Genomic DNA, 47,296 nt, shown 5'->3' on the forward strand with positions numbered 1-47,296 from the left:
ATAACGCTCGGCGGGCGTGGCCTGCGGCACCTGGCCAGCCTGCCACCAGACGCGCCAGCGCTCCGGCGCCTTTTCCGACAGCACCCGCGCGCGCGCCGAGGCGTAGGCGTGCACCGCCACCGCCTCAGAGGCGGCCACCGCCGACTTGCGCGGCCCGAGCGGCGTGCTGGCAGCCCCGGCCGGCAACCGCGCGCGCATGTCGGCCATGCGTTCGGTGCTCAGCGGGTGGCTGCGCAGGTAGGGATAGGAGCCGTCGTCATTCAGCCGCGACACCTGCTGCAGCTTGTCGAACATCGAAACGAAACCGTGCCCGTCGAAGCCCGCGTCGGTGAGCACGCCAAAACCCACCCGGTCGGCCTCGCGCTCCATGTCGCGCGAGAAGTTGAGCTGGTTCTGCACCGCCATGGCCTGCCCACCCATGATCGCCGCGTTGGCCACGTCCACGTTGGAGCTGGCGCTGGCCGCCAGCGCGCCCAGAATCATGGCGCCCAGGATCCAGGGCGCCTGCTGTGACTGGCGGCTGAGCATGCGCGCAATGTGCCGCTGCGCCACGTGCGAAAACTCGTGCGCCAGCACACTGGCCAGCTCTTCAGGGGTGTCGGTCACGGCCACCAGGCCCAGCTCCACCCCCAGATACCCCCCTGGCAGGGCAAAGGCGTTGACCTGCTTGGTGTTGGACAGCATCAGCTCCCAGGCCAGGCGCTCGTCCAGTTCGGGCGACAGCTCACCCCGCTTGCGCGCCGCCACCAACAAGGGCTGCCACAGCGAATCGAGGTAATCCACCAGCACCGCATCGTCCAGATAGTCCGGATCGCGGTAGATGCTGCGCGCGATGCTGTCGCCCAGTCGGCGTTCTTCGCTCAGCCCCATGTCCGAGCCGTCGCCCAGCGAAGGCAGCGACGAGCCCGCCCGCCCTGGTGGGGTGCTTTGCGCCTGGGCGGGCGCCGATGGCGACAGGGAAGCGGTCAGCACCAGGGCGCACAGGGCAGCGGCCAGCGACACGGCGCGCACGGAAGAGGCTGCAGGGACAAGCATCTTCGTATGATGCCGCCAAGCGCCCAGGGTTTCTGTAAATCCCATGCAAAGTTTGCCTGACATGCCCGACACCCCGACTCCTCCGACCGACCAGCCTGCCCACAGCCCCCTGACGCATTTCGATGCCCAGGGCCAAGCCCACATGGTAGACATTGCCGCCAAGGCGGCCACGCACCGGGTGGCCATTGCCGAAGGCCGCATCACCATGCAGCCCGCCACACTGGCGCTCATCCGCGAGGGCCATGCCCGCAAGGGCGACGTACTGGGCATCGCCCGGATCGCCGGCATCCAGGGTGCCAAGCGCACCAGCGACCTGATTCCGCTGTGCCATCCGATCGCGCTCACCCGCGTGACCGTGGACTTTGAGCTCGAACCCGACACCCCGGCCGTGCGCTGCCTGGCCCGGGCCGAGTGCACCGGCCCGACCGGCGTTGAAATGGAGGCCCTGACCGCCTGCAGCGTGGCCCTGCTGACGATCTACGACATGTGCAAGGCCGCCGACCGGGGCATGACGCTGCAACACGTGCGGCTGCTGGAAAAACACGGTGGCAAGAGCGGGCATTTTGTGGCCGAATAAACGTCTGCCACCCGGGAGGGCGTTGCCATGAAAACCTTCCAGTGCACCCAATGCGGCAGCCTGGTGTTCTTCAACGATCTGGTCTGCGTGACCTGCCGCCACGCGCTGGGCTTCGACCCTGAGGTGCTCAGCCTGCGGGCTGTGGGTCCCGAAGAAGGGGGAGACATCGACGGCCCCTGGCGCTTCTGCCGCAACCACGCCGACCACCAGGCCTGCAACTTCCTCGTCGCGGCCGACGATCCCGACGGCTACTGCGTCTCGTGCCGGCAGACCCGCGTCATCCCCAACCTCGAAGTCCCCGGCAACCGCCAGCGCTGGGCCACCATCGAACACGCCAAACGGCGGCTGTACTACACCCTCGCCAAACTCGGCCTGGAAAACGCCCGCTCCAGCGACGCTCCGCTACCGACCCCGGTCTACGAATTCCGTGAAGACGTGCCCGGCGAAGAGCCCGTGATGACCGGCCACGCCAACGGCCTCATCACCCTCAACATCGCTGAAGCCGACGACACCGAGCGCACCCGCCGGCGCACCCACCTGCACGAGCCCTACCGCACCCTGCTCGGCCACCTGCGGCACGAAGTGGGCCACTTTTATTGGGACCTGTTCTTCCCGAACAATTCCCCCGCCCTGGAGCAGTTTCGCCAATTGTTCGGCTACGAACGCACCGACTACGGCCAGGCCCTGCAACGCCACTACACCTCCGGCCCACCCGCCGACTGGCCCGCGCACCACGTCAGCAGCTACGCCACCATGCACCCATGGGAAGACTGGGCCGAAACCTGGGCCCACTACCTGCACCTGATGGACCTGCTGGAAACCGCCGCCCACTTCCAGATGCAGTTCAGCCTGCAAGGCCCAGGCGAAGCGGTCATCACCCGGTGCCAGGATCCCTACGCACCCGGAGACGCACAAACGTCACCAACGGCCTTCACCGAGTTGCTCAGCCAGGGTATGGCCACTTCACTCGTGCTCAACAGCCTCAACCGCAGTCTGGGACAGGACGACGCCTATCCGTTTGCGCTGTCGACACCGGTATTGGAGAAATTGGGGTTTGTGCATGAGGTGGTGAGAAACATCCATCCTGTACCTCTCCCACAAACACCCACCACTCTCCAATAACCAAACTTGCTCTCAAAAGAGCGTAAGCTTCTCTCACCATTTTTTCCAAGAATCTGTGCGCCACGCGTACACAGACTCATCGAAAACACGACTCCCATAGCGCTCGGACAAATTAGGCTGGGAATCCAAAATGGAAGACCCGAAACCCACCTGATATGAGCGACCCAGTAACACCTGGAGAATAGTGGGTGCTACGTCAAATTGACTGGCCGTCCGACCCACCGTTCGTGGGGTCAAGGCCTTATCCCATATCACCATTCTATTGCGGCGCGGCGCAGAATTCTGGCTCAGTGCCTCGCGCGCCTGGCTATTCATCATCAGGTGGTCCGACAGCAGCACAATGGTCGAATCATGAATGTTGTCACGAACTATTTGCTCCAGAAAATCGCCCAAAATCTCATCAGTGCATCGCAGCGCATTCAAATGCTCGACATCACCTCGACCGTAACGAACACCCCGAAGCTTACAAGCAGGTGAAGCAAAACCTTCTGGGGGATGACTATCCAGCGTCAATGTAACCAACGCAAACGGAAGATGACTCGATGCCCGAAGCGCTCCGATTTTCTGTCGCACCAAGGGCAAAAGTTCGTCATCATAAATCCCCCATTTTGACAGAGGCGAATTAGGATTTGACAATTTTTCAAGGCCAAAAATCTCCTCAAAATTCATCGTTTCATAATAGCGCCCTTTGCCAGCAAAATCACTGCTCGCCCCTCCCATATAGACACGCCAAAAACCCTGCTTTCCCAAATAATCAGACAAACAGTTATAGCCACCGGCAAATTTACCAAAATCATTTGACTCATTCCTCAACCGATGCGATGAGAGAGGAACACCACATTGCGTTGCAATCATTCCTGCAATAGTCCACTCTGACATTGGGGCCTGTTGAATACCTTCAAAGACAACCCCTTGTGCACTCAAAGCATTCAATTTAGGCATCAAACCAGGAAAGAGACTCTCGTCAAAAAATGCCCACTCCAAAGATTCAGAATAAATGACTATGAGATTTTTCTTTGACCCGCTCAGCCTCTCCGGAACACTGTTAGCAGCAAGAAAATTCGGAAGATCGATATGATCAATTTTATTCATACCCGCAGAGGTTGCCGTCAGAGACACCTCCTCGGTCAATGGGGACATGATACCCCCCATTGCTGCCCCCCCAAAAACCAGAAATAGTTGCATGCCAACCGAAGCAGGCAAAAATTTTGGCAATCTAGCCCTGATCACGCCATAAAAAAATAAACCCAACACCAACACAATAACCGGCACAGCATAGAGAACTTCATCATACGCCGTCAGCAGAATCACATCCTTCCACGAGGCGTTGAGAATATAATAAAGAACAGCTTCATTGAAGCCATTTCCAGTAATGGAATTAATCAGAAAATAAGCAGCCACCCAAATAATATTCAGCGCGAACAGGCCTGCAGCTGTATACCAAAGCCACCTAGAGCCCACAAAAAAGTAGGCGACCAAGAACACCACCGAACAAACACCCGCATGGATCAATGCATACTCAAACAACACCTTCACGCCTCATTTAAACTCCACTTGAAACAGCCGTCCTCCAAAAAAAAAGGCGCCATAAGGCGCCTTTTTTTTTGCAAGGTCAGCTCATCAGCCGCGGCATGTTGCAGGGCGATACTTCTGAGGAATCGTACCGCTACAAACCCATTGACCAACACCCGAGCCAGCAGTAATAGCCGTAGTACCAGTAGCGCCGGCATAAGGAGTCAAAACAATGGTTTGGCCATCGACGTCAGTGGCAATCCCCTGGGCAGTCACAGTGATCACACCAGCAGCGGAGGTCGCCACGCTAGCCACATACTGCGAAACAGCCGTAGAAGACTCGCAGCCATAGCCGTTAGCGCCAGGCAGGGTCGCGGTAGATTGAGCGGTTTCTGTAACAGCCGTACGGCAAGCAGAGGCGGCCAAGATCACTTCGGACACCTTCGCTCGCTTGGTGTAGTCCTGATAGGCCGGCAGCGCCACGGCAGCCAGAATACCGATGATGGCCACCACGATCATCAGTTCGATCAGGGTGAAACCCTGTTGCAGGGAACGCTTCATGGATAACTCCTTGGAGAGGGTTGGAAAGTAGACGGGAGGACTGATGCAGATGCCGTGCCAGCACGAAGTGAGTCTGTTTTTGCGGTCTTTTTCACGCTTCACGCGCGAGGGTGACACTTTGTGACGCTCAGCCGGCTCAAGCAGGGTGACATTTTTTGTCAGCCCTCTTTGCGGAGACCGGTTTTGTCACTCCCGAGGCCTCGGATTGGGCATACGTGCCCAGGCCCCCAGGGGCACAGGACCTCGCCCCTGGGATCCCGCCTGCGCGGGAACGACGGCGCGGTCGGGTGCTGCTGGATGCGATGGGGTAATCAGGAGCCAGAAGCGGAAGGCTCAGGCACACAAGCCCACTTCTGCGCGACTCAAAGCTCAAAGCTCAAAGCTCAAAGCTCAAAGCTCAAAGCTCAAAGCTCAAAGCTCAAAGCTCATGCCGGCCGCCAGCCAGCGGATGTCGTGCCGGGCTTCGCTGTCACCATCAGGCATGGCGTCGAAGCGGGCGATTTCTTCCATGATCAGCCCGGTTTCGGCCGGCTTGGTGTGGGTGATGTAGATTGGGTAGGCGTTGCGGCGGGCGATCTGGTCGAGTTCGGCGGCCAGCGTGCTGGGGGCCAGGTGCAGGCTGCGTCGCGCCAGGTCGCGCTCGCGGTCGCTGAAGGCGGTTTCGATCACGAGCATGGCCACCGGCAGGTCGTTCACCCTCGCCCAGAAAGCGGGGTTGCGTTCGGTGTCGCCACTGAACACCCAGTGCCCTTGCGGCGCTGCCACCGCGTAGCCGACAGCGGGCACGGTGTGCACGGCCGGCAGCGCCTCCACGGTTTTGCCAGCCACGGTGAAAGTCTGCCCGACCTGAATGGGCACGAAGCGCATGAGCGGCGCCTGTGCATTGGGAATGACCGCGAAGTTGGGCCAGATGACGTTGTTGAAGACGTGCGCCTCCAGGGCCGCAATCGTTGCGGGCAGGGCGTGCACCTGCAGCGGCCCCAGTCCGGCGGCCAGGCGGCGCGACGCCACAGCATCGAGCATCAGCGGCAGGCTGGCCACATGGTCCAGGTGCGAGTGCGTGAGCAGCACATGGCGAATGCGCAGCATGTCGTCCAGGGCCAGATCCCCCACGCCCGTGCCGGCGTCAACGAGCACGTCGTCGTCGAGCAGAAATGACGTGGTGCGGCAGCCTTGGGCAATGGCGCCCGAGCATCCGAGAACTTTGACCCTCATCAATCGACCTGTGTATTCCCCCACACACCCGGGCCACATGGCCGGGCGTTCCGGTGTGTTTGTCACCTACTTGGTGACGAACGTCGTGATGCCATCCCAATCCGTGTCGGGAGGGCTGATCCGTGCAGAGGCTACCCGGTCGGCCCAGAGCCGGTAAAGGACTTTTTTCTCGTTCAAGCGCTGCAGGCGTTCCAGGGCCGTTTCACAGGCGATCCAGTCGCGCGCACGCCACGCCTGCTGAAAATCTGACCAGAGTCGAAGTTCTTCCCGCAGCGCGGGGGTGACGGCGTCAGCCACGCACAGTGGGGTCCAGATGTTCACCGCGAGGGCCTTGCCTTTGACACGAACGAAGTCGATGGGTTGCCAGCACAGGCCCTGTACCTGCGCCTGCGTCGCTTCGCTGGCCACGATGGCAACCCCGTACTCGCGCGACAGGCTTTCGAGCCGCGCGGCCAGATTGACCGCATCGCCGATCACGGTGTAGCTGCGGCGCAGGTCCGAGCCCATGTCGCCCACGCACATGGCGCCCGTGTTCAGCCCCACCCCCACGCCGATCAGTGGCAGGCCAGCCTGGGCATGCCGGGCATTGATGTCGTCGATGGCGCGCAGCATGTCCAGCGCGGCTTCGGTGGCGCGCCGCGCATGGTCGGGCATGTCGACCGGCGCCCCCCAGAAGGCCATGACGCAATCGCCCATGTATTTGTCGATCGTGCCCTGGTGGGCCCGGATGACCTGCGACAGGCGGCTGAAGACCCCATTGAGCAGCGCCTGCAGACGCAGCGGGTCCATGCCTTCGGCAATCTGGGTAAAGCCCCGCATGTCGCAGAACATGACCGTCATTTCGCGCGTGCTGGCAGCCATGCTGTAGCTGTCAGGGTCCTTGACCATCTCGTCGACCAGTTCGGGGGGCACGTAGGTACCGAACAGTTGGGCCAGTTCCCGCTTGGCGCGGGTTTCGATGAGGTAGCCGTAGCTCATGTTCAGCGCCACGGCGAAGGCGGCCATCACCAGCGTGGTCGCCAGGGGCAGCACCAGTCCGCTGGCGGTGTAGAACAGCGTATTCAGCGCGACCAGCACCAGCAGCACCGAGACACTGAGCCACGCCGCCCTCGCGGCCGACAGCAGGGGCAACACCACCGCCAGCAGCACGCCCACCAGCAGCAGTTGCACCAACTCGAAGCCGGTGGCGTAGTCGGGCCGGACCTTGAGGTCCCCGTCCAGCAGCGCGCTGAGCAGGTTGGCATGCGTTTCGACGCCGGGGTAGGCCTCGCCCACGGGCGTCACGCGCAAGTCCATGAGACCGGGGGCGGTGGTCCCCAGCAACACGATGCGCCCGCGCAACTCGCCTGGGGCCAGGCGCCCATTGAGCAGGTCCGTGGCCGACACATAGCGGTACGAGCCCCCTTCGGGGCCTCCGCTCCCTCGAAAAGGCACCAAGGCCGCCACCCGCTGGTCGACCGGGATGTCCAGATGCCGACCGTTCTTGACCAGGCGCACGCTCTTGAGCGCCAGGTAGTCGGACGAAAGAAAGCGCTCGGGCGGGAAGCCCGGCATCACCGCTGGCCACTGAAGCAACTGCCGGAACATGGCCAGCGCCAGCGACTCGTAGTAGCGCCCCTGGTAGTCGGCCAGCAAAGGCATGGAGCGCACCACCCCATCGGCATCGGTGATCGCGTTGAAAAACCCCGCGCTCCCTGCCGCGGCCGTCAGCGGCGCGATGTTGGCGCCGTAACCATCCCACTGGGTGAACAGGGCCCTGCGCCCCTGCAACGCCGCAGCATCCATCACCGGGGTCGGCAGGACACCGCTGGTGCGCCCACCACGATCGCTGGTGAAGTAGTAGCCCAGCACGGCGGGCCGGTCGCGCAGGGCCGCTGCCAGACGGGCATCGCGATCCAGTTCGCTGCGCAGTGCTTCCACCTGCTGGGCGAAGCCGGGTTGCTGCGCCAGCGGCCCCTCCGCCAGACGTTGCAACTGCTGCAAGCCGGAGCTCTCGTCGGGCTCCGCAAAAACCGTGTCGAACCCCAGCAGGGCAATGCCTTGCTGCTCGAAGAGCACATCCACCAGCCGTGCGACGCGGTCGCGCGGCCAAGGCCAGCGGCCTTCATCGGCCAGGCTTTTTTCGTCGATGTCGACAATGACGATGCGCTCGTCGAGCGTTTGCGACATGGTCAGCCGCAGCCGGGTGTCATAGAAAATTTCGTCCAGCCGCTGCAGTACCGGCATGGGCAACACCCCGACCACGTGCAGCACCGCCAACAGCAAGGGTATGAACGTGACGCCGATGCGGGCGCCGTGCCGGCGTAGCAGTTGCATGGTTGGCGGGGAAACCGCCACCGGGCGGCGTGCACCCGGCAATGGGGTCAGGACTGGATGAACTGCATCTGCGTACCAGCCAGCTCGATCAGGTCGCCATGGCGCAGCTGGATGGCATCGGTCCCGATCGGGTTGCCGTTGACCGTGGGCTTGGTCGCCCCTTCGACCAGGGCCACCACGTAGCCCTGAGGGCGCCGGGTAATCGCAGCCACCGCCACGCCCGGTTTGCCGATGGTGGTCACCACCTTGACCAGCGGCACTTCACGCCCGGCTGCCGCACCGGACATGACCTTGATCGCGGCATTGCCCACGGGTGCGGGAGACTCCGCGCCGCCCACCACGGCCCCACCCTGGATGACCATGGTCTTTTCGTAGTTGTCCGATGCGCCGTCGTGCACGAACTTGATCTTGTACTTGCCAATTTCGACGGTATCGCCATTTTGCAGTTGCTGCTTCTTGATGGCTTTGCCGTTGACGTAGGTCCCGTTGGTGCTGTTGAGGTCTTCCAGAAACACGTCGGCGCCCGACATCTGCAGCACAGCGTGTTCACCGCTGACCGCGAGGTTGTCAATGACGATGTCGTTGTAGGGACGGCGGCCCAGAGTCGTGCGGTCCTTGGTGAGTTGCACTTCCTTGATGACGACACCATCGATAGAAACGATCATTTTCGGCATGGCCGACTCCTGTGACCCATTCAGTTAATTCTAAAGACCTAGCCATTTCCCAGCATACGCGAAAGCAGGCCACGTCGGACCATCCTGGCCGTCGAATGCACCAGTATGACCGAAATGTTGTCACGCCCCCCCGCTTCGTTGGCCGCCTCGACCAGGGCCCGGCCGCGCTCTTCGAGCGAGCCTGTTTCCAAAAGTATCGCTGCGATGGCGTCATCCGGCACCATGTCGGTGAGACCATCCGAGCAAAACAGGTAGACGTCGTCCACTTCCAGCCGGAATTCGTTGACTTCCAGCAACACTGTGTCTTCGACCCCCAAAGCCCGGGTCACGAGGTTCTTGTGGGTGGCGAATTGCGCCAGTTCGGGCGAAATCAGGCCGGCGTCAATCTGCTCCTGCAACAGCGAATGGTCGCGCGTCAGTTGCTGCAGCGTCTCCCCGCGCAAGCGGTAGCAGCGCGAATCGCCCACATGGCCGATCATGGCCCGGGTGGGCTGGAACACCCCCATCACCAGCGTGGTCCCCATGCCGGCGTACTGCGCCTCCGAGTTGGCGGCATTGAAGATGGACCGGTTGGCATTGTCGGTACAGATTTCCATGGCCCGGCGCAGTTCGCGGGCGGTGGCCTCATGCCCGCCTTCGGCAATCCAGCGGCCCAGTTCGGTACGAATGAACGAAGTGGCCATGGCGCTGGCCACTTCACCCGCGTTGTAGCCCCCCATGCCATCGGCCAGCACCACCACGTGATTGTCGGCGTCGGTGGACACACAATCTTCGTTGTTCTCCCGGACAAGACCCGGATCGGTCTGGCTGTAATAGGCAAAGTTCATGATGACGGCTTTATAGCCGGATATCGGATTCGGTCCGTACCCAGACCTGTGTTTGTACTGCGGTTTGTGTCGGTGACGCTGCTCCCGGCAAGGCTTCCGTTGCCAGGGCATTGCCAGGCTGCTCTGCTGCAGCGGGCGCCTCTGGTGCCACGGAAGCCGCCCAGCGGGCCAGTGCTTCCGCCAGGTCGCGCCCCCGCTGAGGGCGCAACGCGGGGTCCTTGGCCAGCACGGCGGCCAGCAGTTGGCCCAACCCGGGCGGCAGGTCGGGGCGCAGGCTCGACAGGTCCGGCGCGGGCTGGTTGGCAATCTGGTACATCAGCGCAGCCATCGAATCGGCCTGGAATGGCAAAGACCCCGTCAGCATCTGGAACAGCATCACGCCCAGCGAATAGAGATCGGACCGGCCATCGATCCGGCGCCCCGCGAGCTGCTCGGGCGACATGAAGCTGGGCGTGCCCAGCACCACGCCCGTTTTGGTCCGGCTGGAGCCGGTGACGCGCGCGATGCCGAAATCGGTGACTTTGACCCCGCCGCTCGCCGGGTCGTACATGACATTGCCTGGCTTGACGTCGCGGTGCACCACCTGCTGCTCATGCGCATGGTCCAGCGCCAGCGCCACGACCTGCCCGATGCGCAACACTTCGGCAGCGGGCAACAGCCGCCCGGGGCGGGTATGCGCCGTGAGATCGTGACCACGCAGGAATTCCATGGCGATGTAAGCCAGGTCGTGCTCCTCGCCAGCGTCGAAAATCGTCACGATGTGCGGGTGCTGCAACCGGCCTGCTGTTTCCGCTTCGCGGAAGAATCGCTCCCGCACCGCCTGCAGTTCCGGGCCTTCAAACTCGGCAGACAACGCCAGGGTCTTGATCGCGACGACCCGGCCAATCGTGGGGTCCTGCCCTTGATAGACCACGCCCATCGCCCCTTTGCCCAGCGCTTTTTCGATGCGGTATCGACCCAGCATCGGCTTTTCCAGGCCTGCGGTATCCAGCACCAGATTGCCTCCGGGGTGAGCCACCTGCGTGCCCAGCATCAGGCTGTCGTCCAGCCGGCGCACCCGCTCCAGCCGCTCCTGGGTCGCCGAATCCCCGGGCTCCAGCCCGAGCATGTGCTCGTACACCGACTGCGCCTTGCCGAACTGGCGGCGGCGCTCGAAGTCGAGGGCCAATTGGGACAGGTTGGCCATCAGCGCGTCGCTGTGCGGCACGCGTCGGAAGCGGTCGAAGGCCTGATCAGGCTGCCCCTGCCCCAGCAACGCCAGCCCCATCTGCCGGTTGGTTTCGGCCGACTCGGCGTCGGCACGGCGGGTGCGGGTTTCGGTGACCAGATACCGGCGCGTGGTCAACGCCAGGTAGCCGAACAGCAGCAACAGGGCCGGCAGCACCATCTGGAGCCAGACCGCCTGCCAGGCCAGCAGGCCATATTCCAGACCAAGCAGCCCCACAAAGAGCCCCCCGGACACCCAGGCCCCGCGTGCAGCGCCCCAGCGGGGAAGCACCGCCACCAGATAGACAGCGATCAGCAAAAAGACACCGCCCTCCATACCACCCGCCCAGGCAGGCACCTCGATGAAATGGTTCTGCAGAATGCTGGACGTGACGTGTGCCAGGATGCTGGCCGGAGCCATGGCGGGTGAGATGGGGGAGCTGAACACCGTCCCCACGCCAGCGGCCGTCGCGCCGATGATGACAATCTTGCCGGCGTACTTGCTGGCCGGAATCTGCCCGCTCAGCACGTCGAAAAACGAGTCCTCGCTGAATGCTGGGTGCCCGTTCCGATCCGGATAGAACTGGGGCAGCACCATGGCCCGATCGTCCGTCGGAATCAGCCGCCGGCCCAGGCGCACCCCGACCCCCGGCTCGAACCCCAGGTCGGCGGTGCCAAGATTCAGGCTCCGGGCCGCGGTCACCAGCGCCATGGAAGGCATGGCGTAGCCGTCGAAATGGATCAGCAAAGGTTCCTGCCGCAGCACGCCATCGGAATCCAGCCACTGGTTCAGATGCCCGATGCCAGTCGCCGGCTCGCCGAAGGCCCCCAAAGGCATTTGGGCCGCGATTGCGGGCAGGCCCCAGCCCTGGGTGTCGCTGAGCGCATGACGCTGGCCATAGGCGGCCAGCGGAGCATCCGGCGGCCCTTCGGGCTCTCCCAGCAGGAAAAACGCAGGCAGCACCACATTGCCCGCCGACCGGATGCTGGCCGCCAGCCGCTCATCCCGGTCGAGTGCCGTCTCGCGTTCATTGATGTAGCGGGTCAGCCATTCCTTGGCCACCGGCCCGAGATCGGCCGGCGCATTGCCCTGGATCATTTCCCGCAAACCCCGCAGCGACGGCAACCCCTCGGCGATCTGCGGGTCGAAAAAGAAGGCGGTGTGGGCAATCGTTTTGGCGCCCCCCCCCACCAGCAGGTCGATCATCTGCGCGTGCAGATCACGCGGCCAAGGCCAGCGCCCCACGTTCTCGATGCTGCGGTTGTCGATCGCGATGACGGCAATGCGGTCGCTCGGCGTGCGTCCCGTGTGGGTGCTGCCCAGGTCGTAGAGCCGGCGTTCCAGACCGTCGATCAGGTCGGTACTCACATGCAGCAGCGTCACCACCACCACGATCACGAGCGCGACAAAAGAGCCCGATCGCCAGTAGGTCGATCGGGCCATCTTGCGGGATCGTGGCAGGGGACGAGGGCTCAAGGCAGCATCTACCGGCGCGCAGATTGGTTAAAAACAGTCACAACAAGTCTCATCGGCCGCCTGCCCCAAAAATTCAGCCCAGGCGGGCAGGCATTGTGGGCGACACCGCGTCTCCCGCACCGCCGGCCATACCGGCAAACCGCCAGACGGTCCGAAGCCTGGTGTCAAAGGAAAAAGGGGCAGCGCTCGCGCGCTGCCCCTTCGAGACGGGTACCCGTGGTGTAGCTGCTTACAGCTGGGCCTTGAGCAGCTTGCCCAGCTCGGACGGGTTGCGCGTCACGACGAAGCCACACTCTTCCATGATGGCGAGCTTGGCATCGGCGGTGTCCGCACCCCCGGAGATCAGCGCGCCGGCGTGGCCCATGCGCTTGCCGGGAGGGGCGGTGACGCCAGCGATGAAGCCGACGATCGGCTTCTTCATGTTGGCCTTGCACCATTGGGCAGCGTCGGCTTCGTCCGGACCACCGATCTCACCGATCATGATGACGGCGTCGGTGTCTGGATCGTCGTTGAAGGCCTTCATCACGTCGATGTGCTTGAGGCCGTTGATGGGGTCGCCACCAATGCCCACAGCGCTCGACTGGCCCAGGCCGACTTCGGTCAGCATGGCCACGGCTTCATAGGTCAGCGTGCCGGAGCGCGAGACCACGCCGATGCGGCCCTTGCGGTGGATGTGACCGGGCATGATGCCGATCTTGATCTCGTCAGGCGTGATCAGGCCGGGGCAGTTGGGGCCCAGCAGCAAGGTCTTCTTGCCGCCGGCAGCTTCCTTGGCCTTCATCTTGTTGCGCACCATCAGCATGTCCTTGACCGGAATGCCTTCGGTGATACAGATCGCCATGTCGAGGTCGGCTTCGACAGCTTCCCAGATCGCGTCAGCGGCGCCTGCGGGCGGCACGTAGATCACCGACACGGTGGCGCCGGTCTGCTGGGCAGCTTCCTTGACGGAGGCGTAGATCGGGATATTGAAGATCGACTCGCCCGCCTTCTTGGGGTTCACGCCAGCCACGAAGCAGTTCTTGCCGTTCGCGTATTCCTGGCACTTTTCGGTGTGGAACTGGCCGGTCTTGCCCGTGATGCCTTGGGTGATGACCTTGGTGTCTTTGTTGATGTAGATCGACATGAGTGTTCTCCGGGCTTACTTGACGGCGGCGACGATCTTCGTCGCGGCTTCGGCCATGGTGTCGGCAGCGATGATGGGCAGGCCGGATTCGGCCAGCATCTTCTTGCCCAGCTCTTCGTTCGTGCCCTTCATGCGCACGACCAGCGGCACGTTCAGGTTCACGGCCTTGCAGGCGGTGATCACGCCGGTGGCGATGGTGTCGCACTTCATGATGCCGCCGAAGATGTTCACCAGGATGCCTTCGACCTTGGGGTTCTTCAGCATGATCTTGAAGGCTTCGGTGACCTTCTCGGGGGTGGCGCCGCCGCCCACGTCGAGGAAGTTGGCCGGCTCGCCGCCGAACAGCTTGATCGTGTCCATGGTGGCCATGGCCAGGCCAGCGCCGTTGACCAGGCAGCCGATGTTGCCGTCCAGGCTGATGTAGGCCAGATCGAACTTGGAGGCCTCGATTTCAGCCGGGTCTTCTTCGTCCAGATCGCGGAAGGCCACGATTTCGGGATGGCGGAACAGCGCGTTGGCGTCGAAGTTGAACTTCGCGTCCAGAGCCATCAGGTTGCCCTTGGAATCGCAATTCAGCGGGTTGATTTCCACCAGCGACGCGTCGGTGTCCATGTAGCACTTGTAGATCTTGGCGAAGATGTCCACCGCCTGGTCCACGGAAGCGCCGGTCAGACCGATGGCCGCAGCGACCTTGCGCGACTGCGCTTCGGTGATGCCGGTCAGCGGATCGATCATCTCGGTGACGATCTTTTCGGGCGTGGAATGGGCCACTTCCTCGATGTCCATGCCGCCTTCGCTGGACGCGATCAGGGCCACCTTCTGCGTCGCGCGGTCGGTGACCAGCGACACATACAGCTCGTTCTTGATGTCGGCGCCATCTTCAATGTAGAGGCGGCGGACCTTCTGGCCTTCGGGGCCGGTCTGGTGCGTGACCAGTTGCATGCCCAGGATGTCGCTGGCGCGCGCCTTGACGTCATCGATCGTCTTCGCCACTTTCACGCCACCGCCCTTGCCGCGGCCACCGGCATGGATCTGGGCCTTCACCACCCAGACCGGACCACCCAGCTTCTGGGCGGCTTCCACGGCTTCTTGCACCGTGAACGCGGGAATGCCGCGCGGCACCGGCACACCGAACTGACGCAAGATTTCCTTGCCTTGGTATTCGTGAATCTTCATGAGGTCTCTCTCAGACTGAAGGGGTTTTTATTGCCGGCCCGAAGGGGACGAGGCCGGTGCGCAGGCTCTGGACACAGCAACCGGTGAATGTATCATGGTGCGACGCACCAATCCGGTGAGCGTGACCTTGCACACGCGCGCCTTCGTGCGTAATACATAATTATAAAAGCCTCCCTGAACCCCAACTGACAAGGTTGTTTCCCCATGGCCCAGGTATTCATCGACGGCGAAGCCGGCACCACCGGCCTGCAGATCCGCGAACGGTTGCAGCAGATGCCCACCGTCCAGCTGCTGAGCATCGATCCCGCCCGTCGCAAGGACCCTGAAGCCAAGCGCGAACTCATGGCACAGGCGGATCTGGTCGTGCTGTGCCTGCATGACGACGCCGCCATCGAATCGGTGGCCATGATCGACAGCCTCGATGGCCGGCGGCCACGCATCATCGATGCGTCCACCGCCCACCGCTGCGCCGACGGCTGGACCTACGGGTTCCCCGAATTGCATGCCGGCCAGAAGGCCGCCGTGCAGGCCGCCGAGCGCGTTGCCAATCCGGGGTGTTACGCCACCGGTGCCATTGCCCTGTTGCGCCCCTTGGTCGACGCCGGTCTGCTGCCCCCGGACTTTCCCGTGGCGCTGCCTTCGGTCAGCGGTTATTCGGGCGGCGGCCGCAGCATGATCGAAGCCTATGAAAAAGGCGAGGCCCCGCTGCACGAAGCCTATGCGCTCGGCCTGACCCACAAACATCTGCCAGAGATCATGCGCTACACCGGCATGCAACGCCGCCCGCTGTTCACGCCGGCCGTTGGCAACTTCCGCCAGGGCATGCTGGTGCAATTGCCCCTGCATCTGGACGAGCTGCCCGGTCGCCCCAAAGCGAGCGACCTGCACGATGCCCTGGTGGCGCATTACGCCCCCAGCCGCGCCGAAGGCGGCTGGGTGAGCGTGGAACCCGCCACCGACAGCGGCAAGCTGGACGCCACGGCGCTCAACGACACCAACCAGCTGGAGTTGCGCGTCTTCGCCAACGAAATCCACCGCCACGCGGTGCTGATCGCCCGCCTGGACAACCTGGGCAAGGGCGCCAGCGGTGCGGCGGTGCAGAACCTGCAGCTCATGCTCGGGCTTTAACCCGGCACCAGTCGCCGCTCGCCTTCAGAGAGCAGGGCCCTGCCGGCCAATGCCGGCGGTGCCAGCCTCGGATCGGGCTCATCGCCCGACCCGCCCGCCGATCAGTCCTCGTCGCCGCCCGTCACGACGCGGCGGATCGCTTCGGTGCCAAAACCGCGCGAGGCCAGGAAGCGCATCTGCCGGGCACGCCCCGCGGTGTCGGCCGCCGCTTCGCCGAACTTCTTGCGCCAGACTTCGCGGGCACGCGCCACCTCGGTGGCGCGCAGCGCCTCCACCGCCTCGGCCACCGCTTCGGCACCGATGCCTTTGGCCTGCAATTCCTGCTTGACACGGCCAGCCCCCAGACGCGCAGCACGGCGGTGCAGCACCGAGTCGACCACGCGCTGCTCGTTGATGAAGCCTTTGGCCTCCAACTCGTCCAGCGCCCGCTGCAGTTCGCCTTCCTCGACTTCGTGGGCCGCCAGCTTTTTCTCCAGCTCGGCGCGCGAATGTTCGCGGCCGGCCAGCAGCCGCAGTGCGCGGCCCTTGAGCGAAAGCGTCTCGAAACCCACGGGTGGCCTTATTCGGCCGCCTCGGTGTCAGCAGCCGCCTTGCCCTTGCGGCCCTTGGCTGGCGCCGCCTCTTCGGGCGCCCCATCGACCGGCAGCAGCGGCACACCCAGCGCTTCACGCACCTTGTTCTCGATTTCCACGCGCAGGTCCGGGTTCTCTTTGAGGAACTCGCGCGCGTTGTCGCGACCCTGGCCGATCTTCTCGCCACCGTAGGCGTACCAGGCGCCGGATTTTTCGATCGCCTTGTGCACCACCCCGAGGTCCAGGATCTCGCCCTCGCGGCTGATGCCTTCCCCGAACAGGATGTCGAATTCGGCCGTCTTGAACGGGGGCGCGACCTTGTTCTTGACCACCTTGACCTTGGTTTCGTTACCGATGGCCTCTTCGCCCTTCTTGATCGTGCCGGTGCGGCGGATGTCCAGGCGCACCGAGGCGTAGAACTTGAGCGCGTTGCCCCCGGTGGTGGTTTCGGGGCTGCCGAACATCACGCCGATCTTCATGCGGATCTGGTTGATGAAGATCACCGTGCAGTTGGTCTTCTTGATGGTAGCGGTGAGCTTGCGCAGCGCCTGGCTCATCAGGCGCGCCTGCAGGCCGGGCAGTTGATCGCCCATTTCGCCTTCGATTTCCGCCTTGGGCGTGAGCGCGGCCACCGAGTCGACGACAACCAGATCGACCGCGCCGGAGCGCACCAGCGAATCGACGATTTCCAGCGCCTGCTCGCCGGTGTCGGGCTGGCTGATGAGCAGCTCCGGCAGCTCGACCCCCAGCTTCTGGGCGTACTGCACGTCCAGCGCGTGTTCCGCGTCGACGAAGGCGCAGGTGCCACCGAGCTTCTGCATTTCGGCGATGACCTGCAGCGTCAGCGTGGTCTTGCCCGACGATTCCGGGCCGTAGATCTCGATCACGCGGCCGCGCGGTAGGCCGCCAACGCCGAGCGCGATGTCCAGGCCCAGCGAGCCGGTGGAGACGACCTGGATGTCCTCGATCTGTTCGCCTTCGCCGAGCTTCATGATCGTGCCCTTGCCGAACTGCTTTTCGATCTGGGCCAGCGCGGCCTGCAAGGCCTTGGCCTTTTCGCTGTTGAGGGCGTTGTTCTTCACGGCTGCGTCCATGGGAATGCTCCTGTGCGGGGATTGAAATGGGGAGGCACCGTGGCTTGTTTTTTCATACAGGCTGGATGCTTGAACAGGAGTTTATCGAGGAATACCTGTTTGATTTCAGGATTTTTGGTCAGTTTGACTTATCATTTGAACCGTGAGCATTGAGCAGCCCAGCCCGACCGAACTCGACGACCGCTGGCGCGCCAGCCACCTGGGCCGGCTGCTGGGCGAAGCGTTGCGGCGCTTCGACGAACGCGTGCTGAACCTGATGGCGCACAACCCGCATGTGCCGCTGGCACTGTCGAACCTGGCGGCGCGGCAGCAGGTGGGCGCCGCGCACATCCACATCACCCGCCACCTGGCCTTGCAGGGCTCGCGCCTGACCGAACTTGCGGCCAGTGCCGGCATGAGCAAACAGGCCATGGGCACCCTGGTGGACCAGTGCGAAGCCTGGGGCCTGGTGCGGCGCGAGCCCGACCCGCTGGACGCCCGCGCCCGCCGCATCGTCTTCACCGCCACGGGCCTGCTGTGGCTGGCGGCCTTCCGACAGGCGGTGGCCCAGGCGGAAGCCGAATTCCGCGCCCTCGTCGGCCCCGAGGTGGCCACGGTCGTGACCCTCGGCCTGGAGGCCTACCGGACCTGATCGGTCCGCCAATACCCCAGTTTTTTGATCGGCATTTGCCCACAGCGTCACAGGGCAGGACTACGATTGATTCCGTAATGAATCAACGTTTCATTAGTAAACCAATCGCACCGCCATGAACGCTTCCTCCACCGCCTCCGCTTCCCGTGTGCCCGCGATCGAGTTCATCGGCGTGGACAAGCGTTTCCCTGGCCGCAACGGCGCGCCCGACGTGCTCGCCGCCCGCGACGTCAACCTGTCGATCGCACAGGGCGAGGTGGTCTCCATCATCGGGCCTTCCGGCTGTGGCAAGAGCACGCTGCTGAACATGGGCGCCGGCCTGTCCAGACCGTCGGCGGGCACGGTGAAGGTGGGTGGCGAGGTGGTGGCCGGGCCGAACATGCACGTGGCCTTCATGCTGCAGAAGGACCTGCTGATGCCCTGGCGCACCATCGCGCAGAACGTGGAATTCGGCCTGGAGCTGCGCGGTGTGAAGGCTGCCGAGCGGCGCGTCATCTCGACCCGTCTGCTGGCCCAGTGCCACCTCAAAGGCTTCGAGGGCCATTACCCCAACCAGCTCTCGGGCGGCATGCGCCAGCGCGCCGCCATGGCCCGCACGCTGGCGGTCGACCCGCTGGTGCTGCTGATGGACGAACCCTTCTCCGCTCTGGACGCCCAGACCAAGATGATCCTGCAGCAGGACCTGGCCCGCACCGTCAAGGAAAACGGCAAGACCGTGCTGTTCATCACCCACGATCTGGCCGAGGGCGTGGCCCTCTCGGACCGCATCCTGGTGATGAGCGAGCGCCCCGGCACCATCGTCGAGGAGATCGTGGTCGACATCCCGGACCGCGACAACCCCATGCAGCGCCGCAAGCACGCCGACGTGGGCGACTACGTGGCGCGCCTGATGGACCTGCTCAAGCTCGACGCCAACGCCGACGTGCACTGAATCCCCCTCCCTCCCCTCTCCGTTCCCACCCCACCTTTCCCGGAGTCCGACCATGAAGTTCCCGCGCGCCTTCCACGGCACCCGCCGCACCTGCCTGACCCTGCTGGCCGCCGCCGCCGTGGCTTCGCCGCTGGCCGCCCAGGCCCAGCTGCGCGAAGTGACCTACCTGCTGCCCGCCCCCGGCACGCTGCCGGCCTTCGGTCCGTGGATGCTGGCGCAAGCCAAGGGCTATTACGAGAAAGAAGGCCTGAAGGTCAGTTTCGTCACCGCCCGGGGCGGCGTGGACGTGGCCAAGCAGGTTGGCGCCGGCAACGCCGTGATCGGTGGTGCCATCGGCGACACGCCCATCATCGCGCGCGCCCAGGGCATCCCGGTCAAGGCCGTGGCGGTGCTGGGCGCCGGCTCGCTGATGCAACTGGTCAGCCACAAGGACGAACACATCGAAAGCCCGCGCGAACTCAAGGGCAAGACGGTCACCGTGCTGGCCTACACCGACACCACCTACTACGCGCTGCTGGGCATGCTCAGCAAGGTCGGCCTGACCAAGAACGACGTGAACATCCAGGCTGCCGGCCCGGCCGGGGTGTGGCAGCAGTTTGCCGCCAAGAAGGCCTCCGCCATGGCCGGCACACCCGACTGGACGGTGAACGTGATGGACACCGGTGCGCAGGTCGACATCCTGCCGGCCGACATCTATTTCAAGAGCATGGCCCAGGCCATCCTGGCGTCTGACGAAGTGATCCAGAAGGACCCGGAACTGATCCAGAAGCTGGTGCGCGCCACGCTCAAGGGCATGAAGGACATCATGGCCGACCCCAAGGCCGCCGCGCAGGTCTACACCCAGCACGTGACCGTGCACAAGGGCAAGGAAGCCAGCATCCAGAAGGCCTTCGAGCTCTACAACAAGTACGTGTACGCCAACCAGAAGGTGCCCGGCGCGATGGACGAGGCCCGACTGGGTGACCTGCAGAAGTTCTACGTGAGCAACGGCGTGGTGCCCAAGGAAACCGCGCTGAAGGAGCTCTACACCAACCAGTTCGTGGGCAAGTGAGCGAACGCCCCGAGAGCCGAGACGGAGTCTGACGTGCGAAATGAAAAACTGATCACCGCCGCCTGGAGCCTGGGCGTGCTCGTGGTGTTCCTGCTGGCCTGGGAATACGGCCCGGGCCTGGTGGGCATGCCCGAGTTCGTGCTGCCGCCCTTCTCGCGGGTGTGCGAAGAAGCGGTGCGCATCTGGCACGGCGAACGCCTGCTCTGGCACGCCGGCATCACCAGCCTGGAAGTGGTGGTGGGCTTCGTCCTCGGCTCCTGGCTCGGCGCCATGATCGGCTACGCGCTGGGCGTCTCGCCCCGGGTGGAGGCGGTGCTCTCGCCCTATCTGCTGGCGCTGCAGATCGCGCCCAAGGTGGCGTTCGCGCCGCTGTTCGTGATGTGGCTGGGCTACACGGTCTACCCCAAGATCCTGGTGGCCATCCTGATCGTGTTCTTCCCGGTGCTCATCAACGTGCTGTCGGCCATGCGCGCCATGGACGGCGACCTGATCAACCTGGCCCGCTCGTTCTCGGCCACGCGCTTTCAGGTGTTCCGCATGGTCGAGTTTCCGACCACGCTGCCGCCCCTGTTTTCGGGCCTGCGCATTGCCAGCACGCTGGCGGTGATCGGGGTCGTGGTGGGCGAGCTGGTGGGCGGCAACATGGGCCTGGGCTACCTGCTGACCTTCTTCGAAGGCCAGGGCAACACGGCCGCCGTGTTCGTGATCATCGGTGCGCTCACCGTGATCGGCATCGTCGCCTACTACGCCGTGGTGCTGGCCGAAAAGCGCGTGCTGCATTACCTGCCCAGCGCACAACGGAACTGATGAGCATGACCCCCGAGATCCGACTCGACGACCGGCGCGTGCTGGTCACTGGCGCGGCCCGCGGCCTGGGCGAAAGCTTCGCGCGCGCCCTGGTGGCCGCCGGCGCCCGCGTGGTCATCAGCGACGTGCTGCACGAACGCGGCCAGGCCCTCGCGGCCGAGCTGGGTGAAGCCGCTCACTATGTGCCGCTGGACCTGCTCGACGGCGACAGCATCCGCGCGGGTGTGGACGCGGCCGCGCAGGCGCTGGGCGGGCTGGATGGCCTGATCAACAACGCCGCCATCACCAACTCCGGCGGCAAGACCATGGACGAGCTGTCCGTGGACACCTGGGACCGGGTGATGGACGTGAACGTGCGCGGCACCTGGCTGGTCACCGCCGCGGCGCGCCCGCACCTGGCGGCCAGCGGCAGCGGTCGCGTGGTCAACATCGCCTCCGACACCGCGCTGTGGGGCGCGCCCCGCCTGCTGGCCTATGCCGCGAGCAAGGGCGCGGTGATCGCAATGACCCGGTCGCTGGCGCGCGAGATGGGCGCCGACGGCACCACCGTCAACGCCATCGCTCCGGGCCTGACCCTGGTGGAAGCCACCGAATACGTGCCCCAGGCCCGGCACGACTACTACATGCAGGGCCGTGCGATCACGCGCGCCCAGGTGCCCGATGACGTGAATACCGCCGCGCTGTTCCTGCTCACGCGCGGGGCCGGTTTCGTCACCGGCCAGCTTTTGCCGGTCAACGGCGGTTTTGTCATGAACTGAAAGGAAGCCCCATGAACGCTCCGATCCCCAGCCAGACCCTCGCGGCCAACGAGCCGCAGTTCAACGAGCGCGGCCTGATGGACGCCCGCATCCCGCCCGAGGCCGAGATCCAGGCCGGCATGATGCAGCAGCCCGGCCAGAGCTTTGCCGAGTGGATGGAATCGCGCGTGGCGCGCAAGTCCACCCGCCGCTACGACTGGGACGCGCTGAAGTTCCAGGCCGACTACGACCCCAAGTACCGCCGCGCGCAGATGCGCTACGTGGGCACCGGCGGCACCGGCGTGGCCAAGGACATGAACACCGTGCCCTCGGCGCACTTCACTTTCTCAACCATGGTGATCCCGGCCGGCAACATCGGCCCCTCGCACATCCACTACGACGTGGAAGAAATCTTCTTCGTCATGCGCGGCCAGATGAAGGTCGTCTGCGAGAAGGACGGGCAGAAATGGGAAGCCGTGATCGGCGAGCGCGACCTGATTTCGGTGCCGCCGGGCGTGTACCGCGAAGAGCACAACATCGGCGACGAAGACGCGCTGATGTGCGTGATGCTGGGTTCGCCCAAGCCCATCACCCCGACCTACCCGCCCGATTCGCCGCTGGCCAAGATCAAGCGGTGAACACCCCCCTGCGCCGCTGACGCGGCTTCCCCCCTCCGTGGCGCGCCTTCGGCGCTTCGAGGGGGGACGGCGCCAGCGGCCCGGCTGAGCCGGTTCCGCGGCGCCTGCTGGACCCACCCCCTCTCGCCACCTGAACGTCTTTGTCCATGAGCCCCTCTTCCATCCTGTTGCAGCACCCGCCTCGCCTCGCTGATCTCGGCGGCGGGGTGCGCGTGGGTTACCGCGAGTCCGGCACCGCCGGTGCGGTGACGCACGTGCTGCTGCACGGGATCGGTTCGGGCGCCGGCAGCTGGGCGTTCCAGTTGCAGGCTGCGGCGCAGGCCACCGGTCTGCGGGCGCTGGCCTGGGACGCGCCGGGTTATGGCGAGAGCACGCCGCTGGAGGGCGAGGCGCCCGATGCCGGTGCGTACGCGACCCGGTTGTGGCAGTGGCTGGACAGCCTGGGCGTGCAGGGCCCGGTGACGCTGGTTGGGCATTCGCTGGGCTGCATCATGGCCGCGCGCGCCGCGTTGCAGCAGGCTGCGCGCGTGCAGCGCCTGGTGTTGCTCTCGCCGGCGCGCGGCTACGGCCAGGCGCCGCTGGCCGAGCGCCAGCAGAAGCTGCAAAACCGGCTCGCGATGCTGGCGCGCCTGGGCCCGGTCGGCATGGCCCGCGAGCGCGGTGCGGCCATGCTGTCGGCCAGCGCCGCCCCTGAACTGGTGGAAGCCGTGCGCGACACCATGGCGCGTGTGCACGTGGGCGGCTACACCCAGGCCACGCGTTTGCTCGACCAGGCCGACCTGGGGGCCGACCTGGTGCAGCTGCCCGGCCCGGTGCGGGTGGCCAGCGGCCATGCCGACACGATCACGCCGCCGGCGGCGTGCCAGGCGGTGGCCCGCAGCGTCGGGCAAGATTGGCAGGATCTGGGGCCCGTCGGCCATGCCTGTCCGCTGGAAGCGGCCGCGCAGGTCAACGCTCTCATCGGCTTGCGATGAGACGGCCCCGCCGCCCAACACCAGTCAAGGGAACCCCATGAACGACAAGAACACCGCCTCCGCCGACGACCGCTACACCGTGCCCGCGCTGCAGCGTGGCCTGCAACTGCTGATGCAGTTCAGCCGCGAGGACCGCGAACTGACCGGTGCCGAGCTTTCGCGCCGGCTCGACCTGCCGCGCGCGTCGGTGTTCCGCATGCTGTTCACGCTGGAACAGGGCGGTTTTGTCGAACGGGTGGGCGACGGCAACAGCTACAAGCTCGGGCTGGCGGTGCTGCGCCTGGGCTTCGAATACCTGGCCTCGATGGAGCTGACCGAACACGGGCGCCCCGTGATCGAAGAGCTGCGCGACCGCTGCGGCTATTCGGCCCACCTGGTGGTGCGCGACGGCCGCGACGTGGTGTTCATCGCCAAGGCCGCCGGCCACAACGCCATGTTCCATTCCATCCAGGTCGGTGCGCGCCTGCCGGCCCACGCCACCGTGCTCGGCCGCCTGCTGCTGGGCAATCTGGACCTGGCCGCGCTGCGCCACCTCTACCCCGAAAGCCCGCTGCCGGCCTACACCACGCGCACGCCCACCACGCTGGAACAGCTCAAGATCCTGATCGACCTGCACCGCCTGGACGGCTACGGTGTGAGCCAGGGCGGCTTCGAAACCGGCATCTCCACCATCGGCGCACCGGTCTTCAACGACCGCGGCGAAGTGGCGGCGGCCGTGAGCATCGCCGTGCCCGCCCAGCACGTGAACGAAACCGAGCTGCCGCAGCTCATCGAGCAGGTCAAAGGCGCCGCCGCGCAACTGACCGACCGCATCAGCCACCTGCCCAACCGCGGTGCCTGGCAACCCAATCCGCCGGCCCGCAAAGCGGCCTGACCCCCGGGTCAGCGGCACGCCTTTCATTCATCACCACACCATGAGCCCAACCCCCATCCGCATCACTGTCGGCGAACTGGTCGCCCGCTTCCTGGAAGCCTGCGGCGTCCAAGCCGCCTTCGGGGTGATCTCGATCCACAACATGCCGATCCTGGACGCCTTCCACCGGCGCCAGCAACTGCGTTTCGTCTCCGCCCGCGGCGAGGCCGGTGCCTGCAACATGGCCGATGCCTACGCCCGCGTCAGCGGCACGCTGGGCGTGTGCGTGACCAGCACCGGCACGGGTTGCGGCAACGCCGCCGGCGCCATGGTCGAAGCCATCACGGCCGGCACGCCGCTGCTGCACCTGACGGGCCAGATCGAGTCGCCCTTCCTGGACCGCGACCTGGGCTACATCCACGAGCACCCGGCCCAGCTGGCCATGCTCAAGTCGGTCGGCAAGGACGCCTTCCGCATCCGCAACCCCGAGACCGCCCTGGCCACGCTGCGCGAGGCCGTGCGCCTGGCCTTCACACCGCCCTGCGGCCCGGTGTCGATCGAGATCCCGATCGACGTGCAGAAGATGGAGATGGACCTGCCGGCCGACCTGGCGCCGCTGGCGGTGCCGCCTGTGCAGCCCGACCTGGCCGCCGTCGACGTGCTGGCCGAACGCCTGCTGAAAGCCCAGCGTCCCCTGCTGTGGCTGGGCGGCGGCGCACGCGGCGCGGTGGCCGCCGTGGACCGCTTCGTGAAGATGGGCTTTGCCATCGTCACCTCGGTGCAGGGCCGTGGCATCGTGGCCGAAGACCACCCGCAGACCCTGGGCTCGTACAACCTGCAGAAGCCCAGCGAACAGTTCTACGAAACCGTCGACGCCATGCTGGCCGTGGGCACGCGCCTGCGCAGCAACGAAACGCTGAACTACCGCCTCAAGCTGCCCGCGACGCGCTACCGCATCGACGCCAACGCCCTGGCCGACGGCCGCGGCTACACGAACGAATTCTTCCTCAGCGGTGACGCCCAACTCACGCTGGACGCGCTGGCCGACCGCCTGGAAGGCCGCATGAAGATCGACCCGCAGCTCACGCGCGACGTGCAAAGCGCCCGCGCCGAATCGGCCACGCTGGTGGACGGCACGCTGGGCCCCTACGTCAAGCTCAAAAACACGCTGGCCGAAGTCGCCGGCAAGCACATCTGGTGGGTGCGCGACATCACGCTGTCCAACAGCATGTGGGGCAACCGCGCCCCGGTGCTGGACCACCCGCGCGCCGGCGTGCACGCCCTGGGCGGCGGCATCGGCCAGGGCCTGGCCATGGGCGTGGGCGCAGCCATCGCCAACACCGAACACGGCCTGGGCCGCAAGACGCTTTCGCTCTGCGGCGACGGCGGCTTCATGCTCAACGTGGGTGAACTCGCCTGCGCCGCGCAGGAGCAGGCCGACGTGGTCTTCATCGTGATGAACGACCAGCGTTATGGCGTCATCAAGAACATCCAGGACGACATCTACGGCAGCCGCCACGCCTATGTGGAACTGCACACGCCCGACTTCGCGCAACTGTGCGCGAGCCTGAAGGTCAAGCACCTGGCACTGGCCGATCCGGCCCACAGCAAGGCCGTACTGACCGAAGCGCTGGCCGCCAGCGGCCCGGTCGTGGTCGAGGTGGACATGGCCGCCTGGGGACCGTTCGCGGCCAAGTTCGCTGGCCCGCCGAAGAAGAAGGACTGACCCGATGCGCCCCCCCGCCCCTCACGCCGCGTTCCGGCGGCCCGCCGAGCGCGCCCGCCCCGGCTTCCCGGCAGGAGACCGCCCATGACCCAGAACGTCACCCTGATCGGCTTCGGCGCCATCGGCCGCACGCTGCTCCAGCGCTCGGCCGGCCAGCCCGGCCTGCGCATCACCCATGTGGTGGTGCCCGAGGCCCACGCGGCCGCTGCGCAGGCGAACGCCGCAGCGCTGCAAGCCGATATCGCCATCGTTTCGGCCGTGCCGCACGACACCGATCTGGTGGTCGAGTGCGCGGGCCACGAAGCCCTGACCGAACACGTGGTGCCGGCGCTGCTGCGCGGCACCGAGTGCGCCGTGCTCTCCATCGGTGCGCTGTCCGAACCCGGCCTGCCTGAGCAGTTGGCCGATGCCGCCGCCCAGGGCGGCACGCAGGTGCACCTGCTTTCGGGCGCCATCGGCGGCGTGGACGCGATCGCCGCCGCCCGCATCGCGGGCCTGGACGCCGTGACCTACACCGGCCGCAAGCCCCCCAGCGGCTGGCGCGGCACGCCCGCCGAAGCGCTGGCCGACCTGGGCTCACTCACCGAGCCGACCGTGATCCTGGAAGACACCGCCCGCGAAGCGGCCCGCCTGTACCCGAAAAACGCCAACGTGGCGGCCACCATCTCGCTGGCCGGCCTGGGACTGGACGCCACGCGCGTGCGCCTGATCGCCGACCCGACCGTGACCGAAAACATCCACGAGATCGAGGTGCGGGGCGCCTTCGGCGAGATGCGCATCACCATGCGCGGCAAGCCCCTGCCCGACAACCCCAAGACCTCGGCCCTGACCGTGTTGTCGGCGCTGCGCTTCCTGCACAACCGCACCGCCACCGTCACCATCTGAGACCCCGGCCATGACCGAAAAACTGCACAGCTTCATCGCCGGCCAGTGGCGCGACGCTTCCGGCCCCGAATACACCACCGAATACCCGCACGACGGCAGCACCGTGGCGCGTCTGAACGCAGCCAACGCGGCCGACGTCGACGAGGCGGTGCAAGCGGCCGAGAAAGCCCGCCAGCAACCCGCCTGGGCCCAACTGAAGCACCACGAGCGCGCCGGCATGCTCTACCGCATCGCCACCGGCATCCGCGAGCGCGCGGAAGAGCTGGCCCAGCTGCAGCGCCTGGACAACGGCAAACCCATCAAGGAATGCCGCGCCCTGGTGGCCAGCGCCGCCGGCACCTTCCAGTTCTTCGGCGCCGCCGCCGAAACCTGGGAAGACACCATCACGCCCTCGCGCGGCGACTACGTGAGCATGAGCGTCCACGAGCCGCTGGGCGTCGTGGGCGCGATCACGCCGTGGAACAGCCCCATCGCCAGCGAGGCGCAGAAGCTCGCACCGGCCCTGGCCGCCGGCTGCGCCATGGTGTTCAAGCCGGCCGAGATCACGCCGCGCATGGCGCTGGAACTGGCCAAGATCTGCCAGCAGGCCGGTGTGCCCGACGGCATCGTGAGCGTGCTGCCCGGCAAGGGCTCCATCGTCGGTGACGCGCTGGTCAAGCACCCGCTGATCAAGCGCATCGCCTTCACCGGCGGCACCACCGTGGGCATGGGCATACAGCGCCTGGCGGCCGAGAAACTGATGCCGACCTCGCTGGAGCTGGGCGGCAAGTCGCCCACCATCGTGATGCCCGACGCCGACCTCGACCACGCCGTGGCCGGCGTGCTCTACGGCATCTTCAGTTCCTCGGGCGAATCGTGCATCGCCGGCTCGCGCGCCTTCGTGCACGAGAGCGTCTACAACGCGTTCAAGGCCCGCCTGATCGAAGGCGCCCGCCAGCTGCGCGTGGGCGACCCTTCGCGCGAAGACACCCAGATGGGCCCGCTGGTCAACCTGGGCCACCGCGCCTCGGTCGAGAAGTACGTGCAGATGGGCCGCGACGAAGGCGGCACCGTGCTGTGTGGCGGCGAGCGCCCCACCGGCGGCTACTACGACGGCGGCAGCTACTACCTGCCCACCATCTTCGAAGGCCTGCCCAACAGCGCACGCATGTGCCAGGAAGAAATCTTCGGCCCGGTGCTGGCCCTGCTGCCCTGGAAGAACGAGGCCGACCTGATCGCCCAGTGCAACAACAATATGTTCGGCCTGGCCTCGGGCATCTGGACGCGCGACTTCAAGAACGCGTGGCGCATCGGCAAGGCCCTGCAGACCGGCACCGTCTGGGTCAACACCTACAAGGTTTTCTCCATCAGCACGCCGTTCAGCGGCGTGAAGATGAGCGGCTATGGCCAGGAAAAGGGCCGCCTCGGCATCCTGGAATACACCAGCCAGAAAAGTTTCTATTTCGGCCTGAACGAACAGCCCAACCCCTGGGCCTTCTCCTGAGGACATCACCACCATGCTTTCCCGCCGCCAACTGACCCGTTCCGCCCTGGCCTGTGCCGCCCTGCTGGCCGCCACCGCCCCGCTGCACGCCCAGACCGCGATCGACAAGGCCTTGTCGTCCGAGAAGTTCACCCTGGTCGCCCCGTTCCCGCCCGGTGGCCCGATCGACACGCTGGCGCGTGTGCTGGCCGAGGGCCTGGCCAAGAAGTACGGCCAGGTGGGCGTGGTCGACAACGCGCCGGGTGCCGCGGGCAACATCGGCATGGACAAGGTCCGCCGCGCCAAGCCCGACGGTCACACCATGCTGGTCATCCCCGCGGGCAACCTGACCATCAACCCGACGCTGATGCCCAAGTTCCCCTTCAGCATCGAGAAGGACTTCACCGCCGTCACCATGCTGGCCACCACGCCCAACGTGCTGGTCGCCAACCCGGCCACCGGGCTCAAGACCCTGCCGGACCTGATCAAGACCGCCAAGGCCAAGCCCGACAGCCTGAGCTACGGCTCGCCCGGCATCGGCAGCGGCCTGCATCTGGCCGGCGAGCTGTTCAAGTCGCAGGCCAACGTGGACATCCTGCACGTCGCCTACAAGGGCACCGCGCCCGCGCTCAACGACGTGCTGGGCGGCACCATTCCGCTGATGTTCAGCAACCTGCCCGCCGTGCTGCCGCACCTGCAAAGCGGCAAGCTGGTGGCCCTGGGCGTCACCGATGCCAAGCGCTCGCCCTCGGTGCCCGACATTCCCACCTTCACCGAGCAGGGCGTGCCTGGCGTCGAGATCCCGTCCTGGTACAGCCTGCTGGCGCCGGCGGGCATGTCCGCCGAACTGGCCGAACAGCTCGCCCGCGATGCGCAGGACATCCTGGCGCAGCCAGACGTGGCCGAGCGCCTGAAGACCCAAGGCCTGGTGCGCTGGGACCTGCGCACCACCGCCTTCACGCGCCACATCCAGGACGAAACCGCCCGCTGGGCCAAGGTCATCGCCGCGCGCGGCATCAAGATGGAATGAGCGGCATGAGCGATGCGCCCAACCCCCACGTGCTGCTGACCATCGTGCTCAAGCACCACCCGGGCCTGACGCTCGACGACGTGCAGTCCAAACTCAAGGCCAGCGAATGGTGGGACCGCTTTCCGGTCGAGGGCACGCGCGTGGTCTCGTGGACGGTGGCCATGGGCCTGGGCCAGATCGTGACGCTGGAGGTCCCGCCCCACCTGCTGGGCCGGGTCAACCTGGAGCTGGAGCGTTCGGCCTGGGGCGTGTTCAGCACCGAGGTCTACCCGACCTACGACTTCGTGCCGGTGCGCGAACGCATCATCGAGCGCGTGCGCGCCGGAGGCCAGTGATGAGCACCCGGGCCGAGAAGATCGAGAGCCCGCAGGTGCCCGACCTGCCGCACGCGAGCTGGACCAACGGCTGGCGCATCGGCCACGAGGTGGTGATGTCGGGCATGACCGGCCACCCGGCCACCCGGCAGGCCGCCGAACAGGGCCAGCCGCTGGGCGCCTACGAACAGACGCTGGTGGTGCTGAAAAAGCTCGAAGCGCTGGTGCAGGCCGCCGGTGGCCACAAGCACAACATCGTCAAGACCGTGGTCTACGTGACCGACATCGCCGACAAGGACGAGGTCGGCCGCGCCCGCAAGGACTTCTTCGAGGGCCACTACCCCTGCTCGACGCTGGTGGCGGTGAGCGCCCTCGTGTTCCCCGAACTCCGGGTCGAGATCGACGCCTGGGCCCGGCTGGACGTGGACCTGTGCATGGCATGACCCGCGCGCAGCGGCTCGTGCGGGTAACAAGGAAAACCAAGATGGATCTGGGCATCAAAGGCAAAAAGGCGCTGGTCTGCGGCGCGAGCGCCGGACTGGGCTACGCCTGCGCCGAGGCGCTGGCAGCCGAGGGCGTGCACCTCGTCATCGTGGCGCGCACCGAAGGTCCGCTGCTCCAGGCCGCTGACCGGCTGCGGGGCATCGCCGGCAGCGGCCCGGTCGACACCGTGGCCGCCGACGTGACGACCCCCGAAGGCCGCGCACGCATCTTCGCCGCGCACCCCGACTTCGACATCGTGGTCACCAACGCGGGCGGGCCACCGCCGGGCGATTTCCGGCGCTGGGACCAGGCCACCTGGCACCAGGCCATCGACGCCAACATGCTCGCGCCGATCGAGCTCATCAAGGCCACGGTGGACGGCATGATGGCGCGCGGCTGGGGCCGCATCGTCAACATCACCTCCAGCGCGGTGAAGTCGCCCGTGGACGGCCTGGGCCTGTCCATCGGCGCGCGCAGCGGCCTGACCGGCTTCGTCGCCGGCCTGGCGCGCAGCACCGTCGGCCGCGGCGTGACCATCAACAACCTGCTGCCCGGCACCTTCGACACCGCGCGCCTGGCCGGCAACTTCGCGGCGCAGGCACAGCGCGAAGGCCGCAGCGTGGACGAGGTCAAGGCCGCGCGCCTGGCCAAACACCCGGCCCACCGTTTCGGCGCCCCCGGCGAACTGGGCCACACCTGCGCCTACCTGTGCAGCGCGCACGCGGGCTACATCAACGGTCAGAACCTGCTGCTCGACGGCGGATCGTTCCCGGGCGTGTTCTGAGGCGCCGGCGCGGCCGCATCGACACGCCCCATGGCCGTGCGCCGCGCGCCCTCGCGCCGCGCGTAAAGGGTCGGTGACACACCCGCCCAGCGCCGGAAGGCGCGCGCGAACACCTTGTCGGATTCGTAGCCGGCATCCTGCGCCACCTTGGCCAGCGGCAGCAGCCCGGCCTCCAGCTGTTCGGCCGCCAGCGCCATGCGGTGCGCCGCCAGGTAGGCCATGGGCGTCGTGCCCACCAGGCCGCGAAAGCGGTCGCTGAAGCGCGAGCGGGACATCGCCGCCTCAGCGGCCAGGGCGGCCACCGTCCAGGCGCGCGCCGGTTCGCGGTGCATGGCCGCGATGGCCCGTGCCAGCGCCGGGTCGGCCAGGCCACGCCACCAACCAGCCTCGGTCGGCGCGCGCTGCGCGGTCAGGAAGGCGCGCAGCAGGTTGATCAGCAGCAGCTCGCCCATGCGGCTGGCCGACACGCGCCAGCCGGGCCGCTGGTCCAGCGTCTCCGTCACCAGCGCCTGCATGGTGTCGGCCAGCCCCATGCCCGCCGACAGGGCATCGGCCGGCACGTGCAGCAGCGGCGGCAGGATGCGCAGCACCGAGTGGCGGCAGTAGGCCGAAAACCACAGCAGCGCGCTGAACATGTCGCTGCTTTCGCCCCCGCCGCCGTACTGCAGTTGCAGCGGCGCCTCATCGCGGGCACCGGGCGTGCGCCGCTCCAGCAGCGCGGCAAACGGCAGGGCCGGCACGTCCGGGCCCGAACCCATGACATGCGGCGCCCCCAGCGGCAGCATCACCAGATCGCCCGGCGCGACCCGCTGCGGCGCCTGGCCGGCCACCGCCACCCACCAGGGCGCACCGCGCACCATGCGGATCACGGCGCTGCCGGCCACGCCCTCGGAGCGCAGGCCCCAGGGAGCGGAGAGCTGAAAACGCGCCGTCACCGCGCGTTCGGCGCGGCAGATGGACAACACTTCGCTGAGGACATCCATATCGGGGGTCAAAGGCGGTTGAAGTCTGGACGATGTGTGCCCCATTCGAGCGTCAGAGCGGTTGAGGCCTGGGCGTCGCGCACCAACAATGCAGCTTCCTTCTCATTGTTGCGGAACCATCCCATGAGCACACTGAATATTGGCATCGCCGGCGGCGGTGTGGGCGGCCTCGCAGCGGCCATCGCGCTGCGGCAGCAGGGGCACCACGTCACCGTCTTCGAGCAGGCCCAGGGCTTCTCGCGCGTGGGGGCCGACATCAACCTCACGCCCAACGTGGTTCGCGCCATCGACGGCCTGGGGGCCGGCGCCGCCATCCGCGAACGCGGTGCCCAGCCCACCTTCCGCATCAGCCGCGACTGGGACACCGGCCAGGAGACGTCGCGCCTGGGCATGAGCAACGTCGCCGAAGCCCGGTACGGCGCACCACAGGTCACCATCCACCGCGCCGACATCATCGAGGCGCTGGCCGAACGGTTCCCCATCGAACACATCCGCTTCGGTCAGCGCATCCGGGCGTTGACCCAGGACGGCCAGGGTGTGCACCTGCAGCTGGCGGATGGCACGAGCCCCAGCTTCGACGTGGTGATCGGCGCCGACGGCATCCACTCGCGCGTGCGCACCGCCCTGTTCGGCGAAGAGTCCCCGCGCTTCACCGGCGTGGTCTCGTTCCGGTCGGTGGTGCCGACCGAGCGCGTCCAGCACGTGCCCGAGATCGAGGCCTTCACGAAATGGTGGGGGCCCAACCCGCAGAGCCAGATCGTCACCTTCCCGCTCAACCAGGGCCGGGAAACCTTCATCTTCGCCACCACCGGGCAGGAGAGCTGGACCGAGGAGTCGTGGACCAGCGAAGGCGACGTGAACGAGCTGCGCAGCTTCTACCAAGACTTCCACCCCGACGCCCGCGCGCTGCTCGACGCCTGCGACAGCACGCTCAAGAGCGCGCTGTACGAGCGCGAGCCGCTGCCGTGCTGGTCGGTGGGCACCGTGACGCTGCTGGGCGACGCCTGCCACCCCATGCTGCCCTTCATGGCGCAGGGCGCGGGCATGGCCATCGAAGACGCGGTGGTGCTGGGCCGGGCCCTGGCGGGCGCCGGCTCCCGCGCCGAGGCCGAGCGGGCGCTGCAGACCTATGAAAACGCGCGCAAGGAACGCACCGCGCAGATCCAGATCGGCTCGCGCGGCAACCAGTGGATGAAGACCCAGGGCAACGCCGACTGGGTCTACGGCTACGACGCCTGGCACGTGCCGCTGGCGTAAACGGATGCCCCGCCGGTGCCCCAAAAAAAAGGCATGCCGGGGGGCATGCCTTCGGGCAGTGGACACCGCGCCGGGTCTCAGACGTCGAGCACCAGCCGGCTGCTCTTGCAACCCGAAACGCAGACCATCATCACCTCGTTGCGCGCCTGTTCGGCGGCCGTGAGCACGGAGTCGCGGTGATCGGGCACGCCTTCGAGCACGCGCGTCTCGCAGGAACCGCAGATGCCTTCTTCGCAGCTGAAGGGCACGTCGGCCTTGAGCTCGATCAGGCACTGGTGCAGGGTCTTGTCGGGCGTGACCTCGAAGGTCTGGCCGCTGCGACGCAGCTCCACCGTGAAGCTCTGGCGCGCATCGGCCGACGCGGCCACCTCAACGGCGGCGAAACGCTCGATGTGGGCCTGGGTGTGGCCCAGCCGGGCGGCGGTCTTCTCGAAATTGTCGAGCATGACCGTGGGGCCGCAGGCGTAGTAGTGCTCGGTGGCCGCGGGCGCGCGGCGGCCCAGCAGGGCCTGGAGGTCGGGCGGGCCGCCCTGCTCGTCGTCGAAGTGCCAGGTCACCGGCACGCCCAGGGCCTCGACCTCGGCCACAAAGGCCGCGCTGGCCCGCGAGCGCGCGCAGTACAGGAATTCAAAGCTGCGGCCCAGGGTCTTCAGGCGCTTGCCCATGCACAGCACGGGCGTGATGCCGATGCCGCCGGCCACGAGCACCGAATGGCTCGCGTCTTCGTGCAGCGGAAAGTTGTTGCGCGGCGCGCTGATCGTCAGGCGCGTGCCCACGCGCAACTGCTCGTGCACGCAGCGCGAACCGCCGCGGCTGGCCTTGTCCTTGAGCACGCCGACCACGTAGCGGTGGGATTCACCGCTGTCGTTGAACAGCGAGTAGCTGCGGATCAGGCCGTTGGGCAGGTGCAGGTCGATGTGCGACCCCGCCTCGAAAGCCGGGAAGCTGCCGCCCCCCACCGGTCGCAGCTCGACGCTGATGATGTCGTCGGCTTCGTGCCGCAGTGTGTGGACCCAGGCTTGCAAGGTGGTGGCGGTGCTCATCGGAGGAATCAGGGAATCGTTGAAAGGTGAGGATCAACCCTGTTTGTCCAGCTGCTTGGTGGCCAGGTTGCGCAGATGGCGGCGCAGCCGGACGATGCCCATGTCGTGCTGGTACAGGTGCTCGCGCTTGTTGGCGTCGGGCTCCATATTCTCCACGGCCAGGCGGTCCTGTTCGAGCACGTTCCAGTGGCGCTCTTCCAGGCGGTTCTTGTAGAGGAAGCGCCAGGTGTCGCGCTGCCAGCCGTCCACCTTGCGGCAGCGCCAGTGGAAAACGCCGGCCGCGCGGTTGGTGATGGGCGTGTAGCTGCCGATGATGGTGAAGTTGCCGCCAGGGCCGCCGGTCTTCGGATACGGAATTTCCAGCCGCATGACGTGGATGCCGGTGTCCATCCACTCGGTCCAGTCGAAGTTCACATCGCGCTGGCCCTTCTTTTCGAAGATGAAGCCTTCGGGCAGGTCGCGGATCTGGAAGTCGGCCGTCATGTCGCCTTCGCTCATGGTGTGCGACTGCTTGTGCAGGTAGGCGCCGTGCATCGGGTCCATGACGTTGTCGATCACGTAGCGGTAGTCGCCGGCCCACTCGGTGTAGCACAGGAACGAACTCCACTCGGGCGAGGTCAGTTGCTCGGGCAGGCGCAGCGGCGGCGCTTCGTCCAGCGCCGGGTTGCTGGCGTTGTAGAGAAAGATCGCGCCGTTAGACTCGGCCGTGTGGAAGCTGCGCGTCGGGCGCGAACCTTCGAGCTTGCAGCCCGGGCTGCCCGGCACGCGCATCACGGTGCCGTCGCGGCGCACTTCGACGCCGTGGTACGGGCAGGCGATGCGGTCGCCCAGGATCACGCCCAGCGACAGCGGGGCACCCCGGTGCGGGCAGTGGTCTTCCAGCGCGTGGACCTGGCCGGCCTGGTCGCGCCAGAGCGCAATCTTGTAGCCCAGGCGGCGCAGCGAGATCGGGCTTTCCTTCACGAAGCTGGACGGGCAGACCGGGTACCAGAGGTCTTTGAGCCCGACCTCCAGGGCGGCATCGACGGGATCGAGCTGGACGTTGACGACGGCGGTGTTCATCGGCTTACTCCTGTGGGGTTCGGGCGGACTCAGGCGCCCAGGCGGGCCATTTCCTGCTGGTAGGTGGTTTCGGTCCAGGGCTGGCCGTTGGGGCCGGCGGGGCCGGCCTGGTTCAGGTAGGCCACCAGGCCGGCCAGGTCGTGAATGCCCTGAGCGAAGGCGCGCTCGATCGAGTCGCCCAGCAGACTCTCGTAGGAGGTGGGCGGCGCGGTGCGGGTCTGGTGCGTTTCGTTGTAAAGCTCCGGGGTGCGCATGGGGTCTCTCCGTGGGGAACAGAAACGGGTGGCGGGAAGAATCAGCTCTTGGGCTTGTCGGTCATGAAGCGGCCACTGGGCGCCTCGGCGTTCACCTGGCGGCGCGTGTGGCCGTCGATGCCGCCCTTGATGGCCCATTCGGCGAACACGGTGGGGCCGGGCGTGAATTCGCGCGGCACCCATTCGGCGGTCAGCTCGTCTTCGTCGGTGTAGTACTCGACCAGCGCGCCCGCCGGGTTTTCGATGTACCAGAACATGGCCGACGAGATCGGGTGGCGACCCGGGCCGAGTTCGGTTTTCCAGCCCTGGCGCGACATGTGCAGCCCTCCGCCGACGACCTCGTGCAGGTCGCGCACGGTGAAGGCCACGTGGTTCAAGCCCTTGCGCGGTTCCGGCGGCTGCAGCAGGAACAGGTCGTGGTGGCCGCCTTCGGGCGCGCAGCGCATGAAAGCGCCACGGCCGGGATAGCGGTCGGACATCACAAAGCCCAGGCGCTCTTCGTAGAAGCCGGCGGTGGCCGCCAGGTCGGTCACGAAGAAGACCACGTGGCCCACTTCCACCGGCGTGGCCCGGTCGTAGGCCGGCGCGCGCTGGTTGATGCGGCGCCGCTCGCTCCAGGTGTTGGTCACGGCCGAGGTCAGCGCCACCGGGCGCTTGCGTGTGACCTGCACGCGCACGGCCAGGCCGTTGGGGTCGGTGCAGCCGATGCGCTCGCCGTCGTCGACATAACCGGGCTGGTCCTGCAGCCGGGTGCGCAGGGCGTCCAGCTCGGCGGTCGTGCCCACCGACCAGACCACCTCGCGCAGCGTCGGGTCCGCCTCGACGCCGGGCGGCACGTCGGCCGCGTCGCTGTGGGCCACCACCACGCGGCAGCCGTTGAGGCATTCAAACACCCGGCGCTGCGGCGCTTCGTCCACCAGGGTCAGCCCCCAGTCGGCAAAGAAGCGGCTGCAGGTGTCCAGATCCTGCGCGCCGTAGGTGATTTCGTCGATACCCTGGATGCTCATGTCGGAAGGTCCTGTGAAACCGGCATTGGAATGCTCAACGCTTGACCTTCGCCAGCGGATGGTCAGGCGGGTAGGTCGGCGTGACCGGCTTGGGATTGCCCACGATGACACACATCAGCGCCTCTTCGTCGCCGATGTTGACCACCCCCCGGTACACGCCCACCGGCCAGGAGATCAGGTCGCGTTCGCCCGCTTCCATCTCCCAGGTTTCGCCGTTCAGTTCGGCGATCAGCTTCACGCGGCCGCGCAGAACGAAGAAGACCTCTTCCACATCGGTGTGGATGTGCAGCGGCCCCTCAGCACCGGCCGGCAGGATCATGGTCGAGAAGGTGAAATGCTCGGCCTGCACCGTGTTGGCATCGTTGGCCACCCCGGTGGCACCGGTGCCCACGTAGCGCATCTGGGCGCGCCGGTACTTGGGGTCGAGGTCGGCCTGGAACTTCAGCGCCTCCCAGTCGTAGCGGCGCGTGGCCCGTGTGGCCACGCGGCTTTGCATCCACTGCGCCAGGTCCATGCCGGCGGGGGGTTGGTAGGAAGGGGACTCGGTGACGACGGCAACCATGTTGACCTCCGGTTGTTTTATATACAAAACAATGTTTCTTTATTAAAACGCTTGCATCGTAATCCCCGAGCCGTCAGAGGGTCAAGCCAAATCCGAGTGATTTACTGAGAAAGCTTGCCGCCACCCACGGGTTTGTCCGCCGCTGCGGCCCCCCTGGGCGCCGCCTAAAATGGCTGCACAGGCACGCCCGCGGCCCGCCAGGACCGGCGCGGCAGCCATTGCCACAGCAAGGAGGAGACTGCGCATGCGCATCCTGATAGCCGAAGACGACCAGGTGCTCGCGGACGGGCTGTTGCGCAGTCTGCGCGCCGCCGGTGCCGCCGTCGATCACGTGGCCAGTGGCAGCGAGGCCGATGCGGCCCTCATGACCAACAACGAGTTCGATCTGCTGATCCTCGACCTGGGCCTGCCGCGCCTGCACGGTCTGGAGGTGCTCAAGCGCCTGCGCTCGCGCGGCTCCACCATGCCGGTGCTCATCCTCACGGCGGCCGACGCCATCGAGGAGCGCGTCAAGGGCCTGGACCTGGGCGCCGACGACTACATGGCCAAGCCGTTTTCGCTGCAGGAACTCGAAGCGCGCGTGCGCGCCCTCACGCGCCGCGGCATGGGCGGGGCCAGCTCCACCATCAAGCACGGCCCGCTGGTCTACGACCAGGCCGGCCGGGTGGCCACCATCGACGGCAAGATGGTCGAACTCTCGGCGCGCGAGCTCGGCCTGCTCGAAGTGCTGCTGCAGCGCGCCGGCCGCCTCGTCAGCAAGGACCAGCTCGTCGAACGCCTGTGCGAATGGGGCTAAGAGGTGAGCAACAACGCCATCGAGGTCTACATCCACCGCCTGCGCAAGAAGATCGAAAAAGGCCCGATCCGCATCGCCACCGTGCGCGGCCTCGGCTATTGCCTTGAAAAGATCCCCGGCTGAACCGGGCGGAGGCAGCGCCCCGCCCTCGAGCGCATCGGGCGAGCGTCTCGGCCCGATGTCTTTCGGTCTTTTCCAGCGCGAACAGCGCAGCCTCTTCGGCGAGATCCTCGACTGGATGCTCACGCCTCTGCTGCTGCTGTGGCCCCTGTCGCTGGCGCTGACCTGGTTCGTCGCGCAAGGCATTGCCAGCAAACCGTTTGACCGCGCCCTCGAATTCAACCTCCAGGCCCTGACCCAGTTCGTGGTGGTCAACAGCGGGCGCGTGCACTTCGACCTCACGCCGCAGGCGCGCGACCTGCTACGCGCCGACGACAGCGACATCGTCTATTACCAGGTGCTCGACCCGCGCGGCGACGTGATCAGCGGTGAAGGCGACTTTCCGCTGCCGGCGGACAACGAGTCGCCCGTGCCCGGACGCGTGATGCTGCGCGACGACGTGGTGCGCGGCGACGATGTGCGCGTGGCCTACGCCTGGCTCGCACGGGGCACCGAGCCCGGCCGGCTGGTGCTGATGCAGGTGGCCGAAACCAAGGGCAAACGCTCCACGCTCGCCACCGAAATCATCAAGGGCGTGATGGTGCCGCAGTTCGTCATCCTGCCGCTGGCGGTGCTGCTGGTGTGGATGGCGCTGGTGCGCGGCATCCGCCCGCTCAACGATCTCGAACAGAAGATCCGTGCCCGCAAGCCCGACGACCTCAGCCCGATCGAAGAGGCCTTCATTCCGCAGGAAGTGGCCCCGCTGGTCTCGTCCATCAACGACCTGCTGGCGCGGCTGAAGGCGTCGCTGACGACCCAGCGGCGATTTCTGGCCGACGCGGCCCACCAGCTCAAGACGCCGCTGGCCGGCCTGCGCATGCAGGCCGAGCTGGCGCAGCGCGAGACCGACCCGAAGGAGATCCGCGGTTCCCTGCAGCAGATCGCCCGCTCCAGCACCCGCGCCACCCACACGGTCAACCAGTTGCTGGCGCTGGCCCGCGCCGAAACCACGGGCCGCGCGCTGCCCTCGGCCCGCATCGACCTGGCCCGGCTGGTGACAGAGGTGGTGCAGGACTCGGTGCCCCGCGCGCTGGAACACGGTATCGACCTGGGCTACGAAGGGCCGGACGCCATTCCCGAGAGCGCGCTGATCGACGGCAACCCGACCCTGCTGCAGGAAATGACGCGCAACGTGGTCGACAACGCCATCCACTACAGCGGCGCCGGTGGCGTGGTGACGGTGCGCGTGCTGCTCGACCGCTTCAGCGGCGTGCAGGTGCTCCAGGTCGAGGACGATGGCCCGGGCATTCCCGAAAACGAACGTGCCTTCGTGCTGCAGCCTTTCTACCGCGCGCTGGGCACCAACGTCGACGGCTCCGGCCTCGGGCTGGCGATCGTGCACGAGATCGCCCAGCAGCACAACGCCGTGATCGCCATGGAAGATGCGCACCCCGACGCGGCGCGCCGCGGCCTGCGGGTGTCGATCCGTTTCGTCCCGCGCCGGCCCGCCGGCGAGTGAGCCCGCTGCCGGGCGCCGTCAGGGCCGCAGTTGCCGGTTCATCCGCTCCAGCAGATCGGCCAGTTGCACGCGCTCTGCGGCACTCAGCGGCGCGACCGCCTGCTGCGCCACCTGACGCCGGATTGCGCCGACGCGCTGGTGGATGTCCAGCGCCGCAGCCGTGGGGTACAGCCGGGAGACCCGCCGGTCCGCCTCGTCCGGGCGGCTCTCCAGCAGCCCAAGATCGCGCAGGCTGCCCACCAGCCGGGCGAGCTGCCCCTTGTCCCGTCCCGCGTGCGCCACCAGGTCGCTGAGCGTGCTGCCCGGTTGCCGAACAAAGAACGCCAGCGCCCGCCCCTCCATCGGCCCCAGGGTGTGGCCCGCGCCGACCATGAGCTGGCGCATGCGGGAACGCGCCAGATGCATCAGCTCGTGCACGGCGTCCAGCACCGGTTCTTCGTGGGCAGGTTTCATGGTGGTTGACTTTATCAATTATTTGATCGATGATCTGATTGACATTATCAACCAATTGCCATGAATCCCCATCCTGTTACCCCCTCTTCTCCGGTCCAGCGCGTGCGCCACGACATCGTGCGCCGGGACCTGCGGATCGAACGCATCGACACCCCCAGCCCCGGTTTCCGCGCCATCACCTTCACCGGCCCCACGTTGGGGGGCCTGGTGTCGATGTCGTTCGACGACCACCTCAAGTTCTTCTTCACCGACGCCCAAGGCCAGGAACAGCGCCGGGACTACACGCCGCGCCGGCACGACCCCGTGCACGGCCGCCTGACGCTGGAGTTCGCGTTGCACGACGGTGGCCTGGCCGCCGAATGGGCCCGCCAGGCCCGCGAAGGTGATGCGGCCACCATTGCCGGCCCACGCGGCTCCCAGATCGTGTCCACCGACCTGGACTGGCACTGGCTCACCGGCGACGCGACCGCGCTGCCCGCCATCGCGCGCCGCCTGGAGGAGCTGCCCGCCGGCTCACCGGTGCGGGCCCTGATCCTGGTCCCGGAACAGGACCAGCGACCACTGGCGCTGCAACCCGGCCAGCAGGTGCAATGGGTGAGCGACCCCGAAGCCTTTGTCCGGGCCCTGCACCACCTGAAGCGACCCGAAGGGGAAGGTTTTGTGTGGTGTGCCGGCGAAGCCGGCCTGATGGCGCGCGCCCGTGAGGTCGTGCTGAACCACCACGCCGTGCCCCGCACCCACACCCGCATTTCCGCCTACTGGAAACAGGGCACCAGCAGCTTCCACGAAGATCTGTGAGGGACTCCCCCCTGCGCGCCTGACGGCGCTTCGAGGGGGGAAGCGCCGTCAGGCGCGCAGGGGGGTGTTCACTGGCTGTACACGTTCAGTTGCAGCCGCTCGCGCTCGATGGCGCGCGCCACCGGTGGCAAGGCGGCCAGGCGCTGGACCAGTGCCCAGCTGGCCGGGAAGTCTTCCGGGTTGATGCCGGCGTAGCCGCCCCAGCGCAGCAGGGTCAGCACATAGGCGTCCAGCGCCGACGGCTTGTCGCCCGTGATCCAGGGCGAGGCCTGGGCGGCCAGGGCCTCGATCTCACCCAGCAGGCCACGGTAAGTGGCCGCTGCGTGGGCGCGAATGGCCTTCTGCGCCTCGTCGTCGTCGGTGAACTTCTGCGGCATGAACACGTGCGTGAAGGTCGGGTGCACGGTGTTGTTCATCCAGGCCAGCGTGGACAGCGCGCGCGTGCGCGCCAGGCCCGAAGCCGGCAGGATGCCCGCCTGCGGAAACTTCGCGTCCAGGTGCAGCAGGATGGCGACGATCTGGGTGATCACTTCGCCGTCGTCCACCAGCACCGGCACCTGGCCGCGCGGGTTCAGCGCCAGGTATTCGGCACTGCGCTGCTCACCCTTGTGCAGCTTGACCATGGTGGGTTCGAACTCGGCACCCGCCAGTTCGAGCATGGCGTGGGGCACGAAGGAACACGCCCCGGGGGCGAAGAAGAGCTTCAGGCTCATGGTGGTTGTCTCCTGGATGAGTGTGAACGGTGAGGAAAATCAGTCGGACAGGTGCTGGCCCACCAGGCCGGCGATCTCGAACATGGTCACCTGGTCCTTGCCGAACACGGGACGCAGCTTGTCGTCGGCGTTGATCCTGCGCTTGTCCTTCGCGTCCTGCAGGCCCTGGGCCTTGATGTAGTCCCACAGCTTCTTGACCACCTCGGGGCGCGACACGGGTTCGCTGCCGATCACGGCGGCCAGGGCGGCACTGGGCCGCTTGCCGGTGGCGGCGGTGGTCTTGCGGGGTGCCTTCGGTGCGGCGGCCTTCTTGGCGGCGACCGCCTTCTTCGCCGGCGCGGCCTTGGCGGCCGGGCGCGCAGCGCCACCGGCCGTCTTGCGGGGCGGGTACTTGCTCTCGCGCGGCTCGAACTCGAAATTGACCTTGCCCGCTTCCTTGTCCCAGGCCAGGAAGGCCTTGAAGCTGCGGCGCGTGCGCATGGACACGAATTTGTCGAGCAGGTCGGTCTTGCCGGTGGCCAGCAACTTGCCCATCTGCTCTGGGCTCACCGGCTGCTGCAGGATGACCTTGCCGCTCTTGAAGGTGCAGCTCGGCGTGGCTTGCTGAACGGTGGGCACGGCCTTGCTGCAGACGTAGTTGGCGCCATGCTCGTAAACCGGCGCGCCGCAGACCGGGCAGGCCCCCAGGCCCGACTGGCCGGCGAAGTCCACCAGCTCGCCGGTTTCGTCGTCGTTCCGGTCGTCGCCGAAGTCGAATTCCAGCTTCCAGTTCTTGTCTTCGTCGCTGTAGGCGAGCGTCATCTCGGCCACGAAGGGCCAACCGGCCTTGGAACGGAAGCCTTCGAGCGGGCCGATGTGCTTGTCGCGCACGAACGCCTCGGCCTCGGCCACTTCAAAGGTGCGGCCGGCCGGCGACTTGGTGAACGAAAAGCCGCAGCCCTCGCTGTGGCCGTCGGCGCCGGTACAGGTGTAGCGGCGGTAGTTCTCCTTGACGATGCCGCCGCAGTTGGGGCAGGGCGCGGTCAGCGTGGCGTAGTTGCCCGGCACCGTGTCGCGGTCGTATTCCTTGGCCTTCTTGACCAGGCGCTCTGTCATGGCCGCGATCTGCGTCATGAAGGCTTCGCGCGAGAGCTTGCCCTGCTCCATCTGCGCCAGCTTGTATTCCCACTCGCCGGTCAGCTCGGGCTTGGACAGCTCTTCGACCTCCAGGCCGCGCAGCAGGGTCATGAGCTGGAAGGCCTTGGCCGTGGGAATCAGCTCGCGCCCTTCGCGCAGCATGTATTTTTCGGTCAGCAGGCCTTCGATGATGGCCGCGCGCGTGGCTGGCGTGCCCAGGCCTTTTTCCTGCATGGCTTCGCGCAGTTCGTCGTCTTCGACGAACTTGCCCGCGCCTTCCATGGCACCCAGCAGCGTGGCTTCCGAATAGCGGGCGGGCGGGCGGGTCTTCAGGCCCTTGGCCTCGACGGACTCGGTGCGCACCGTCTCGCCCTCGCGCACCGGCACCAGGTTCTGGCCCTTGTCGCCGTCCTTGGCACCCTCGACATCTTCCGCGGCTTCCTTGCCGTACACCGCCATCCAGCCCGGCTTGACCAGCACCTTGCCTTCGGTCTTGAAGTGATGGTTCAAGACTTTGGAAATCCGCGTGGTCACCAGGAACTCGGCGCTGGGGAAAAACACCGCGATGAAGCGGCGCACCACCAGGTCGTAGAGCTTCTGTTCGGCTTCCGAGAGGCCGCTGGGTGCCTGCAGCGTGGGGATGATGGCAAAGTGGTCCGACACCTTGCTGTTGTCGAAGATGCGTTTGGTCGGCTTGATGTAGTTGCCGTTGAGCGCCGTCAGCGCGTGCGGCGCCAGGTGCTTCATGCCGCTGTCGGCCAGCATCTCGAAGGTCTGCTTCACCGTGCCCAGGTAGTCCTCGGGCAGGGCGCGCGAGTCGGTCCGGGGGTAGGTCAGCGCCTTGTGGCGTTCGTACAGGCTCTGCGCCAGTTGCAGCGTGGTCTTGGCGGAGAAGCCGAAACGGCCGTTGGCCTCACGCTGCAGGCTGGTCAGGTCGTACAGCAGGCCGCAGGCCTGCGTGGTGGGCTTGCTCTCCTCGGTGACGCTGGCGGCCTTGCCGCGCACGGCCTCGACGATGGCCAGGGCCTCTCGCTGGTCCCACAGGCGGTCGGCGCGCTGATCGGCGTCAGCATCGTCGCCGGTGGGTTTCTTGAACGCCGGGTCGAACCACTTGCCCGGGTACTCGCCGGCCTCGGCCAGGAAACTGGCGTGGATCTCCCAGTAGTCGCGCGCCTTGTGCGCGCGGATCTGCTCCTCGCGCTCGACCACGATGGACAGCGTGGGCGTCTGCACCCGGCCCACGGTGGTCAGGAAGAAACCACCGTCGCGCGAATTGAAGGCCGTCATGGCGCGCGTGCCGTTGATGCCCACCAGCCAGTCGGCCTCGGAGCGGCTGCGCGCCGCGTCGGCCAGGCCGCGCATCTGCTCGTCGCTGCGCAGCTTGTCGAAGCCTTCGCGGATCGCCTGTGGGGTCATCGACTGCAGCCACAGCCGCTGCACCGGCTTGCCCAGGCCGCCCTTGGCGCCGCCGGCGTACTGCTCGATCAGGCGGAAGATCAGCTCCCCCTCGCGCCCCGCGTCACAGGCGTTGATGAGGCGGGCCACGTCCTTGCGCCGCGCCAGCTTGACCACCGCGTTCAGGCGCGACTTGGTCTTGTCGATGGGCTTGAGGTCGAAGAAGGGCGGCAGCACCGGCAGGTGGGCAAAGCTCCACTTGCCGCGCTTGACGTCGAACTGCTCGGGCGCGGCGATCTCCACCAGGTGGCCCACGGCCGAGGTCACCACGTACTGGTCGCTCTCGAAGTGGTCGTCGTGCTTGTCGAACTTGCCCGCCACCGGCGTGAGCGCACGCACGATGTCCTGCGCCACGGAGGGCTTCTCGGCGATCACCAGAGTCTTGCTGCCTTCGGTTTTCATAGAACCGTCTGTTTCGTCTCTACAATTTGAGGTTCACGCGCGTGTACACGCGCACGTGTGGGCAGGCGCACGCACACGCGCGCACCTGCATAAACAACCTTACCAAAATTTCCGGTTGTGAAAAAAAGCCCCCCTTCGAGCCCCGCCACACGCCCCACAGCGCCCGCCACCCCACCGAGCCGGCGCATCCAGACCCGGCGTTCGGGCGTCCATGGCAAGGGGGTCTACGCCGTGGTCGACCTGGCCAAGGGCGAGACCCTGATCGAATACACGGGCGAGATCATTTCCTGGACCGAGGCTTTGCGCCGCCACCCGCACGACCCGAGCGACCCAAACCACACCTTCTATTTCCACATCGACGAAGACCACGTCATCGATGCCAAGTTCGGTGGCAACTCGTCGCGCTGGATCAACCACAGCTGCGACCCGAACTGCGAAGCCGAAGTGGACGGCGGCCGGGTGTTCATCCGGGCGCGCCGCAACATCCGCGCCGGCGAAGAGCTGTTCTACGACTACGGCCTGGTGATCGACGAGCCCTACACCCCCAAGCTCAAGGCGCAATACCCCTGCTGGTGCGGCGCCGCCCAGTGCCGCGGCACGCTGCTGGCCCCCAAGCGGGGCGGACGGGCGACCAAACTGGGATGAAAAAGGCCCCCACGCTCCACCGCTGCGCGGGTCGCTGCCCCCCGAGGGGGCTGGGCCTGCCTTGGGGCGGCCCGGCGGCTGGCCCGGTGCCCCCCACGCTCCACCGTTGCGCGGGTCGCTGCCCCCCGAGGGGGCTGGGCCTGCTTTGGGGCGGCCCGGCGGCTGGCCCGTTGGCCCCTACGCTCCACCGCTGCACGGGTCGCCAACAGCCCCATGCCCGTCATGCCCGCGAAGGCGGGCATCCAGGCCCTGGCGCGCGGACCGGTGCGCGCGCCTGCGTCATTCCCCGCCGCGCATGAACACCGATCTGCTGGCCCACAGCGAAGCGATATGGCAGGCCGTCGAGCCCCTGCTTCCGGGCTTCACGGTGGAAGTGCTGCCCAGCATCGACTCCACCAACACCGAACTCATGCGCCGGGCCCGCGCGGGTGCGCTCGACCCGGTGCTGCTGGTGGCCGAAACACAGACGGCCGGCCGCGGTCGCGTGGGCCGCAGCTGGCACAGCCGGCCCGGCCAGTCGCTGACCTTTTCACTGGCCCTGCCGCTGACGCCCCGGGAATGGTCGGGGCTGTCACTGGCCGTGGGCGTGAGCCTGGCCGAGAGCCTGCATCCCGATGTGCGGCTGAAATGGCCCAACGATCTCTGGCTCGACGGCCGCAAGCTCGGCGGCATCCTGGTCGAGACCGCCAGCCTCGGCCATGGCGGCGGGGCCAGCATGCCACGCGGTGTCGTGATCGGGGCCGGCATCAACCTGGCCCGCCCCGACACCCAGGTGGTGTCGGCCATGGCCGCGGCCACGCCCGGCGCCCCGGCCGCGATGCCGCCAGCCGGTCTGGCCGAAGTCTGGATGGGGGTCACCGCCGGCGAGGCCCTGGCGCGCGTGGCCCCGGCCCTGGTGCGCGACGTGCTGCGCTTCGCCGAAGAGGGGTTCGGCGCCTTCGCACCGGGCTTTGCCCGCCGCGACGCGCTGGCCGGGCGGCCGGTGCGCCTGTCCGACGGCACCGAGGGCACGGCCCGCGGCGTGGACGAGCAAGGCGCCCTGCTGATTCAGACCGCCGCTGGCATGCGGGCCATCACCAGCGCAGAAGTGAGTGTGCGCCCATGCTGAGAATGACCGCCCTCGTGCTGCTGCTGGCCAATGCGCTCTATTTCGCCTGGACCCAGGGCTGGCTCGGCCCCCTGGGGCTCGCGCCGGTGGTGCAGAGCGAGCCCGAGCGGCTGCAGCAGCAGGTCCGGCCCGAAGCGGTGGAGCTGCTCAATGGTCCTCCGCCCAACCTGCCTGCAACGGCGGCCACCAACGACGCCGCCATGGCATCGCCGAACGCCGGTGCGCTGCCGCCCGAGCCCACGGTGTGCATGCGCGCCCAGGGGTTCACCCCCGAACAGGCCGGCACGCTGCGCGAAGCGCTGGAGCACAACGCCACGCTCACCGGCGCCTGGGATCTGGCCGAGGTTCGCGCCGGCGGTCGCTGGATCGTCTACATGGGCCGGCTCAACGACGACCAGATGCAACGCAAGAAGGCCGAGCTGCGCGAGCTCAAGGTGGACTTCCGCGAAGTGTCCACCGCCGGCCTCGCGCCGGGGCTGGCACTGGGCACCTACAGCGCCGAAGCCTCGGCCGAACAAGGCCTGGCGGATGTCCAGCGCAAGGGCGTGCGCACCGCCCGCGTCGCGCAGGAACGCCCCGAAAGCGCCCAGTTCGTGCTGCGCCTGCCCCAGAGCACGGCCGAACAGCGCGCGGCCATCGCCGCCCTGGGGTCCGCGATGGCCGGCAAACTGCTGCAATCCTGTGAGTAGGGGGAACACCCCCCTGCGCCGCTGACGCGGCTTCCCCCCTCTGTGGCGCGGCTGCGCCGCTTCGAGGGGGGACGGCGTCTGGGGCCGGCGAAGCCGGACCCTCGACGCCCGGCGCAGGGGACACAGCGCGCCGGAGCATCTGGGTTTGCGGCGGGCCGCTCAGCCCGGAAATGGTCGACGCGAAATGCCTTCAAGCGCCGCAGGCACCGTGGAACCGGCTTAGCCGGGCCACAGGTGCCGTCCCCCCTCGAAGCGGCGCAGCCGCGCCACAGAGGGGGGAAGCCGCGTCAGCGGCGCAGGGGGGTGTGCCTTACTTCGCGACGACCCGCACCATCTCCAGGCACTTGTTCGAGTAACCCCACTCGTTGTCGTACCAGCTCACGACCTTCACGAAGGTCTTGTCCAGTGCGATGC

Annotated in this window: 45 protein-coding genes and 1 pseudogene; 25 read left to right on the forward strand and 21 right to left on the reverse strand. The window is 66.8% G+C overall.

Going from position 1 to position 47,296, the window contains the following annotated elements:
- On the reverse strand, nt 1-1,035 hold a 1,035-nt coding region (locus tag QQK43_RS14980; RefSeq protein WP_370465283.1), incomplete at its 3' end, for a M48 family metallopeptidase.
- Between the two features lie 43 nt (nt 1,036-1,078).
- Here QQK43_RS14980 and moaC point away from each other — a divergent pair.
- The gene (gene moaC, locus QQK43_RS14985; RefSeq protein WP_370465284.1) at nt 1,079-1,612 is read left to right on the forward strand and encodes a cyclic pyranopterin monophosphate synthase MoaC; all 534 of its coding nucleotides are present in this window, start codon (nt 1,079-1,081) and stop codon (nt 1,610-1,612) included.
- Nucleotides 1,613-1,639: 27 nt separating this feature from the next.
- A complete protein-coding gene (locus QQK43_RS14990) occupies nt 1,640-2,734 on the forward strand; it encodes a zinc-binding metallopeptidase family protein (protein ID WP_284308369.1) in 1,095 nt (364 codons plus the stop codon).
- Nucleotides 2,735-2,767: 33 nt separating this feature from the next.
- On the opposite strand, the gene QQK43_RS14995 is transcribed toward QQK43_RS14990, so the two are convergent.
- The 9 genes from QQK43_RS14995 to sucC form a co-directional block, all read right to left on the reverse strand.
- The gene (locus QQK43_RS14995; protein WP_284308371.1) at nt 2,768-4,270 is read right to left on the reverse strand and encodes a sulfatase-like hydrolase/transferase; all 1,503 of its coding nucleotides are present in this window, start codon (nt 4,268-4,270) and stop codon (nt 2,768-2,770) included.
- 84 nt (nt 4,271-4,354) lie between these two features.
- Entirely contained in the window at nt 4,355-4,807 is a 453-nt protein-coding gene (locus QQK43_RS15000; protein ID WP_284308372.1) for a pilin, read from the reverse strand.
- A gap of 411 nt (nt 4,808-5,218) precedes the next feature.
- Complete coding sequence (locus tag QQK43_RS15005; protein ID WP_284308373.1) at nt 5,219-6,022, reverse strand: 3',5'-cyclic-nucleotide phosphodiesterase; 804 nt, start codon at nt 6,020-6,022, stop codon at nt 5,219-5,221.
- 66 nt (nt 6,023-6,088) lie between these two features.
- Nucleotides 6,089-8,338: a CHASE2 domain-containing protein gene (locus tag QQK43_RS15010; RefSeq protein ID WP_284308374.1), complete on the reverse strand. Its 2,250-nt coding sequence runs from the start codon at nt 8,336-8,338 to the stop codon at nt 6,089-6,091.
- A gap of 47 nt (nt 8,339-8,385) precedes the next feature.
- Nucleotides 8,386-9,012 carry an FHA domain-containing protein gene (locus QQK43_RS15015; RefSeq protein ID WP_234264226.1) on the reverse strand — a complete coding sequence of 209 codons (627 nt, stop codon included), beginning with the start codon at nt 9,010-9,012 and terminating at the stop codon, nt 8,386-8,388.
- Nucleotides 9,013-9,050: 38 nt separating this feature from the next.
- Nucleotides 9,051-9,839: a Stp1/IreP family PP2C-type Ser/Thr phosphatase gene (locus QQK43_RS15020; RefSeq protein ID WP_234264227.1), complete on the reverse strand. Its 789-nt coding sequence runs from the start codon at nt 9,837-9,839 to the stop codon at nt 9,051-9,053.
- Between the two features lie 10 nt (nt 9,840-9,849).
- Entirely contained in the window at nt 9,850-12,489 is a 2,640-nt protein-coding gene (locus tag QQK43_RS15025; RefSeq protein ID WP_284308376.1) for a CHASE2 domain-containing serine/threonine-protein kinase, read from the reverse strand.
- A gap of 262 nt (nt 12,490-12,751) precedes the next feature.
- Nucleotides 12,752-13,645, reverse strand: a complete 894-nt coding sequence (sucD, locus tag QQK43_RS15030; RefSeq protein WP_234264229.1) for a succinate--CoA ligase subunit alpha — start codon at nt 13,643-13,645, stop codon at nt 12,752-12,754.
- A 15-nt stretch (nt 13,646-13,660) separates the two neighbouring features.
- A complete protein-coding gene (sucC, locus tag QQK43_RS15035) occupies nt 13,661-14,821 on the reverse strand; it encodes an ADP-forming succinate--CoA ligase subunit beta (protein WP_234264230.1) in 1,161 nt (386 codons plus the stop codon).
- Nucleotides 14,822-15,025: 204 nt separating this feature from the next.
- Between sucC and argC the strand changes: the two genes are divergently transcribed.
- The gene (gene argC, locus QQK43_RS15040) at nt 15,026-15,949 is read left to right on the forward strand and encodes an N-acetyl-gamma-glutamyl-phosphate reductase (RefSeq protein ID WP_284308377.1); all 924 of its coding nucleotides are present in this window, start codon (nt 15,026-15,028) and stop codon (nt 15,947-15,949) included.
- 101 nt (nt 15,950-16,050) lie between these two features.
- Here argC and recX read toward each other — a convergent pair whose 3' ends face one another.
- Both recX and recA read right to left on the reverse strand, forming a co-directional pair.
- Nucleotides 16,051-16,500, reverse strand: a complete 450-nt coding sequence (gene recX / locus QQK43_RS15045; RefSeq protein WP_284308378.1) for a recombination regulator RecX — start codon at nt 16,498-16,500, stop codon at nt 16,051-16,053.
- An 8-nt stretch (nt 16,501-16,508) separates the two neighbouring features.
- Entirely contained in the window at nt 16,509-17,615 is a 1,107-nt protein-coding gene (recA, locus tag QQK43_RS15050) for a recombinase RecA (RefSeq protein ID WP_234264233.1), read from the reverse strand.
- Between the two features lie 142 nt (nt 17,616-17,757).
- Between recA and QQK43_RS15055 the strand changes: the two genes are divergently transcribed.
- From QQK43_RS15055 to QQK43_RS15125, 15 genes are all read left to right on the forward strand, one after another.
- The gene (locus QQK43_RS15055; RefSeq protein WP_284308380.1) at nt 17,758-18,246 is read left to right on the forward strand and encodes a MarR family winged helix-turn-helix transcriptional regulator; all 489 of its coding nucleotides are present in this window, start codon (nt 17,758-17,760) and stop codon (nt 18,244-18,246) included.
- 115 nt (nt 18,247-18,361) lie between these two features.
- On the forward strand, nt 18,362-19,177 hold the full coding sequence (locus QQK43_RS15060) for an ABC transporter ATP-binding protein (RefSeq protein ID WP_284308382.1): 816 nt from the start codon (nt 18,362-18,364) through the stop codon (nt 19,175-19,177).
- Between the two features lie 52 nt (nt 19,178-19,229).
- Nucleotides 19,230-20,228 carry an ABC transporter substrate-binding protein gene (locus tag QQK43_RS15065; protein WP_284308383.1) on the forward strand — a complete coding sequence of 333 codons (999 nt, stop codon included), beginning with the start codon at nt 19,230-19,232 and terminating at the stop codon, nt 20,226-20,228.
- A 33-nt stretch (nt 20,229-20,261) separates the two neighbouring features.
- A complete protein-coding gene (locus QQK43_RS15070; protein WP_234264237.1) occupies nt 20,262-21,035 on the forward strand; it encodes an ABC transporter permease in 774 nt (257 codons plus the stop codon).
- On the forward strand, nt 21,032-21,793 hold the full coding sequence (locus tag QQK43_RS15075; protein ID WP_370465285.1) for an SDR family oxidoreductase: 762 nt from the start codon (nt 21,032-21,034) through the stop codon (nt 21,791-21,793). The genes QQK43_RS15070 and QQK43_RS15075 overlap by 4 nt, the downstream gene beginning before the upstream one ends.
- Nucleotides 21,794-21,912: 119 nt before the next feature.
- A complete protein-coding gene (locus tag QQK43_RS15080) occupies nt 21,913-22,410 on the forward strand; it encodes a cupin domain-containing protein (RefSeq protein WP_234264320.1) in 498 nt (165 codons plus the stop codon).
- Between the two features lie 146 nt (nt 22,411-22,556).
- Nucleotides 22,557-23,384: an alpha/beta fold hydrolase gene (locus QQK43_RS15085; protein WP_284308384.1), complete on the forward strand. Its 828-nt coding sequence runs from the start codon at nt 22,557-22,559 to the stop codon at nt 23,382-23,384.
- A 37-nt stretch (nt 23,385-23,421) separates the two neighbouring features.
- Complete coding sequence (locus QQK43_RS15090; RefSeq protein ID WP_284308385.1) at nt 23,422-24,258, forward strand: IclR family transcriptional regulator; 837 nt, start codon at nt 23,422-23,424, stop codon at nt 24,256-24,258.
- Nucleotides 24,259-24,298: 40 nt separating this feature from the next.
- Nucleotides 24,299-25,963: a thiamine pyrophosphate-binding protein gene (locus tag QQK43_RS15095; protein ID WP_234264241.1), complete on the forward strand. Its 1,665-nt coding sequence runs from the start codon at nt 24,299-24,301 to the stop codon at nt 25,961-25,963.
- 84 nt (nt 25,964-26,047) lie between these two features.
- A complete protein-coding gene (locus tag QQK43_RS15100; RefSeq protein WP_284308386.1) occupies nt 26,048-26,848 on the forward strand; it encodes an aspartate dehydrogenase in 801 nt (266 codons plus the stop codon).
- A 10-nt stretch (nt 26,849-26,858) separates the two neighbouring features.
- Nucleotides 26,859-28,331: an aldehyde dehydrogenase gene (locus QQK43_RS15105; protein ID WP_284308387.1), complete on the forward strand. Its 1,473-nt coding sequence runs from the start codon at nt 26,859-26,861 to the stop codon at nt 28,329-28,331.
- 13 nt (nt 28,332-28,344) lie between these two features.
- Nucleotides 28,345-29,340 carry a Bug family tripartite tricarboxylate transporter substrate binding protein gene (locus QQK43_RS15110; protein ID WP_284308388.1) on the forward strand — a complete coding sequence of 332 codons (996 nt, stop codon included), beginning with the start codon at nt 28,345-28,347 and terminating at the stop codon, nt 29,338-29,340.
- A gap of 5 nt (nt 29,341-29,345) precedes the next feature.
- On the forward strand, nt 29,346-29,675 hold the full coding sequence (locus QQK43_RS15115) for a hypothetical protein (protein ID WP_234264245.1): 330 nt from the start codon (nt 29,346-29,348) through the stop codon (nt 29,673-29,675).
- Entirely contained in the window at nt 29,675-30,097 is a 423-nt protein-coding gene (locus tag QQK43_RS15120; protein WP_284308389.1) for a RidA family protein, read from the forward strand. The genes QQK43_RS15115 and QQK43_RS15120 overlap by 1 nt, the downstream gene beginning before the upstream one ends.
- Nucleotides 30,098-30,138: 41 nt before the next feature.
- Entirely contained in the window at nt 30,139-30,921 is a 783-nt protein-coding gene (locus tag QQK43_RS15125; RefSeq protein ID WP_284308390.1) for an SDR family oxidoreductase, read from the forward strand.
- On the opposite strand, the gene QQK43_RS15130 is transcribed toward QQK43_RS15125, so the two are convergent.
- Nucleotides 30,876-31,904 (reverse strand): AraC family transcriptional regulator, encoded by a 1,029-nt coding sequence (locus tag QQK43_RS15130; RefSeq protein WP_284308391.1) that lies wholly within the window; start codon nt 31,902-31,904, stop codon nt 30,876-30,878. The genes QQK43_RS15125 and QQK43_RS15130 overlap by 46 nt on opposite strands.
- A gap of 123 nt (nt 31,905-32,027) precedes the next feature.
- Here QQK43_RS15130 and QQK43_RS15135 point away from each other — a divergent pair, with 123 nt between their 5' ends.
- Nucleotides 32,028-33,161 (forward strand): FAD-dependent monooxygenase, encoded by a 1,134-nt coding sequence (locus QQK43_RS15135; protein ID WP_284308392.1) that lies wholly within the window; start codon nt 32,028-32,030, stop codon nt 33,159-33,161.
- A gap of 77 nt (nt 33,162-33,238) precedes the next feature.
- Here QQK43_RS15135 and QQK43_RS15140 read toward each other — a convergent pair whose 3' ends face one another.
- From QQK43_RS15140 to QQK43_RS15160, 5 genes are read right to left on the reverse strand one after another with little or no spacing between them, the layout of a single operon-like run.
- Nucleotides 33,239-34,204 carry a PDR/VanB family oxidoreductase gene (locus QQK43_RS15140; RefSeq protein WP_284308393.1) on the reverse strand — a complete coding sequence of 322 codons (966 nt, stop codon included), beginning with the start codon at nt 34,202-34,204 and terminating at the stop codon, nt 33,239-33,241.
- A gap of 33 nt (nt 34,205-34,237) precedes the next feature.
- Complete coding sequence (locus QQK43_RS15145; RefSeq protein ID WP_234264251.1) at nt 34,238-35,266, reverse strand: Rieske 2Fe-2S domain-containing protein; 1,029 nt, start codon at nt 35,264-35,266, stop codon at nt 34,238-34,240.
- A gap of 29 nt (nt 35,267-35,295) precedes the next feature.
- Nucleotides 35,296-35,520, reverse strand: coding sequence for a recombinase-like helix-turn-helix domain-containing protein (locus tag QQK43_RS15150; protein WP_234264252.1), 225 nt, complete (start codon nt 35,518-35,520; stop codon nt 35,296-35,298).
- Nucleotides 35,521-35,561: 41 nt separating this feature from the next.
- The gene (locus tag QQK43_RS15155; protein WP_284308395.1) at nt 35,562-36,527 is read right to left on the reverse strand and encodes a VOC family protein; all 966 of its coding nucleotides are present in this window, start codon (nt 36,525-36,527) and stop codon (nt 35,562-35,564) included.
- A gap of 34 nt (nt 36,528-36,561) precedes the next feature.
- Nucleotides 36,562-37,041 (reverse strand): cupin domain-containing protein, encoded by a 480-nt coding sequence (locus QQK43_RS15160; RefSeq protein WP_284308406.1) that lies wholly within the window; start codon nt 37,039-37,041, stop codon nt 36,562-36,564.
- A 292-nt stretch (nt 37,042-37,333) separates the two neighbouring features.
- Between QQK43_RS15160 and QQK43_RS15165 the strand changes: the two are divergent.
- Both QQK43_RS15165 and QQK43_RS15170 read left to right on the forward strand, forming a co-directional pair.
- Nucleotides 37,334-38,008 (forward strand): annotated as a pseudogene (locus QQK43_RS15165) (response regulator).
- A gap of 55 nt (nt 38,009-38,063) precedes the next feature.
- A complete protein-coding gene (locus QQK43_RS15170) occupies nt 38,064-39,503 on the forward strand; it encodes a sensor histidine kinase (RefSeq protein ID WP_284308396.1) in 1,440 nt (479 codons plus the stop codon).
- An 18-nt stretch (nt 39,504-39,521) separates the two neighbouring features.
- Here the strand turns inward: QQK43_RS15170 and QQK43_RS15175 are convergent, their stop codons facing one another.
- Nucleotides 39,522-39,956, reverse strand: a complete 435-nt coding sequence (locus tag QQK43_RS15175; RefSeq protein ID WP_234264256.1) for a MarR family winged helix-turn-helix transcriptional regulator — start codon at nt 39,954-39,956, stop codon at nt 39,522-39,524.
- A gap of 60 nt (nt 39,957-40,016) precedes the next feature.
- Here QQK43_RS15175 and QQK43_RS15180 point away from each other — a divergent pair, with 60 nt between their 5' ends.
- Nucleotides 40,017-40,754, forward strand: a complete 738-nt coding sequence (locus QQK43_RS15180) for a siderophore-interacting protein (protein ID WP_284308397.1) — start codon at nt 40,017-40,019, stop codon at nt 40,752-40,754.
- Between the two features lie 68 nt (nt 40,755-40,822).
- Here the strand turns inward: QQK43_RS15180 and QQK43_RS15185 are convergent, their stop codons facing one another.
- Nucleotides 40,823-41,467 carry a glutathione S-transferase family protein gene (locus QQK43_RS15185; RefSeq protein ID WP_234264258.1) on the reverse strand — a complete coding sequence of 215 codons (645 nt, stop codon included), beginning with the start codon at nt 41,465-41,467 and terminating at the stop codon, nt 40,823-40,825.
- Between the two features lie 39 nt (nt 41,468-41,506).
- On the reverse strand, nt 41,507-44,440 hold the full coding sequence (locus tag QQK43_RS15190) for a DNA topoisomerase III (RefSeq protein ID WP_234264259.1): 2,934 nt from the start codon (nt 44,438-44,440) through the stop codon (nt 41,507-41,509).
- A gap of 117 nt (nt 44,441-44,557) precedes the next feature.
- Here QQK43_RS15190 and QQK43_RS15195 point away from each other — a divergent pair, with 117 nt between their 5' ends.
- From QQK43_RS15195 to QQK43_RS15205, 3 genes are all read left to right on the forward strand, one after another.
- Nucleotides 44,558-45,085, forward strand: coding sequence for an SET domain-containing protein (locus tag QQK43_RS15195; RefSeq protein WP_284308400.1), 528 nt, complete (start codon nt 44,558-44,560; stop codon nt 45,083-45,085).
- Between the two features lie 295 nt (nt 45,086-45,380).
- Nucleotides 45,381-46,193: a biotin--[acetyl-CoA-carboxylase] ligase gene (locus QQK43_RS15200; protein ID WP_284308402.1), complete on the forward strand. Its 813-nt coding sequence runs from the start codon at nt 45,381-45,383 to the stop codon at nt 46,191-46,193.
- Nucleotides 46,194-46,195: 2 nt separating this feature from the next.
- Nucleotides 46,196-46,882, forward strand: a complete 687-nt coding sequence (locus tag QQK43_RS15205; RefSeq protein ID WP_284308403.1) for an SPOR domain-containing protein — start codon at nt 46,196-46,198, stop codon at nt 46,880-46,882.
- Nucleotides 46,883-47,296: the final 414 nt, after the last annotated feature.

Origin of the sequence: Hydrogenophaga electricum (assembly GCF_030160815.1) — a bacterium.
In the GTDB taxonomy this organism is placed as follows: Bacteria; Pseudomonadota; Gammaproteobacteria; order Burkholderiales; family Burkholderiaceae_C; genus Hydrogenophaga; species Hydrogenophaga electricum.

Bases quoted from the DNA above. Each gene is read 5' to 3' on its own strand.
- QQK43_RS15190 (WP_234264259.1), bottom strand. From the start codon at position 44,440: ATGAAAACCGAAGGCAGCAAGACTCTGGTGATCGCCGAGAAGCCCTCC.
- moaC (WP_370465284.1), top strand. From the start codon at position 1,079: ATGCAAAGTTTGCCTGACATGCCCGACACCCCGACTCCTCCGACCGAC.
- QQK43_RS15185 (WP_234264258.1), bottom strand. From the start codon at position 41,467: ATGAGCCTGAAGCTCTTCTTCGCCCCCGGGGCGTGTTCCTTCGTGCCC.
- QQK43_RS15130 (WP_284308391.1), bottom strand. From the start codon at position 31,904: ATGGATGTCCTCAGCGAAGTGTTGTCCATCTGCCGCGCCGAACGCGCG.
- QQK43_RS15110 (WP_284308388.1), top strand. From the start codon at position 28,345: ATGCTTTCCCGCCGCCAACTGACCCGTTCCGCCCTGGCCTGTGCCGCC.
- QQK43_RS15095 (WP_234264241.1), top strand. From the start codon at position 24,299: ATGAGCCCAACCCCCATCCGCATCACTGTCGGCGAACTGGTCGCCCGC.
- QQK43_RS15010 (WP_284308374.1), bottom strand. From the start codon at position 8,338: ATGCAACTGCTACGCCGGCACGGCGCCCGCATCGGCGTCACGTTCATA.
- QQK43_RS15090 (WP_284308385.1), top strand. From the start codon at position 23,422: ATGAACGACAAGAACACCGCCTCCGCCGACGACCGCTACACCGTGCCC.
- sucD (WP_234264229.1), bottom strand. From the start codon at position 13,645: ATGTCGATCTACATCAACAAAGACACCAAGGTCATCACCCAAGGCATC.
- QQK43_RS15100 (WP_284308386.1), top strand. From the start codon at position 26,048: ATGACCCAGAACGTCACCCTGATCGGCTTCGGCGCCATCGGCCGCACG.
- QQK43_RS15150 (WP_234264252.1), bottom strand. From the start codon at position 35,520: ATGCGCACCCCGGAGCTTTACAACGAAACGCACCAGACCCGCACCGCG.
- QQK43_RS15000 (WP_284308372.1), bottom strand. From the start codon at position 4,807: ATGAAGCGTTCCCTGCAACAGGGTTTCACCCTGATCGAACTGATGATC.
- QQK43_RS15180 (WP_284308397.1), top strand. From the start codon at position 40,017: ATGAATCCCCATCCTGTTACCCCCTCTTCTCCGGTCCAGCGCGTGCGC.
- QQK43_RS15080 (WP_234264320.1), top strand. From the start codon at position 21,913: ATGATGCAGCAGCCCGGCCAGAGCTTTGCCGAGTGGATGGAATCGCGC.
- QQK43_RS15025 (WP_284308376.1), bottom strand. From the start codon at position 12,489: ATGGCCCGATCGACCTACTGGCGATCGGGCTCTTTTGTCGCGCTCGTG.
- QQK43_RS15015 (WP_234264226.1), bottom strand. From the start codon at position 9,012: ATGCCGAAAATGATCGTTTCTATCGATGGTGTCGTCATCAAGGAAGTG.
- QQK43_RS15145 (WP_234264251.1), bottom strand. From the start codon at position 35,266: ATGAACACCGCCGTCGTCAACGTCCAGCTCGATCCCGTCGATGCCGCC.
- QQK43_RS15170 (WP_284308396.1), top strand. From the start codon at position 38,064: ATGTCTTTCGGTCTTTTCCAGCGCGAACAGCGCAGCCTCTTCGGCGAG.
- argC (WP_284308377.1), top strand. From the start codon at position 15,026: ATGGCCCAGGTATTCATCGACGGCGAAGCCGGCACCACCGGCCTGCAG.
- QQK43_RS15105 (WP_284308387.1), top strand. From the start codon at position 26,859: ATGACCGAAAAACTGCACAGCTTCATCGCCGGCCAGTGGCGCGACGCT.
- QQK43_RS15065 (WP_284308383.1), top strand. From the start codon at position 19,230: ATGAAGTTCCCGCGCGCCTTCCACGGCACCCGCCGCACCTGCCTGACC.
- recA (WP_234264233.1), bottom strand. From the start codon at position 17,615: ATGGACGCAGCCGTGAAGAACAACGCCCTCAACAGCGAAAAGGCCAAG.
- QQK43_RS15060 (WP_284308382.1), top strand. From the start codon at position 18,362: ATGAACGCTTCCTCCACCGCCTCCGCTTCCCGTGTGCCCGCGATCGAG.
- QQK43_RS15125 (WP_284308390.1), top strand. From the start codon at position 30,139: ATGGATCTGGGCATCAAAGGCAAAAAGGCGCTGGTCTGCGGCGCGAGC.
- QQK43_RS15175 (WP_234264256.1), bottom strand. From the start codon at position 39,956: ATGAAACCTGCCCACGAAGAACCGGTGCTGGACGCCGTGCACGAGCTG.
- QQK43_RS15005 (WP_284308373.1), bottom strand. From the start codon at position 6,022: ATGAGGGTCAAAGTTCTCGGATGCTCGGGCGCCATTGCCCAAGGCTGC.
- sucC (WP_234264230.1), bottom strand. From the start codon at position 14,821: ATGAAGATTCACGAATACCAAGGCAAGGAAATCTTGCGTCAGTTCGGT.
- QQK43_RS15205 (WP_284308403.1), top strand. From the start codon at position 46,196: ATGACCGCCCTCGTGCTGCTGCTGGCCAATGCGCTCTATTTCGCCTGG.
- QQK43_RS14990 (WP_284308369.1), top strand. From the start codon at position 1,640: ATGAAAACCTTCCAGTGCACCCAATGCGGCAGCCTGGTGTTCTTCAAC.
- QQK43_RS15135 (WP_284308392.1), top strand. From the start codon at position 32,028: ATGAGCACACTGAATATTGGCATCGCCGGCGGCGGTGTGGGCGGCCTC.
- QQK43_RS15115 (WP_234264245.1), top strand. From the start codon at position 29,346: ATGAGCGATGCGCCCAACCCCCACGTGCTGCTGACCATCGTGCTCAAG.
- QQK43_RS15085 (WP_284308384.1), top strand. From the start codon at position 22,557: ATGAGCCCCTCTTCCATCCTGTTGCAGCACCCGCCTCGCCTCGCTGAT.
- QQK43_RS15120 (WP_284308389.1), top strand. From the start codon at position 29,675: ATGAGCACCCGGGCCGAGAAGATCGAGAGCCCGCAGGTGCCCGACCTG.
- QQK43_RS15155 (WP_284308395.1), bottom strand. From the start codon at position 36,527: ATGAGCATCCAGGGTATCGACGAAATCACCTACGGCGCGCAGGATCTG.
- QQK43_RS15160 (WP_284308406.1), bottom strand. From the start codon at position 37,041: ATGGACCTGGCGCAGTGGATGCAAAGCCGCGTGGCCACACGGGCCACG.
- QQK43_RS15140 (WP_284308393.1), bottom strand. From the start codon at position 34,204: ATGAGCACCGCCACCACCTTGCAAGCCTGGGTCCACACACTGCGGCAC.
- QQK43_RS15020 (WP_234264227.1), bottom strand. From the start codon at position 9,839: ATGAACTTTGCCTATTACAGCCAGACCGATCCGGGTCTTGTCCGGGAG.
- QQK43_RS15200 (WP_284308402.1), top strand. From the start codon at position 45,381: ATGAACACCGATCTGCTGGCCCACAGCGAAGCGATATGGCAGGCCGTC.